Origin of the sequence: Grimontia sp. SpTr1, assembly GCF_947387585.1 — a bacterium.
Taxonomy (GTDB): domain Bacteria; phylum Pseudomonadota; class Gammaproteobacteria; order Enterobacterales; family Vibrionaceae; genus Enterovibrio; species Enterovibrio indicus.
This window is the reverse complement of sequence record NZ_CANDOD010000002.1, coordinates 518,636-575,666: the sequence shown is the minus strand read 5'-3', so window position 1 is coordinate 575,666 and position 57,031 is coordinate 518,636. Positions and strand designations below refer to the sequence as shown.

Annotated in this window: 50 protein-coding genes, 1 tRNA gene, 1 other RNA gene and 1 pseudogene (1 of these 53 only partly in view); 23 read left to right on the top strand and 30 right to left on the bottom strand. The window is 46.7% G+C overall.

Features of this window, described 5'->3' with window-relative positions; all coding sequences use genetic code 11:
• The coding region (locus tag QL223_RS06795) for an immunoglobulin-like domain-containing protein (protein ID WP_281544265.1) at positions 1–4,573 on the top strand (4,573 nt) is incomplete at its 5' end.
• Between the two features lie 513 nt (positions 4,574–5,086).
• Here the strand turns inward: QL223_RS06795 and QL223_RS06790 are convergent.
• Positions 5,087–5,218, bottom strand: a non-coding RNA gene (locus QL223_RS06790) — RtT sRNA.
• A 47-nt stretch (positions 5,219–5,265) separates the two neighbouring features.
• A tRNA-Ser gene (locus tag QL223_RS06785) sits at positions 5,266–5,353 on the bottom strand.
• Between the two features lie 204 nt (positions 5,354–5,557).
• Between QL223_RS06785 and QL223_RS06780 the strand changes: the two genes are divergently transcribed.
• Complete coding sequence (locus tag QL223_RS06780; RefSeq protein WP_046306733.1) at positions 5,558–6,133, top strand: UPF0149 family protein; 576 nt, start codon at positions 5,558–5,560, stop codon at positions 6,131–6,133.
• A 147-nt stretch (positions 6,134–6,280) separates the two neighbouring features.
• The gene (gene dbpA, locus QL223_RS06775) at positions 6,281–7,666 is read left to right on the top strand and encodes an ATP-dependent RNA helicase DbpA (protein WP_281544264.1); all 1,386 of its coding nucleotides are present in this window, start codon (positions 6,281–6,283) and stop codon (positions 7,664–7,666) included.
• Positions 7,667–7,731: 65 nt separating this feature from the next.
• Here dbpA and QL223_RS06770 read toward each other — a convergent pair whose 3' ends face one another.
• The 3 genes and pseudogenes from QL223_RS06770 to QL223_RS06760 all read right to left on the bottom strand — a co-directional run bounded on the left by QL223_RS06770 (position 7,732) and on the right by QL223_RS06760 (position 11,308).
• On the bottom strand, positions 7,732–9,090 hold the full coding sequence (locus tag QL223_RS06770) for a CoA transferase (RefSeq protein WP_281544278.1): 1,359 nt from the start codon (positions 9,088–9,090) through the stop codon (positions 7,732–7,734).
• Positions 9,064–10,233, bottom strand: a pseudogene (locus tag QL223_RS06765) (CoA transferase); the annotation flags it as partial. The pseudogene QL223_RS06765 and the gene QL223_RS06770, both read right to left, overlap by 27 nt.
• 148 nt (positions 10,234–10,381) lie before the next feature.
• Positions 10,382–11,308, bottom strand: coding sequence for a LysR substrate-binding domain-containing protein (locus QL223_RS06760; protein WP_281544263.1), 927 nt, complete (start codon positions 11,306–11,308; stop codon positions 10,382–10,384).
• 379 nt (positions 11,309–11,687) lie between these two features.
• On the opposite strand from QL223_RS06760, the gene QL223_RS06755 reads away from it, so the two are divergent.
• From QL223_RS06755 to QL223_RS06745, 3 genes are read left to right on the top strand one after another with little or no spacing between them, the layout of a single operon-like run.
• Positions 11,688–13,265, top strand: coding sequence for a BCCT family transporter (locus tag QL223_RS06755; protein ID WP_002538432.1), 1,578 nt, complete (start codon positions 11,688–11,690; stop codon positions 13,263–13,265).
• Positions 13,262–14,422 (top strand): iron-containing alcohol dehydrogenase, encoded by a 1,161-nt coding sequence (locus QL223_RS06750; RefSeq protein ID WP_281544262.1) that lies wholly within the window; start codon positions 13,262–13,264, stop codon positions 14,420–14,422. The genes QL223_RS06755 and QL223_RS06750 overlap by 4 nt, the downstream gene beginning before the upstream one ends.
• A gap of 11 nt (positions 14,423–14,433) precedes the next feature.
• Entirely contained in the window at positions 14,434–15,927 is a 1,494-nt protein-coding gene (locus tag QL223_RS06745; RefSeq protein WP_281544261.1) for a CoA-acylating methylmalonate-semialdehyde dehydrogenase, read from the top strand.
• A 45-nt stretch (positions 15,928–15,972) separates the two neighbouring features.
• Here the strand turns inward: QL223_RS06745 and QL223_RS06740 are convergent, their stop codons facing one another.
• The 21 genes from QL223_RS06740 to QL223_RS06640 all read right to left on the bottom strand — a co-directional run bounded on the left by QL223_RS06740 (position 15,973) and on the right by QL223_RS06640 (position 34,230).
• On the bottom strand, positions 15,973–16,830 hold the full coding sequence (locus tag QL223_RS06740) for a bile acid:sodium symporter (protein WP_281544260.1): 858 nt from the start codon (positions 16,828–16,830) through the stop codon (positions 15,973–15,975).
• A gap of 71 nt (positions 16,831–16,901) precedes the next feature.
• Positions 16,902–17,963: a quinolinate synthase NadA gene (gene nadA / locus QL223_RS06735; protein ID WP_039849941.1), complete on the bottom strand. Its 1,062-nt coding sequence runs from the start codon at positions 17,961–17,963 to the stop codon at positions 16,902–16,904.
• A gap of 166 nt (positions 17,964–18,129) precedes the next feature.
• Positions 18,130–18,864: a tol-pal system protein YbgF gene (gene ybgF, locus QL223_RS06730; RefSeq protein WP_281544259.1), complete on the bottom strand. Its 735-nt coding sequence runs from the start codon at positions 18,862–18,864 to the stop codon at positions 18,130–18,132.
• Between the two features lie 15 nt (positions 18,865–18,879).
• Positions 18,880–19,401, bottom strand: coding sequence for a peptidoglycan-associated lipoprotein Pal (gene pal, locus QL223_RS06725; protein ID WP_002538438.1), 522 nt, complete (start codon positions 19,399–19,401; stop codon positions 18,880–18,882).
• A gap of 33 nt (positions 19,402–19,434) precedes the next feature.
• Positions 19,435–20,787 carry a Tol-Pal system beta propeller repeat protein TolB gene (gene tolB / locus QL223_RS06720; RefSeq protein WP_281544258.1) on the bottom strand — a complete coding sequence of 451 codons (1,353 nt, stop codon included), beginning with the start codon at positions 20,785–20,787 and terminating at the stop codon, positions 19,435–19,437.
• A 9-nt stretch (positions 20,788–20,796) separates the two neighbouring features.
• Positions 20,797–21,894, bottom strand: coding sequence for a cell envelope integrity protein TolA (tolA, locus tag QL223_RS06715; protein WP_281544257.1), 1,098 nt, complete (start codon positions 21,892–21,894; stop codon positions 20,797–20,799).
• Positions 21,895–21,902: 8 nt separating this feature from the next.
• On the bottom strand, positions 21,903–22,349 hold the full coding sequence (gene tolR / locus QL223_RS06710; protein WP_002538441.1) for a protein TolR: 447 nt from the start codon (positions 22,347–22,349) through the stop codon (positions 21,903–21,905).
• A gap of 3 nt (positions 22,350–22,352) precedes the next feature.
• Positions 22,353–23,039 carry a protein TolQ gene (tolQ, locus tag QL223_RS06705; RefSeq protein ID WP_046306749.1) on the bottom strand — a complete coding sequence of 229 codons (687 nt, stop codon included), beginning with the start codon at positions 23,037–23,039 and terminating at the stop codon, positions 22,353–22,355.
• Positions 23,029–23,442 carry a tol-pal system-associated acyl-CoA thioesterase gene (ybgC, locus tag QL223_RS06700; protein ID WP_039849944.1) on the bottom strand — a complete coding sequence of 138 codons (414 nt, stop codon included), beginning with the start codon at positions 23,440–23,442 and terminating at the stop codon, positions 23,029–23,031. The genes tolQ and ybgC overlap by 11 nt, the downstream gene beginning before the upstream one ends.
• Positions 23,443–23,608: 166 nt before the next feature.
• Entirely contained in the window at positions 23,609–23,893 is a 285-nt protein-coding gene (locus QL223_RS06695; RefSeq protein ID WP_002538444.1) for a cyd operon YbgE family protein, read from the bottom strand.
• Positions 23,894–23,903: 10 nt separating this feature from the next.
• Positions 23,904–24,014, bottom strand: coding sequence for a cytochrome bd-I oxidase subunit CydX (cydX, locus tag QL223_RS06690; RefSeq protein ID WP_039849945.1), 111 nt, complete (start codon positions 24,012–24,014; stop codon positions 23,904–23,906).
• Between the two features lie 15 nt (positions 24,015–24,029).
• A complete protein-coding gene (cydB, locus tag QL223_RS06685) occupies positions 24,030–25,166 on the bottom strand; it encodes a cytochrome d ubiquinol oxidase subunit II (protein WP_281544256.1) in 1,137 nt (378 codons plus the stop codon).
• 14 nt (positions 25,167–25,180) lie between these two features.
• Positions 25,181–26,767: a cytochrome ubiquinol oxidase subunit I gene (gene cydA / locus QL223_RS06680; RefSeq protein ID WP_002538446.1), complete on the bottom strand. Its 1,587-nt coding sequence runs from the start codon at positions 26,765–26,767 to the stop codon at positions 25,181–25,183.
• A gap of 456 nt (positions 26,768–27,223) precedes the next feature.
• Positions 27,224–28,231: a Holliday junction branch migration DNA helicase RuvB gene (ruvB, locus tag QL223_RS06675; RefSeq protein ID WP_002538447.1), complete on the bottom strand. Its 1,008-nt coding sequence runs from the start codon at positions 28,229–28,231 to the stop codon at positions 27,224–27,226.
• A gap of 14 nt (positions 28,232–28,245) precedes the next feature.
• Positions 28,246–28,875: a Holliday junction branch migration protein RuvA gene (ruvA, locus tag QL223_RS06670; RefSeq protein WP_039849946.1), complete on the bottom strand. Its 630-nt coding sequence runs from the start codon at positions 28,873–28,875 to the stop codon at positions 28,246–28,248.
• A 102-nt stretch (positions 28,876–28,977) separates the two neighbouring features.
• Complete coding sequence (locus QL223_RS06665; RefSeq protein ID WP_002538449.1) at positions 28,978–29,097, bottom strand: DUF2474 family protein; 120 nt, start codon at positions 29,095–29,097, stop codon at positions 28,978–28,980.
• Positions 29,090–30,088, bottom strand: coding sequence for a cytochrome d ubiquinol oxidase subunit II (cydB, locus tag QL223_RS06660; protein ID WP_002538450.1), 999 nt, complete (start codon positions 30,086–30,088; stop codon positions 29,090–29,092). The genes QL223_RS06665 and cydB (QL223_RS06660) overlap by 8 nt, the downstream gene beginning before the upstream one ends.
• Complete coding sequence (locus QL223_RS06655; protein WP_281544255.1) at positions 30,088–31,503, bottom strand: cytochrome ubiquinol oxidase subunit I; 1,416 nt, start codon at positions 31,501–31,503, stop codon at positions 30,088–30,090. Before QL223_RS06655 ends, cydB (QL223_RS06660) begins: the two co-directional genes overlap by 1 nt.
• A gap of 164 nt (positions 31,504–31,667) precedes the next feature.
• A complete protein-coding gene (locus QL223_RS06650) occupies positions 31,668–31,826 on the bottom strand; it encodes a DUF3012 domain-containing protein (protein ID WP_002538453.1) in 159 nt (52 codons plus the stop codon).
• 93 nt (positions 31,827–31,919) lie between these two features.
• A complete protein-coding gene (locus QL223_RS06645) occupies positions 31,920–33,731 on the bottom strand; it encodes an ABC transporter transmembrane domain-containing protein (protein ID WP_281544254.1) in 1,812 nt (603 codons plus the stop codon).
• Positions 33,732–33,804: 73 nt separating this feature from the next.
• Positions 33,805–34,230, bottom strand: a complete 426-nt coding sequence (locus QL223_RS06640; RefSeq protein ID WP_002538457.1) for a hypothetical protein — start codon at positions 34,228–34,230, stop codon at positions 33,805–33,807.
• A 237-nt stretch (positions 34,231–34,467) separates the two neighbouring features.
• Between QL223_RS06640 and QL223_RS06635 the strand changes: the two genes are divergently transcribed.
• Positions 34,468–35,679 (top strand): hypothetical protein, encoded by a 1,212-nt coding sequence (locus QL223_RS06635; protein ID WP_281544253.1) that lies wholly within the window; start codon positions 34,468–34,470, stop codon positions 35,677–35,679.
• A gap of 50 nt (positions 35,680–35,729) precedes the next feature.
• Here the strand turns inward: QL223_RS06635 and ruvC are convergent, their stop codons facing one another.
• The 3 genes from ruvC to QL223_RS06620 form a co-directional block, all read right to left on the bottom strand.
• Positions 35,730–36,251: a crossover junction endodeoxyribonuclease RuvC gene (gene ruvC, locus QL223_RS06630; RefSeq protein WP_002538460.1), complete on the bottom strand. Its 522-nt coding sequence runs from the start codon at positions 36,249–36,251 to the stop codon at positions 35,730–35,732.
• 6 nt (positions 36,252–36,257) lie between these two features.
• The gene (locus QL223_RS06625) at positions 36,258–37,004 is read right to left on the bottom strand and encodes a YebC/PmpR family DNA-binding transcriptional regulator (protein ID WP_281544252.1); all 747 of its coding nucleotides are present in this window, start codon (positions 37,002–37,004) and stop codon (positions 36,258–36,260) included.
• Between the two features lie 396 nt (positions 37,005–37,400).
• The gene (locus QL223_RS06620) at positions 37,401–38,600 is read right to left on the bottom strand and encodes an IS4 family transposase (protein ID WP_281544251.1); all 1,200 of its coding nucleotides are present in this window, start codon (positions 38,598–38,600) and stop codon (positions 37,401–37,403) included.
• Positions 38,601–39,631: 1,031 nt separating this feature from the next.
• Between QL223_RS06620 and QL223_RS06615 the strand changes: the two genes are divergently transcribed.
• The 11 genes from QL223_RS06615 to QL223_RS06565 all read left to right on the top strand — a co-directional run bounded on the left by QL223_RS06615 (position 39,632) and on the right by QL223_RS06565 (position 53,679).
• Positions 39,632–41,083, top strand: a complete 1,452-nt coding sequence (locus tag QL223_RS06615; protein WP_281544250.1) for a TssA family type VI secretion system protein — start codon at positions 39,632–39,634, stop codon at positions 41,081–41,083.
• A 20-nt stretch (positions 41,084–41,103) separates the two neighbouring features.
• A complete protein-coding gene (tssB, locus tag QL223_RS06610) occupies positions 41,104–41,616 on the top strand; it encodes a type VI secretion system contractile sheath small subunit (RefSeq protein WP_002538467.1) in 513 nt (170 codons plus the stop codon).
• Positions 41,613–43,097 (top strand): type VI secretion system contractile sheath large subunit, encoded by a 1,485-nt coding sequence (gene tssC / locus QL223_RS06605; protein ID WP_281544249.1) that lies wholly within the window; start codon positions 41,613–41,615, stop codon positions 43,095–43,097. Before tssB ends, tssC begins: the two co-directional genes overlap by 4 nt.
• Before the next feature lie 34 nt (positions 43,098–43,131).
• Positions 43,132–43,614 carry a type VI secretion system tube protein TssD gene (gene tssD, locus QL223_RS06600; RefSeq protein ID WP_039849948.1) on the top strand — a complete coding sequence of 161 codons (483 nt, stop codon included), beginning with the start codon at positions 43,132–43,134 and terminating at the stop codon, positions 43,612–43,614.
• A 48-nt stretch (positions 43,615–43,662) separates the two neighbouring features.
• Positions 43,663–44,067, top strand: a complete 405-nt coding sequence (gene tssE, locus QL223_RS06595; RefSeq protein WP_039849949.1) for a type VI secretion system baseplate subunit TssE — start codon at positions 43,663–43,665, stop codon at positions 44,065–44,067.
• A 6-nt stretch (positions 44,068–44,073) separates the two neighbouring features.
• Positions 44,074–45,786 (top strand): type VI secretion system baseplate subunit TssF, encoded by a 1,713-nt coding sequence (gene tssF, locus QL223_RS06590; RefSeq protein WP_002538470.1) that lies wholly within the window; start codon positions 44,074–44,076, stop codon positions 45,784–45,786.
• Entirely contained in the window at positions 45,774–46,757 is a 984-nt protein-coding gene (gene tssG, locus QL223_RS06585; RefSeq protein WP_002538472.1) for a type VI secretion system baseplate subunit TssG, read from the top strand. Before tssF ends, tssG begins: the two co-directional genes overlap by 13 nt.
• Positions 46,758–46,841: 84 nt before the next feature.
• On the top strand, positions 46,842–48,398 hold the full coding sequence (gene tssI, locus QL223_RS06580; protein ID WP_039849950.1) for a type VI secretion system tip protein TssI/VgrG: 1,557 nt from the start codon (positions 46,842–46,844) through the stop codon (positions 48,396–48,398).
• Between the two features lie 34 nt (positions 48,399–48,432).
• Complete coding sequence (locus tag QL223_RS06575; RefSeq protein ID WP_281544248.1) at positions 48,433–51,942, top strand: DUF2169 domain-containing protein; 3,510 nt, start codon at positions 48,433–48,435, stop codon at positions 51,940–51,942.
• A 42-nt stretch (positions 51,943–51,984) separates the two neighbouring features.
• On the top strand, positions 51,985–53,013 hold the full coding sequence (locus QL223_RS06570) for a pentapeptide repeat-containing protein (protein WP_281544247.1): 1,029 nt from the start codon (positions 51,985–51,987) through the stop codon (positions 53,011–53,013).
• A gap of 15 nt (positions 53,014–53,028) precedes the next feature.
• Positions 53,029–53,679, top strand: a complete 651-nt coding sequence (locus QL223_RS06565) for a DUF3540 domain-containing protein (RefSeq protein WP_002538478.1) — start codon at positions 53,029–53,031, stop codon at positions 53,677–53,679.
• Here the strand turns inward: QL223_RS06565 and QL223_RS06560 are convergent.
• On the bottom strand, positions 53,667–53,801 hold the full coding sequence (locus QL223_RS06560) for a hypothetical protein (RefSeq protein WP_275040976.1): 135 nt from the start codon (positions 53,799–53,801) through the stop codon (positions 53,667–53,669). The genes QL223_RS06565 and QL223_RS06560 overlap by 13 nt on opposite strands.
• On the opposite strand from QL223_RS06560, the gene QL223_RS06555 reads away from it, so the two are divergent.
• The 5 genes in view from QL223_RS06555 to QL223_RS06535 are tightly spaced (at most 23 nt apart) and all read left to right on the top strand, a layout consistent with a single transcriptional unit that may run on beyond the window.
• Positions 53,758–54,090, top strand: coding sequence for a PAAR-like domain-containing protein (locus tag QL223_RS06555; RefSeq protein ID WP_281544277.1), 333 nt, complete (start codon positions 53,758–53,760; stop codon positions 54,088–54,090). The two genes, QL223_RS06560 and QL223_RS06555, sit on opposite strands and share 44 nt — an antisense overlap.
• A gap of 5 nt (positions 54,091–54,095) precedes the next feature.
• A complete protein-coding gene (gene tssJ / locus QL223_RS06550) occupies positions 54,096–54,662 on the top strand; it encodes a type VI secretion system lipoprotein TssJ (protein WP_002538481.1) in 567 nt (188 codons plus the stop codon).
• Between the two features lie 12 nt (positions 54,663–54,674).
• Positions 54,675–56,048 carry a type VI secretion system baseplate subunit TssK gene (gene tssK / locus QL223_RS06545; RefSeq protein WP_281544246.1) on the top strand — a complete coding sequence of 458 codons (1,374 nt, stop codon included), beginning with the start codon at positions 54,675–54,677 and terminating at the stop codon, positions 56,046–56,048.
• A gap of 6 nt (positions 56,049–56,054) precedes the next feature.
• A complete protein-coding gene (locus QL223_RS06540; protein ID WP_039849951.1) occupies positions 56,055–56,690 on the top strand; it encodes a DotU family type IV/VI secretion system protein in 636 nt (211 codons plus the stop codon).
• Positions 56,691–56,713: 23 nt separating this feature from the next.
• Positions 56,714–57,031, top strand: partial view of a type VI secretion protein IcmF/TssM N-terminal domain-containing protein gene (locus QL223_RS06535; RefSeq protein ID WP_281544245.1) — the start only. Its footprint extends 3,060 nt past the window's final position; the window shows 318 of its 3,378 coding nt (coding positions 1–318); its start codon is at positions 56,714–56,716; its stop codon lies off the right edge, out of view.

The window sequence follows — 57,031 nt, the reverse complement described above, 5'->3', positions numbered from 1 at the left end:
CTTAACCCTGACGGGCGATGCCTCTGTCATTGAAGGTGAAGCGGCCAGCTACACCTTGACCCTCTCGGAAGCGCCAACGGCTGATTTCACCGTGACCATCGTCGTGGGACACAAGACCACGGAAGATGGCGACATTCAGCCAGTGACCCGCGATGTGGTGATCGCAGCAGGCACCACGTCCACTGACTTTACGGTTGATACCCTGAACGACAGCCTGAATGAATTGGCGGATGAGGATGTGTTTACCGTCTCTGTCGACAGTACTGCTGGCGGTGACTTTGAAGCGCAGCCAAGCGCACCAGCTGCGGTAGAAACCACCATCAACGACGGCACCACCACGGATGCGCCAACCCTGACGCTAACTGGCGATGCCTCAGTGAATGAAGGCGAAGCGGCCAACTACACCTTGACACTCTCGGAAGCGCCAACTGCGGACTTTACGGTCACTGTCGTTATCGGCCACAAGACCACGGAAGATGGCGATGTCACGCCGGTGACCCGTGATGTGGTGATCGCTGCGAACACCACTTCCGTCGATTTCACCGTTGATACCCTGGACGACAGCCTGAATGAATCCGCCGATGATGACGTGTTTACCGTCTCGGTGAATGCTACCTCTGGCGGTGACTTCGAGGCACAGCCCACCGCCCCGGCAGCCGTCGAAACCACCATCAACGACGGCACCACCACGGATGCACCGACGCTGACACTGACGGGTGATGCCTCAGTGAATGAAGGCGAAGCGGCCAGCTACACTTTGACGCTCAGCGAAGCGCCAACCGCGGATTTCACGGTCACTGTCGTTATCGGCCATAAGACCACGGAAGATGGAGATGTCACGCCGGTGACCCGTGATGTCGTCATTGCGGCAGGCACCACGTCCACCGACTTTACCGTCGATACGCTTGAAGACAGCCTGAATGAATCCGCCGATGATGATGTGTTTACCGTCTCGGTGAATGCCACCTCCGGCGGTGATTTTGAGGCGCAGCCAACGGCGCCAGCAGCCCTCGAAACCACCATCAACGATGGCATCACCACGGACGCACCAACCCTGACACTGACTGGCGATGCCTCTGTCATTGAAGGCGAAGCAGCCAGCTACACCTTGACGCTCAGCGAAGCGCCAACCGCGGACTTCACGGTCACTGTGGTCATTGGCCACAAGACCACGGAAGACGGTGATGTCACCCCGGTCACCCGCGATGTCGTCATTGCGGCAGGCACTACGTCTATCGACTTTACCGTCGATACGCTTGATGACAGCCTGAACGAATCCGCCGATGAGGATGTCTTTACCGTCTCGGTGAATGCTACCTCTGGCGGTGATTTTGAGGCGCAGCCAACGGCGCCAGCTGCCGTCGAAACCACCATCAACGATGGCATCACCACGGACGCACCAACCCTGACACTGACTGGCGATGCCTCTGTCATTGAAGGCGAAGCAGCCAGCTACACCTTGACGCTCAGCGAAGCGCCAACCGCGGATTTCACCGTGACCATCGTCGTGGGACATAAGACCACCGAAGATGGCGATGTCACGCCGGTGACCCGCGATGTGGTGATCGCTGCTGGTACCACTTCCGTTGATTTCACCGTCGATACCCTGGATGACAGCCTCAACGAATCGGCGGATGACGATGTGTTTACCGTCTCTGTGAATGCCACCTCTGGCGGTGACTTTGAGGCGCAGCCAACCGCCCCGGCAGCCGTCGAAACCACCATCAACGACGGCACCACCACGGATGCGCCGACCCTGACATTGACGGGTGATGCCTCAGTGAATGAAGGCGAAGCGGCCAGTTACACCCTCACCCTGTCAGAAGCACCAACCGCGGATTTCACCGTGACCATCGTCGTGGGACATAAGACCACCGAAGATGGCGATGTCACGCCGGTGACCCGCGATGTGGTGATCGCTGCTGGTACCACTTCCGTTGATTTCACCGTCGATACCCTGGATGACAGCCTCAACGAATCGGCAGATGACGATGTCTTTATTGTGTCAGTAGATTCAACATCCGGTGGTGACTTTGAGGCGCAGCCAACCGCGCCGACTGCGGTGGAAACCACCATCAACGATGGCACCACCACGGATGCGCCAACCCTGACACTGACGGGTGACGCGTCAGTGAATGAAGGCGAAGCGGCAAGCTACACGCTTACCCTTTCAGAAGCACCGACGGCGGACTTTACCGTGACTGTGGTGATTGGTCATAAAACCACAGAAGATGGTGATGTGACGCCTGTTACCCGTGATGTCGTCATCGCCGCAGGCACTACGTCTATCGATTTCACCGTCGATACGCTTGATGACAGCCTGAACGAATCGGCGGATGACGATGTGTTTACCGTCTCGGTGAATGCTACCGCTGGCGGTGACTTCGAAGCCCAGCCAACGGCCCCGGCTGCCGTGGAAACCACCATCAACGACGGCACCACCACGGATGCGCCAACCCTGACCTTAACAGGCGATGCGTCAGTAAATGAAGGCGAAGCGGCAAGCTACACGCTCACCCTTTCAGAAGCACCAACCGCGGACTTTACCGTCACTGTCGTTATCGGCCACAAGACCACCGAAGACGGCGATGTCACGCCGGTCACACGTGATGTAGTTATTGCTGCCAATACCACTTCCGTCGACTTCACCGTTGATACCCTGGATGATCAAAATATTGAAACGTCAGATTCTGATGTCTTTACCGTCTCTGTCGACAGCACTGCAGGCGGTGGTTTTGAAAAACAGCCCGCAGCACCCGGCATTGTTGAAACCTCGGTAATAGATGTTGAGCCTTATCTACAAGGCAAAAATACAGGTAGTGTCATCGTCAACCTTACACCTGATGCCGCTTCCCCTGGCTTTGAGGAAGATACCTCCAATGGCAGCGTTTCATTTTCTTTAGCGGACTACACCTGTGATTTGGTTGATGATGCCAATAGTACGGATTCACTGACAACGTCTATCAACATCACGTCTCTACCAAGCAACGGCACACTTTATTATCTTGATACCAATGGAAACCCAGTCGCCGTTTCTGTCGGAGACACATTACCGGACGATACCAATTTCGTCTTCGAACCAGACAAAGTCAGCAAAACATTTGCCGCTTCTGACATTACGAGCTCCACTCAAACCACAATTGTCACAGGCGGCATGACGGTGTCTGGAGGTACCTTTACTGGAACCAAGCCAGACCTGGCTAGCACCATTACGGATGCTCCGGTTATATGGGAGTTTACGAATGGTGAAACTGGTATTGGTATTGGCACAGACAGGGAGCTTGACTCTGCCAACAGCGAAGTCATGATCTTCAATTTTACGGGTGGTCTTGATGTCACGAGCACAGATATATCCGTTGCCAGTGCATATGGTAATTTCTCGAATACCCGCCCAGCAAACGCCACCGTCGATTTCATCGCTTTGAAAGACGGCCAGATCGTTAATGAGTTCACTTTCTCAAATATTTGGGAAGCGTCAGGATTAACCGGGAATGCGACTATCAATGTGAGCGATCCTAATGGTTATGACGAATTACGAATGTATATTTCTGCATCTGCCAACAGTAACCTTACTGTTACCAGCGTTTCGACTACTGCGGTAGATACCACAGATACGTCATTTACCTATACAGCTATCAACTCTTTGGGCAATGAGAGTGATGTCGCGACTGTGACATTAGGAGACGCCATCAGCGACACTGCTGAACCAAGAACAGCAACAACAGCTTCCGGCACACTGCTTCTCGCAGATTCCAACGGCGCAACCACCGGGATATTCCCAGACACGACAGAACAAGGTCAGTATGGCTCGGCGCAACTGGTCAATGGCACTTGGACATATACCCTGGATCCAACCCGTCTGACAGATATCCCAGAGGGAGAAACGCTTCAAGACACCATCACATTCACTGCCAATGATGGCACGACATCAGACATCCACATTGTCATCGGTGAATCAGGCACCAACATATCGTCTTTCTACGCCACCAGCGCCACTGAAGGACTGAGTGATTTGGTCGATCTTAGCCAAACTTCAGCGTTCGGCACTGATGGAGATGATCTTCTGTCAGGGCTTGGGGATGATGACATCATGCTTGGACTTGCTGGAAATGACAGTCTTAATGGCGCTGCTGGTAATGATGCGCTGGATGGAGGCATCGGCGATGACATTCTCATCGGCGGTAAAGGAGACGACATTCTGTTTGGTGGAGCAGGCAATGACACATTCGCTTATATGTCTGGCGATCAAGGGACTAGCAGTTTACCCGCCCAAGATCTCATCGCAGACTTTGATACAGCATTAGACCGTTTAGATCTTGCTGATCTTTTGCAAGGAGAAAGCGAAACCAACATTGGGGATTATCTTTCTGTCTTTGATGATGCTAATGGAGAAGCGGTTATCAACATTGCTTCGACAGGCGCAGACACTGACCAGACGATCACCCTAGATAATTTCTCTGTTACAGACTTAGCCTCGGCCTATGGTGTCGATTCGACGGGTCTGAGCAACGATCAAATGAGTTCCGCTGTCATCGATGCAATGATCACACAGTCGAAAATTATCATCGACTAATTTTTCCATAATCCATTGAAAAGCCAGCGATTAATCCGCTGGCTTTTTCATACCTCGAATAAATGGCCATTCCTTAACACTGACGTAACTTTATGCAGACTTACCCACCACTACACCTCGCAAATAAAATATAAAACACCATTCATTTAATATTGATACAAGTCACAATATTGTGCATAATTTGCGCAACAAATCATCACGAGGTACCTACTGTGTCAAACAAGATCGCCGCTAAAATTTCAAACTATGTACCACTGTTCATCCTGATGGGTGTAACGACAGCTTTCACGCTGATGAATGCAATGTACTGGGGCGGTGTGCTTTAAGGCACAATAAGTAGCAAATGGAGTGCTAGCCTCCTACAGGACGATATTCGAGAAACCCGGCATAAGCTGGGTTTTTGTTTGTCTGGGGTATTGAAAGGTGAATCTGGATCGTTTCGAGCGAGCAAACTCCATCTTTTCAGAGCCCAGAAACGAGAAAACCCGAGCATCTCTGCTCGGGTTTCGAATGTGGCGGTGAGTGAGAGATTATTCGTCACTTCGTTCCTCACCCCTTCGGGGCCATCGGCAAGCCGATGTTGCGCGGCTTCGCCGCTGTGCGAACCCTGGTCGAGGGCTCTCACCCTCCCTCGTATATTTTCATAAGTCAGAAACGAGAAAACCCGAGCATCTCTGCTCGGGTTTCGAATATGGCGGTGAGGGAGGGATTCGAACCCTCGATACGTTGCCGTATACACACTTTCCAGGCGTGCTCCTTCAGCCACTCGGACACCTCACCAAATTGTTTGTTGGACTTCTCGTCCCAACGGGGCGCTACTATAGGGAAAGAGGCCTAGAGCGTCAATAATATTTCTGAAAAAAGCGCGCAAGTGGCTATCTTTCAAGCGCTTTGGTTCAGTATTGAACTCGAAACCGCTTTTCTCTCTCAGAAATCTCCGCACACTGCTAGAATAAGCAGCTCAATAGGAAAAGAGAGTTTTTCATGTCTATCTCGCTATCGCAATTTATTACCGAAAACGGATTGGAGCCAAAGCTGCTTTCCGCCATGCAAACAGAAGGCTTTGTGACTGCAATGGCAGCAGCGCCACATCTTATCGATCCAAGCGAATGGCTTGCATTCATGTGGGGTGGTGAAGAAGAAGCGCCGTTTGGTAGCCATGAACAACTTGAGCAATACGCCAACATCATCGTTGAGATGTGGAACGAGAAACGTGGCGCGCTATTGTCTAACGAATGGCAGTGGCCGGAAGCCTGTGCACTGAGCGAAAGCGAGATCGTTAACGAAGCAACGCGCGAATACTGTGAAGGCATGCTGCAGGGCTGGACCCTGTGCCGTGATGACTGGGAAACGCTGATGCCTGAAGACTCGCAAGAAAATGCACTTCTGGGCGGCGTGCTACTTTCTATCAGCCTGCTGTTTGACCCCGAGTCTGCGCTGGCAGTCATGGAAGAACAAGGTGCTGCAGAACTGGCACAGTTTGAGGAAGTGTTCAATGGCATGCCGGTGATGCTTTGTGGCCTGACGATGCGTGCTTTCCAGATGGCCGAAGCACAATAACTCCCCAGCTCTTCCCCGAATTGTCTAAAGCGGTCATCGACCGCTTTTTTATTTCAAAGTTTTCGCGCAGTTTTCAACCATTCCTGATATAGTCGCGCCCCTGAATTTACTCGCCGCTCAAACGGCACTGACAACGAGACTCTCCCTGTGACGAATCAAGTATTCTCAACACTTCCGTTGAAAGATGAATTGCTTTCTACACTCAATGACATTGGCTACAAAACCATGACGCCAATTCAGGCCCAGAGCCTGCCTTCCATACTTGATGGGAAAGATGTCATCGGTCAGGGTAAAACAGGCTCAGGCAAAACAGCAGCTTTTGGTCTTGGATTGCTGAACCGACTCAACGTCAAACGTTTTCGCGTTCAATCACTGGTGCTCTGCCCTACCAGAGAGCTGGCCGATCAGGTCGCCATCGAAATCCGCAAGCTGGCACGTGGCATCCATAATATCAAAGTGCTAACGCTGTGTGGCGGTGTTCCTATGGGTCCGCAAATCGGCTCACTGGAGCATGGCGCGCACATCATCGTAGGCACACCTGGCCGTATTCTGGACCACATGGAAAAAGGCCGCCTGTCTCTGGAAGAAGTGAATACACTGATTCTGGATGAAGCAGACCGCATGCTGGAAATGGGTTTCCAACCTGCGCTCGATGCTATTTTTGACCAGGTACCTTCTGACCGTCAGACACTGCTGTTCAGTGCAACTTACCCGGCGCAAATCCAAAGCATCAGCAAGCAAATCATGGCAAACCCAGTGATGGTGAAAGTGGAATCAAACCACGACGACACCAGCATTACCCAACATTTCTACCGCTGTGCCAACAACCGCGAGCGTATGGAAGCGCTTCAGCTTCTGTTGCTGAAGCATCAGCCAGAAAGTGCGGTAGTGTTCTGTAACACCAAGCGCGACGTGAAAGACGTGGCTGCAGTACTGGATAACGAAGGCTTCTCTGTGGTAGCGCTGCATGGCGACTTAGAGCAACGCGACCGCGACCAAATGCTTTTGAAGTTTGCTAACAAGAGTACCAACATCATGGTGGCAACAGACGTTGCTGCACGTGGTTTGGACATCGAAGCATTAGATGCGGTGATTAACTACCACATGGCGTTCGATACCGAAGTTCATATTCACCGCATCGGCCGCACGGGTCGTGCAGGCAGCGAAGGTGCTGCGTATACCTTCTTCGGTGATGAGGATGGTTACCGTGTTGCATTGCTGGAAGATCATCTTGAGCGCGATATCAAACCTTCACCATTGCCGGATTCCAGCGTATTGAACAATGTGCCGCGCACTCCTGCCATGGTGACACTGCACATTGACGGTGGTAAGAAAAGCAAGGTTCGCCCTGGTGATATTCTTGGCGCATTGACCGGTGAGGATGGTATTGAAGGTAAACAAGTCGGCAAAATCAAAGTCACCGATTACCGTTCTTATGTTGCCGTTGAGCGTAGCGTGGCGAAGAAAGCCTTGAAGAAACTCTCCAGCGGGAAAATCAAAGGTAAAACCTACCGCGTTTGGCAACTTCGCTAAACCCGGTAAAATGATAAAAGCCGTCTTATGACGGCTTTTTAGTCTCTGTAATCTGTACCTAGGAATCAGCTTGGCAGGAATTCTTCTGACCAGCCATCACTCACAATACCTTTGTCTATCAAACTCTGGATATCTGACTCACCAAATCCTAGCTCACCTAACACTCTCCGGCTAGAGCGCCCGAAACGTTCAGTTTGCGGAGCTGCAATAATCTTTGCTTCTTTTGGACGAATCGAATAGTGATCAACCATAGTCGTGACATAGCCGCTCGGATGTTCGTCATGGGTCGAAAACGCATAGCTGCCAGAATCAAACCCAACCTGTCCATCTTGTGGACGGCTATAACGCTTTCTTAGCCATTCAATGCTACGTGTTTGCGCTGCCGCAACATCTAACTGGGACAGTTTATTCAACCAAACATCGTTGGGCTTACGTTTAAATTGATTCGCAAGCATGGCCTTACGCCCTGCCTCGTCGCATGTAGAAATACCTCGGAGCTCTTCAAGCATTTCGAGTTTATTGATATCGGCTTCCGTCGCATCAAGATATAGCCAGCCATCATGAGTTTGATAGAAGTGCGACAAGGCATCATAACCCAACGCTTCGCGACCAGATGGCTCGTCCCGCGGCGGCGCACCTTCATAATCATGACTGTATTTAATCTGCGCAAGATTGGTTGTCGATGACAATGACGTTCTGGGACGCAGCACTTGTCCTGTTTTCGCCCGCGCATACAAAGCGACCGACATCGCGAGCCCAGCAGCGAAGCCACAATTTACGTCCAGCGTTCCAAGGTGAGCATGTTCTTCCGGTGTTTCCGCGCCGCCAAAGCGGGTCATGATGCCACTGTTTGCTTGAATGATATCGTCATAGCCAATGTAATCCGTTTTCTCTCCCCGCTTAGGCCCTCCAAGACAATCCAAGCGGCAGAAAATTACATCTGGGTTAATCGCTTTTAAGCGCTCTTCGTTCAAACCGAGAGGTTCAACCTGGCGTGAAGGCGCATTGATAACGACAATATCGCAGGTCTTAACCAAAGCTTCGAAAATGGGTTTGCCTTCGTCAGTCAGCATATCGAGCAGCAAGCTCTTCTTCCCGATATTGGAGAGATAACTGAAGAACACACCAATCAGCGGATCATACATTGGCTTGGTCGGATCCAGCTTGATAACTTCTGCACCAAAACGCGACAAAAACGCCGTGGAATGTGGCCCTGCAATAACGTTTGTCAGATCGAGAACACGGACGCCTTTGAGCCATTGGCGGTCCGGCTCGACGTTGGGTGAGAGCTCATAGTTTCTATGCAGTCCTGCTTGGCTAAAAAGCCTTTCAGCATCCTGATATTCGGCAAATTTCCGTGGCGCTATGTCGCATAATTCTTCACCCAACTCTTCAAACCAAACCAAAGGACCGGGCTGTTTCATCACGCCATATTCAGGATCATTCACTTCTACGATAAGCCCGCTCTCCAGCGAATAAGGCGCATTCACCCACTCTTGCGTCGAGCGGTGCGGCGCGCCAGGAATATCTCCTTCACCAAAGAGCTTGCCCCATTCTTCAGATGTTTTGGTGATGAAGACACGCTTCATTTTCTCAGAGATTTTGGCAGCCCAGTTCGCAGGTAAAGGGTAAACACCAATGGACGTTTCAGCTTCCCATTGAGAATGAGGAAGATAGAGGTTTTCCACGTCTGGTAGACCTTCGGCAACCAGCTCATCATATATTCCAGCAAGTTCAAGGCAGCGACGCGCGTGATTACGGTGTGACGGACAGACGACATAGAAATAGCGGCCATCTTTGCACTTGTAGGTACGATAAAAGGGGTCGAGGTATTCCTGAAGCTCATCATAGGTGACATCCATGGGGAGCCCTGCTTCGCGGCGACGGGTAATCTCTTTTTCCCGCATCGTGTGGTAGCGCTCTGGCATACCTTCAATATTGATGGAGTTTTAAGAGAGCCCTTCCATCAGTGCCGCCGCCACTGGCACTTCAATATGATCACCATGACCACTTTTTTCTCTTTCAAACAACGCCAGTGAAACACCACTGGCCGCCAGCATTGTGGCGTAAGCAGAACCCAGCGTGAGCGGAGAAAAGCTCGGATCACAACCCATCAATACCCGGTTGTATCCCATATCGGTAAACGCGCCGGAAGAAGCCGCAATCACCGCTTCTGTTGCTTTCCATTGTTTGCGTAGTTGGTCGTTTGACGCAAAACCCGGCAGTGAGAGCGTAATCAAGCTTGGGTTTGTTTCACGCAGGGCGTCTAGATCGACACCTAACCTCTCCATTGTGCCAGGACGGAAGTTTTCGATGATTACGTCAGCCTGCGAACACAAGGACAGAGCTCTGTCGAGATCAGAACCAGATTTCAGATCCAGCTGAATATTGGTTTTATTCCGATTAAGAACAGCGTTTGCCGAATGTTTCCAAAGCGGTCCGTTAGGCGGGTCGATATGAACCACGTTAGCTCCTAAGTCGGCAAGGATCATGGCAACAGCTGGGCCAGAGACATACTGACCAAAATCAACAACATTTAGACCTGAAAACGGCAATGCATTTCTCATTTATCTCGCTCCTTGCTAAAGAGACATAATCATTGAATGAGAACCACCGAGAGGTGAATTCATTGCCGGATATTAATAACTTTAAACTTTAGCGACCATTAATTTAAATTTGGCCTCGTCATAAATTTTTTAATACACCTATATATGACTAGTTATAAAGCGGACGATTAATATTGTTTATTTCATCGTTATTCACTTCCTCCATCACCCAGTTAATAAAAGCTTCGGCATGGGGATGCAAGAAACGGGATTTATGATTGACAAGATAGAAAGCTTCTGTTGTTAGAACTTCCTGATCAAATAAGGAGACGAGCTTTTCACTTTCGAAGTATCCCTGAAGTAAACTACTCCTTCCCAATGCTATACCGCCGTCATTAGCGGCTACTTCGAAGGCGTTGATTAAAGTATCAAATTGACTACCAAGGTTAAAATCGGTGTATGGCATACCAATCGACTGGAACCACCGATTCCAGCCATCTTCATAGCCGATAACATGTATCAGATTTTCATTGACGATATCTTGAGGAACTGGCTTTCCTTCAAAACGGGAAGCGTAGTTTGGACTGCAAACCGGTTGGAGCAAGTCCCACGTGAGTCTGCGAGCTTCATACTGCTGCCATCGACCGTTTCCGTAGATGACTTCGAGGTCACAATCAGACGATTTCTGTTGGCTATTTACCCAAATATTACTGGTGATCTTGAGGTTGATATCTGGGTACTGCTCATAAAACTCGGGCAAACGAGGAGCCAGCCAGTTAACAAAAAAGACAAGGTTAACCTTAACATTCAGAAGTTTATTTCTTCCCTTACCAAACAGCTCCTCAGTCACCTCATTCATTTTTTCAATAGACTCATGAAGCACCGGAAGATAAGCCGCGCCCGCTTCCGTCAACTCTAAACCTCTCGGCAACCTGACAAACAGCATGGTACCGAGCTGGCTTTCCAGTGCTTTGATCTGCTGGCTCATAGCGGCCTGCGTTATGTGTAATTCCTGCGAGGCATGAGTAAAGCTAAGATGCCTTGCCGCAGCTTCAAACGACCTAAGCCAGTTCAGCGGAGGTAGCCGTTTTTTCATGTGTTGTGTTCCTTGCATCACGTTAAAACCAACAGGTTTTATGAGAAAAGTCCATCTAGCCGACAGCAATAAGTGTCGGATTTTCATTTTTATAAAGTCACTGTTTACACCCAATCACCGCAGAAAGAAATGGTCAGAATGTAAAATTAGTGACACACAGCTTCAATGCATAATTATTTTTATACCAATGGCTAAAAATTTATTAATTGATGAAAAGCATAGAATTATGAAAGGTTACTACCTCGGGTAAAACATGCCTTACTTACCTAAATGCGACATATATAAGTCGCAAATGAGCAAATATAAAACGTCGAGAAAGTGAATTAAGAAAAAACTCAGAATCTTATTAATTTAATAATGTTTAACAAGGAGCATCGCAATGAGTTCAGAGGTTAATTCGAAAGAGGGAGGCGGCATTTTTGCGGGTGTTAATCCGCTTATGGCTGTTGGCTCTTCCGTTCTCGTCATATTATTTGTTTTATATACTGTCTTGGTACCAGAGCAAGCCAGCGCCCTCTACAAATACTGCAAAGATTACATCGCGACCAATTTCTCTTGGTACTACGTTGGCCTGATGAGTGTCTTCCTTTTCATTGCGTTTTACCTCATTGTCAGTCGCTACGGCGGCATTAAGCTAGGCAAAGATGATGAAGAACCAGAGTTTGGGTTTTTCTCATGGTTCTCCATGCTGTTCGGCGCAGGGATCGGTATTGGTATTCTGTTCTGGAGTATCGCGGAGCCGATGTACCACTTTCAAAGCAACCCGTTTGTGAATGAAGGCCAAGCACAGTCTATCCTCGCTGGCCAAGTTGCTATGCGTATTGCCATTTTTCACTGGGGTTTGCATGGATGGGGCTTATTCGCCATTTGCGGACTATCGTTGGCGTACTTCTCCTATCGTAAAGGACTCCCACTTTCCATCCGCTCAGGGCTTTACCCTCTTCTTGGCGATCGGATTTACGGCCCTTTAGGACACGCTGCTGACCTGCTGGCGGTATTTGGCACCGTGTTTGGTATAGCCACTTCTCTTGGATTGGGCGCGCAGCAAATGAATGCCGGGCTCAACTACCTACTCGGCGTTGAAATCAGTACGTCAGTTCAAATTGTTCTTATCATCGCTATCTCTGCTCTGGCCACCATTTCAGTGCTTACGGGCGTTAACAAAGGCATTCGCATCCTCAGCGAACTTAACATGCAACTCACCGTAGTCATGCTCGCCTTCTTCATCGTTCTCGGCCCTACTGCTTATGTGATCGGTTCATTCTTCACAAACCTTGGTGACTACATGCTTAACGTGGTCAAGCTTGGCCTATGGGTAGACCCAAACCCTGAAAATACCTGGCAAAGCGCTTGGACCATTTTCTACTGGGGTTGGTGGATCGCCTGGGCACCCTTCTGCGGCATTTTTATCGCACGTATTTCTCGTGGACGCACCATTCGGGAGTTCACTCTTGGGGTCCTGTTAGCACCAACATTGCTTGCTACTTTCTGGATTACTATCTTCGGCAATACCGCCATGTACATAGAGTTGTTTGGCAGTGGTGGCGTTGTTGAAGCCGTTAATGAAGACCTGACCTTAGCACTGTTTAAGACCATTGAGTTGATGGATGTCGGTACCATTCTGACTACCATTGGAGCCGCGATTTGTACCGTCATGCTCGTGACTTACTTCGTGACTTCTGCAGACTCAGCAACGCTTGTGATTTGTACCTTGATTTCAATGGGTGATGAGCATCCACCATCACGCTACCGCATCTTTTGGGGCATATCGATCGGACTAGTCGCCGCCGTGTTATTGCTGGCCGGCGGCTTAGGAGCCTTGCAAACCGCTTCAATTATCGCAGCTCTCCCATATTCCATAGTAGTGATAGCCACCACCGTTGGCCTCTATCGTTCACTACGCAGAGAGCCGCTCCCCGGAAAACCAGATACCAATACAGTAGGAGCCATAAAATGAGCACTTCAGTTGCTATGCCACGGATGATGGAATTCGGTGAAGACGCAACCAAACGTCTGCCGGATATCGTGAAAGGATTTAACGCTTCACGCGTACTGATCCTGACTGACAAAACCATGGTTCAAATGGGTTATGCCGCCATGGTGACCGAACTGCTATCGGAAGCTGGAATTCAAAGTCAGATATACGCTGACACTATTCCAGAGCCAACCTCACAATCGATTGAAGAAGCGGTCTCAGTAACACGCGATAGTCAAACTGACTGCATTGTCGCACTTGGAGGCGGCAGCGCCATCGACAGCGCCAAGGCGATTAGTATGCTTGCCAGCCATGGCGGCATCATGCGTGATTACAAAGCACCTCGCATCGTCAATGAAACCGGTATTCCGGTCGTAGCAATTCCAACCACAGCGGGTACTGGCTCAGAGGTGACTAAGTTCACCATCATCACGGACTCCGAGACCGATGAAAAGATGCTGTGTATTGGCCTTGGTTTTCTCCCTGTCGCTGCCTTGGTGGACTACAAGTTAACCATGTCATTACCCCCTCGCATCACCGCGGACACAGGGATCGACGCACTTACTCATGCTATCGAAGCTTACGTGAGTAAGAAAGGAAATCCATTCAGTGATTACAATGCGTTGGAAGCGATGCGTCTTATCGCGCCAAACCTTCGCAAGGCCTACCACGACGGTCAAAATGTCGAAGCACGTCAGAAAATGATGATGGGTTCCACACTCGCAGGCATTGCCTTTTCCAATGCCTCAGTTGCCTTGGTTCACGGTATGAGCCGGCCTATTGGCGCGTTTTTCCATGTGCCACACGGATTGTCCAATGCCATGTTGCTACCAAGTATTACCGCCTTTTCCATTCCGGCTTGCCCTGAACGTTACGCACAGTGCTCGAAAGCGATGGGATTGGTTGATGAGTCTGCCAGTGTTGAAGAAGCCAATAGCCGCCTGCAACAAGAGTTGCTGGCACTCAATGAAGAACTAAAAGTCCCCACATTGGAAGAGTTTGGTGTGGTAAAAGATGATTTTGACGCCGTGCTCGACACCATGATTCAGCAGGCTTTTGGATCCGGTTCCCCAGGGAATAACCCGAGAGTGCCAACTGAAGACGAAATGAAAACACTCTACACCAGCCTCTGGAAATAGGAGAAAACGAAATGACGGATATCGGGCATTTGATCAACGGAGAGATCAGAGAAACTTGCTCCAGAAAGCAAGCAGTGTACAACCCAGCAACGGGGGAGCACGCTAAGGATGTATTGTTAGCGCCCGTTGAGCTGGTGGATGAAGCGGTCGACATCGCAAATGCTGCATTCCCAGAGTGGCGCAACACACCAGCCATTCAACGCGCGCGCATCATGTTTAGATACAAGCAGTTGCTCGAAGATAATAAGGAAACCATTTGTCGATTGATCGGTGAAGAACACGGAAAAATTCAACACGACGCAATGGGCGAGCTTCAACGTGGTATCGAAAATGTCGAATACGCTTGTTCCGCAACAGAACTGTTGAAAGGTGAGTTCAGCAAAAACGTCGGCGCAGGCATCGACTCTTGGTCTGAACATCAGCCACTCGGTGTCGTTGCGGGTATTACCCCCTTCAACTTCCCAGCCATGGTGCCGCTATGGATGTTCCCTATGGCATTGGTTTGCGGTAACTGCTTTATCCTCAAACCGTCTGAACGCGACCCCAGCGCAGCACTATATATTGCTGAACTCCTGAAAGAAGCAGGATTGCCAGACGGTGTCATGCAGGTTATTCAAGGCGATAAAACCGTGGTAGACAGACTGCTGGAAAGCAAAGGCATTGAAGCTGTCAGCTTTGTTGGCAGCACACCGATTGCGCAGTACATCTATGAAAAGGCGAGTCAGGCCGGCAAACGTTGTCAGGCTCTCGGCGGCGCGAAAAATCACGCGATTGTCATGCCTGATTGCGACATGGAAAACGCGGTGAACCAATTGCTTGGTGCTGCATTCGGTTCTAGCGGTGAACGATGTATGGCGCTCTCTGTGGCAGTAGCAGTCGGTGATGACGCGGCGGACAGATTAGTCGGCAGTCTCGCAGAGAAGCTTTCATCACTGCGCGTTGGACCATTCTATGACAATGACAATGATTTCGGCCCTGTGATCACTCAAGAGCACAAAGAGAAAGTCGAAGCTTATATTGCTTCTGCTGCGGAAGATGGTGCGAGACTTGTAGTTGATGGACGAAACCCGCATGTTGAAGGCTATGAAAATGGTTTTTATGTGGGTGCAACACTCATCGACAATGTTCGACCAGACATGATCAGCTATCAGGAAGAGATCTTTGGACCTGTGCTACAGGTCGTTCGCGTGAATTCCATGGAAGAAGCCATGACACTCATTAACGAGCATAGATATGGCAACGGCACCTGCATTTTCACCCGAGACGGTGAAGCGGCGCGTTACTTCTCTGATCACATCAAAGTCGGCATGGTTGGAATCAACATTCCCCTGCCAGTTCCTGTGGCTTATCACAGCTTTGGCGGCTGGAAGCAATCACTCTTTGGTGACCTTCATGCGTATGGGCCTGACTCAGTGAAGTTTTATACCCGACGTAAAACCATCACCCAACGTTGGCCATCGGCCAGTGTGCGTGAGAGCACTTCTTTCTCTATGCCGACGCTGTAATTTGAAAACGCAAAGCAAAAAGAGCTGCCGATGGCAGCTCTTTTTTTATGCCGTTACAGAGTCTTGCTTGCGTTTATTCAGTACAATCAATATCACAGCTGGAATATTCATCAACACCCCGTAAAGTAAAGGCGTCAATGCCAGTTCAGGCTGCTGAAGTTGTACGACAGCGACGAATATCGCTGTGCCTGCGTTTTGAATCCCCACCTCAATGGCAAAAGTTCGTGTGAGCTTTCTATCGCCTGAAAACAGCTTTGACACGGCCACACCCAAGCCCATTCCCAACAAACACAGTAACAGCACCATCACAGACGCAACAGAGAATAGTTGAGAGAATACGGCCGTGTTAGCAGCCAGCGTCACTGCCACAGTAAAGAACAGCGCCCACAAAGCTGATTTACCTGCCAAAACAGAGAAACGAGTAACCCCCTCACCTTTCACCAAGTGATTGAGTAACATACCGATAGTCACTGGCAACAAAGTGACAGCGACAAGCTGAAGAATGGCCGTTTTTACTGGGATAACTGCAGAAACATCGGAGAGCACCAAAGGCAGCATCAAAGGTAAACTGAAAGGAATAATCAGACTGCTGACCGCTGTCATGGTGATAGAGAGTGCAGAGTCTCCACCTGCCAAATGACTTATCGCGTTGGAGGAAGCTCCACCCGGAGCCAGTGCCAGAATCCAAAGACCCACAGCGACCACTTCTGGCAATGCAAAAACATGAATCAGGATGTAGGCAATTAGCGGCAAACCAACAAGCTGAGCCGTTAGTCCAGCTGCAATTTTTCCCGGGTACTCCGCCACACGTTTGAAATCAGCCAATGACAAGGTAATGCCGACACAGAACATCATCCAAGCCAGTGCGATTGGAAGCCCTATGGTTAACATTGCTTGTGCCATGTTTATTCCTCAATATTTGGAAACAAAAAAGGCGAACATCATGCCCGCCTTTTGAATAACTTTCTTTGACCTTACGCGTTGCCTTTAACCTGCAATTGCAGAGAAGCAGCAAAATCCAGCATACGGTTCAATGGAATAAGAGATTTCACTCGGATCGCTTCGTCAACGAAGATTTCATGCTCTTCGCCACCTTCACGCAATGCCAGTTCGATGGCCTTCAAGCCGTTCATTGCCATCCAAGGACAATGTGCACAGCTTCGGCATGTTGCACCGGCACCAGCGGTTGGCGCTTCAATCAGCTCTTTCTCCGGCACCATCTGCTGCATCTTGAAAAAGATGCCTTTGTCAGTCGCGACCACCAGTTGCTTATTTGGCAACTCTTTTGCGGCTTTGATCAGCTGGCTGGTTGAGCCGACAGCGTCTGCAAGCTCTACAACACTGGCTGGGGATTCTGGGTGAACAAGAATCGCAGCGTCTGGGTAGACCGCTTTCATGTCTCTCAACGCTTTCGCTGAAAACTCATCGTGCACCACACACTCGCCTTGCCAAAGCAGCATTTCTGCACCGGTCTTATTCGCGATGTATGAGCCTAAATGGCGGTCAGGACCCCAGATAATTTTCTTATCTTCAGCGTCGAGATGCTCAACGATTTCCAGCGCGATAGACGAAGTGACTACCCAATCCGCACGGGCTTTAACTGCTGCAGAAGTATTGGCGTAAACCACAACCGTATGGTCAGGGTGAGCATCACAGAATTCGGTGAAGCGATCTTCTGGGCAGCCCAAATCCAATGAACACTCTGCTTCAAGCGTTGGCATCAGAACCGTTTTTTCCGGAGTAAGGATTTTGGCGCTTTCGCCCATAAAGCGAACGCCAGCAACCAGAAGGGTCTTAGCAGGATGTTTGTTACCAAACTTCGCCATTTCCAGAGAGTCACCAACGAAACCACCGGTTTCTTCGGCCAGCGCCTGGATTTCAGGGTCGGTATAGTAGTGAGCAATCATCACTGCATCTTTTTCCTTAAGCAGTTGCTTGATGCTCGCGATGTAGTCAGTTTTCTGTTGCTCGGACAAGGCCTCCGGCTTCGGAGGGAAAGGATATACTGTCTCTGCAGTATTAATAATCTGGCTCATCAACTTACTCAGATTTGGCTTCCAATCCGGTCATTATACCCAGCTTGGTATCGAGTTTTCATCTTTTATGACGCTAAAGCGTAATATCAATTACACCCAAGTTGATTCATTTAGATATAAGAAAGCCAGCAATCATGCTGGCTTTCTTGAGTGACACTTTTAGAACTTATTGGCTCAACTGCTTCTCAGCTTGTTTTGCCGTGGTTGTGCCAGGGTATTCCTTCACAACTTTCTCAAAGAGGGTTTTGGCTGTTGCCGCATCTTTCTGGCGGTCAGCAATAATGCCCAACTTCAACAGTGCATCGGCACGTTTGCTTGATTTGGCAAACTGGCTAACGGCTGTGAAGTTTTTCTTCGCATCGTCTAACTGGCTTTTAGAGAAGTACAACTGTCCCAGCCAGTAGTGTGCGTTTGGCTTGTAAATTGACTCAGGGTATTTCGCCAAGAATGCGTTGAACGCTTCTGTCGCGCCTGCATAGTTTTTCTCTTTCAGGATGAGATTGACTGCCGCATCATATTCCGCATTCTCAGACTGATTCGCAGAGTATTTTTCCGTTGAAGCATTTTCTTGAGGCTTAGCTTCAACAGCAGGTGCCGGTTTCGCATTTCTCAGCGAATCAATCTCACGGTAGAGATCGCGCTGACGTTCCAGCATCTGATTTAATTCGTAATTATTTCTTTCGACCGTGCCACGCAACTCATCGAGTTCGCTCGCCATCTGGTCAAGTTGACGCTGCATGTCGATTTGCATCTGGTTTCGAGCTTCCAGCATTCGCTCCAAGCGCTCAACAGAGCTACCACTACCGCCCAACTCAGTCACCGGAGCAGGTGCGGCAGCCACAGGGGCTGCCGCACTCACCAGTAACGCCAGCGATAGAGCACGCAAAGTGTTACTGTTCATAAGATTTACCTTTAATTAGTAAACCAGAACCGCACGACGGTTCTTCGCGTAAGCTTCTTCACCCTGGCCAAGAACCAGTGGCTTTTCTTCACCGTAGCTTACGATAGAGATTTGAGATGCTGGTACGCCCAGTGCTTGCAGGTACTTAGCAACTGCATTTGCACGACGCTCGCCCAGCGCGATGTTGTACTCAGGAGTACCACGCTCATCTGCGTGACCTTCTACAACTACTTTGATGTCTGCGTTAGCGCGCAGGAATTCTGCGTGTGCATCCAGCATATCTTCAAACTGTGGAAGAACAGAGTAGTCGTCGAAGCTGAAGTAAACGGTTTGAGACTGACGCAATTCGTTGTTACGGATCTCTTGCTCAGTCAGGCCGCCTTGACCGCCATCAACTGGAGTCACAACAGTAGTTTGTGAACCGTTGTTCGTTTCGGTGCCAGTGCTGTCGGTAGAGCTGTCGCTTGAGCTACATGCCGCCAGAGTAAACATAGGCAGCGCTACAGCCAAACCCTTAAGTACTTTATTAACTTGCATCTTGTTTTCCTTATATCAAATAAGCGCAAATATTTATTGGAACGGGGACCATGCTGGGGCTCTCACCCGGCCATTGGTAGCTGGTAGTCTCGCTTTGAAGCGTCCATCAATGGACACCAAAGAAAGCACGTTATTACGCCCGTAAACTGAGCTGTAAATGACCATACTGCCGTTTGGCGCAAGGCTTGGAGATTCATCCAACATAGTTTTCGTTAGAATCTCAACAGCACCCGTTTGCAAATCTTGTTTTGCAATGTTGTAGCCTGAGTCCGAGCGGTGAACCATCACCAGGTATCTACCATCCGGGGTAAGTTGACCGCCGAGGTTCTGGCTACCTTGCCAAGTAATCCTATTGGTAGAACCATCGGCTAAATTTACTCGATAAATCTGTGGTTTACCACCCCGGTCTGAGGTAAAGATCAAAGACTGCCCGTCTGGATCCCAGAATGGTTCGGTGTTATTCGCACGGCCTTTAGTGATCTGGTCCATCTTGCGGGTCTTCAAATCCAACACGTAAACCTGAAGGCTGCCAGTTTTCGACAGTACCATCGCCAGTTTGCTGCCGTCCGGAGAGAAGCGTGGCGAACCGTTGTGACGTGGGAATGACGAAATCATTTCACGTTCACCGGTGTAGATATTCATCAGGAAAATCTGGGCCTGACCGTTCTCGAAACTCACGTAAGCCAACTGCTTGCCGTCAGGCGACCATGCTGGCGACATCAGTGGTTGCTTGGAACGAAGTACCAACAATTCGCTGTAGCCATCGTAGTCCGCAATACGAAGTTGGTAAGGATGTTCCGCTTTGTCATCGATAACCACATACGCAATGCGCGTCAGGAATGCCCCTTTTTCGCCCGTTAGCTTCTCGTAAACCAAATCAGAAATGCGGTGGGCGTATTGACGAAGCTGTTTGTCACCAACCACTTTGCGGTTGTTCAGCAACAAATGGTCTTTAGTCAGCACCAATTCGCCAGTTGTAGACAGCCCTTTACTCTGGCCGCCAGTCAACTGGCCGCGAACGATATCAATCAGTTGATAATTAATGAGGTATTTGCCATCAGCCGTTGGGCTGATGGTACCTGTTACCAACGCATCCACACCCATTGCAGTCCAGTCGTTAAAATCCACTTGCTCATCGTTGTATGGCGTTTGTGGCATTTTGTCGGTTGGTACTGGGCTAAACTTGCCGCTTCGTTGTAAATCCGAAGCCACGACCGCTGAAACATCCGTAGGAAGCTTGCCCTCACCTTCCCATTTGAAAGGAACAATGGCAATTGGGCGCGCGGAGCTAATACCGTCTGTAATGACAATTCTTAATTCAGCATACGCTGATGGTGCGAAAGCGATGATAAGCGCTATGGCACTGAATAGAATTCGTTTGAACATAAATACCCTTTATTGCTCTGGCCTGAACTCAAAAACAAACTCTAAAAATTGCTTTTTAACGTCTTCGTCTTCAGGCATTGGAAACGTACCTACTTCGAATATCGCTGAACTTCCTATGCGACAAGCAATTGAGTCGCCTTTGAGCTCTTGAACATCCAAAACAAGACCTGTTCTGGAAAGCTTCAACCTTAAATCACATATTTGACCGCTAGGCACAGCGTCTTTGTTGTACTTACTCGAGATACTTTGAGTGAAGATGCCTATGTAACGTGCAACCTCATCATTCACAAAACGTCCTCGAGCCGAATCGCGCGTGGCGGATTCCGACTCGAGACCGCTAAAAAGCTCGTTGAGGGCAGCCTCCTGCTCTGCCTGCTTGCGCTTCGCTTCTGCAGCTTTGCGCTCAGCTTCTTTACGCGCAGCTTCGGCTTTACGGGCTTCCTCTTCAGCTTTTTTCTTCTCAGCTAACTTACGCTGGCGTTCCTCTTCCGCTTTGCGTGCTTCTTCTTCAGCACGCTGCTTTTCGGCCAGTTTGCGTTGACGTTCTTCCTCAGCTTTACGTTGCTCTTCAACGGCGCGTTGGCGGTCTGCTTCTGCTTTCTTCGCCGCTTCTTCCGCTTTGCGTTGCTCCTCTACGCGACGAACACGCTCAGCTTCGGCTGCAGCCGCTTTTTCCTGAGCAATACGTGTAGCTTCTTCGGCTTTGCGCTGTTCTTCAGCGGCTCTTTTCTTGGCATCAGCAATACGCTTGCGCTCGACTTCCGCTTCACGGGCCTCTTTTTCAGCAGCCAGTTTTTCTGCTCTCAACTCACGCAGGCGTTTTTCTTCCTGCTCACGCTGCTGCTCAAGCAAATCAGCTTGCTGTTCCAAACGACGGAGACGATCGTCTTCCTGACGCTTGGCTTCATCCCGCTGCTGGCGAATTTTTCTCGCCTGCTCGTTCACCACACTTGGGTCTATGACGACAGCTTCAATGCTTTGCCCTACCGGTTGGTGCGAGACTTTCGTAAAGTCCGCCCCCCAAAGTAAGCCACCGAATAATGCAGCATGCAGCAATACAGAAACGAAAGTTGCGCCCGTGTAACTCGACTTCTGAGTGTTCTTCATTCCATCTCTCATGAATCAAGCGGTTCCGTCATCAAGCCGACTGATGAAACCCCAGCTTGGTTCAATGCGTCCAAGGTGAGAATGATTTCTGAATACGGCACGCGCCCATCACCACCAACAAGCACAGGTGATTTAGGGTTAATTTCTAGCTCTGCCTTCACGCGGATAAGTAGATCCTGAAGTGACAGACCGCGTTGCATGTCTCCGTTATTCACGGAAAGTCCCAAACCGCCGTTCTGATCAACTTCTACGATAATAAACGCGCCGCTGTCTTCTTCTTTTGCAAGCTCCGCCGCTGTTTTAGCATTCGATGTTTGTGGAAGATCCACATCTACACCCTGCGTAACAAAAGGCGCTGTCACCATGAAGATAATCAAGAGTACCAACATCACGTCAATGTATGGCACCACGTTGATTTCGGCGTTCATTTTCCGCCGTTTACGCTGGTAAGGCATACATTACTCCTTCGGTGAAGCAAACGCCTGACGGTGAAGAATGCTCGAAAACTCTTCCATGAAGTTGATGTAGTTGTTCTCAAGCTTGCCCACTTTCGCAGTAAATCGGTTGTACGCCATCACCGCTGGGATAGCAGCAAACAGACCCATTGCAGTTGCGACAAGTGCTTCTGCGATACCCGGTGCAACCATGGCAAGGGTCGCTTGCTTAACAGCACCCAGCGCAATAAATGCGTGCATGATGCCCCAAACCGTACCAAAGAGGCCGATGTATGGCGTGATTGAACCGACCGTTGCAAGGAATGGAAGATTGGTTTCCAACGATTCCACTTCTTTTGAGAGGGAAACGCGCATGGCACGGGAGGTGCCTTCCATCACAGCTTCCGGCACTTTGCCGTTGCTACGGTGAAGACGGGCAAATTCTTTAAAGCCAGAGTAGAAGATTTGCTCACTGCCTGACAGGTTGTCTTTGCGAGCCTGCACTTCCTGAAACAGTTGAGACAAGTCCATCCCGGACCAGAATCTGTCTTCAAAACGCTCCGCTTTCGATGACGCTTCTGAAAGCACCTGCGAACGCTTAATGATCATTGCCCAAGACACGACAGACATGCCCAGCAGAACCAACATGACTGCTTTAACCAGCAGACTCGCCTGCAAGAACAGATCAAGAATTGAAAGTTCAGCGCTCACTTAAAATCTCCGATTGAATCGATTTAGGGATAGATTTCGGCTTCATTTTCTCAGAATCGACACAGGCTACCTTAACGGTGGCACGACACAACACATCGCCTTCTGAATTCACCAAATCTTGACAGAATGTGAGGGTCGCCCGACGAACTTCAGGTACCGTTGTTTGAACGGTAAGTTCTTCGTCAAGCTTTGCGCCTTTGAGGAAATCGATGTCCATATGACGTACGACAAACGCCGTATGTTCTTCAAATAACGTATGTTGATGGACACCAATGCTGCGCAGAAGTTCTGTTCTCGCACGCTCGAAGTATTTGAGGTAGTTCGCATGATAGACGATCCCACCAGTATCAGTGTCTTCGTAGTAGATGCGAACAGGCCAGCAGAACGGATGGAGACTCCTCATCCTGATAATTACCTGAAATCCATAGTAAGGTTTAGCGAAATACTATAACTGACTTACTCAGTGTAATAAAAGCACCAAGCGACGAGGCTGGTCACGAATGGCGCAAAATAAAACAGCCCAGCTGTTTTAGGCCGGGCTGTCGGTAACAGAGTGTTACAACGGGATGTCAAAGAAATGCTTTTACAAGCACAAAACTCATCACTACCCACGCAAACGGTGGAAAGAAAACGAGCTGCCAAAGCCAGAATCGTGGTTTGAACGCCATACCGTGGATCATTCCGGTACAGGTTGCCCAAATCAGTGCAGGACCATTGGCAACAGTGAAGCCGCCAATCTTATCTGCGAAAGTCTGAGGATCCCACATGACTAACCCGCCGCATGTTAGCGCCATTGCCAGCGATAACAGCATGAGCACACGGATATGAAGACGGTCATGCAGACCGTCTAGCATAGTCGTGAACTTATTCTTCACTGTCACGATCCATGGCTTCAGTGTGTTCTAACCAAAGCGCATTGATAATACCGAACGAGCACGCCAGCAATACACCCAGAATCCAAGCGAAATACCACATGGTTAACTCCTTCTCTTAGTACAGTGAGGTTTTGTTTTCTTCGATGAACTTGTCATCAAGACGGCCGAACATCTTGTAGTAACACCATGCGGTGTAAGACAGGATGATTGGCACCATCACAATCGCAACGCCCGTCATAATGTTCAGCGTCAACTCGCTCGACGTCGCATCCCACATTGTTAGGCTGTGATCTGGGAACAAGCTAGAAGGCATCACGAATGGGAACATCGCAAAACCTGCCGTCAAAATCACTCCCGCAATCGCAAGGCTGTTGAACAAGAATGCAAAACCGTCATGCTCGAAACGTGCACATACAGCAACCAACAGTGGCATAAATACCGCCAACGCCGGTGCAGTCCACAGTAGCGGGTAAGCTTCGTAGTTATTGAACAGTGCACCGGTTAAGGTCATCACTTCTTTGTTCAATGGGTTCGACGTTGCATTGGTCATGATTTCACTGGTGATCACGTAACCTTCAATGCTTTGCGCCCAGAAGCCAGCAAGTGCAAAACATACCGCAGTCAGAATCGCAGAAATCTGAGCCACATTACGAGCACGAACATGCAGCGCATCAGTGGTTTTCATCTGAAGGTAAGTCGCGCCTTGCGTCACGATCATGAACAAGCTGACCAAGCCACATAGAATCGCAAACGGATTCAGCAAGCCAAAGAAAGAACCACGGTAAGTTGGGATCAGGAACTCGTTCAGTTCAAACGGTACACCTTGCAGCAGGTTACCAAATGCCACACCAAAGATGATTGGTGGCACAAAGCTACCCACAAAAATGCCCCAGTCCCAGGTTTTACGCCAGCGTGGGTCTTCAATTTTCGAACGATAGTCAAAACCAATTGGACGGAACCACAAAGCCGCCAGGGTCAGAATCAACGCCAGGTAGAAACCTGAGAACGACACCGCATACACCAAAGGCCACGCTGCGAACAGCGCACCACCAGCGGTGATCAACCATACCTGGTTACCATCCCAGTGAGGCGCAATGGAGTTAATCATCACGCGACGCTCGTTATCGGTTTTACCAATAACTGGCACCAACGCGCCGACACCCATATCAAAGCCATCGGTAATCGCGAAGCCGATCAGCAGAACACCAATCAGTGCCCACCAGATCAGACGCAGAATCTCGTATTCAAACATGTCTTACGCTCTCCTTATGCTTCAACTTGACGCGCAAGATCCGTTTCCGGGGTCTTTAGCTTTTCAAAGTGATAACGGCCTGTTTTTAGGCTGCTAGGGCCTAAGCGCGCGAATTTAACCATCAGGTACACTTCAGCAATCAAGAACACTGTGTACAGTGCAACGATCGCAACCAGTGAAGTGATAATTTCTGACGCAGGAAGGTTAGATGCTGCCATGTGTACTGGCAGAATTTCACCCACCGCCCAAGGCTGGCGACCATATTCAGCAACGAACCAACCCGCTTCACAGGCAATCCACGGCAATGGAATACCAAACAGAGCCAGTTTGAGAAGCCATGGTTTTTCATCGATTTTCTGGCGACAAGTCTGGTAGAACGCCATACCGAAGATGAACAGCATAGCGAAGCCACACGCTACCATGATGCGGAAGCTCCAGAATAGCGGTGCTACCTGTGGAATAGAGTCTTTTGCCGCTTGTTTGATTTGTGCTTCTGTCGCATCAACAACGTTTGGTGTTTGTTGTTTTAGCAGCAGACCAAAACCAAGGTCTTTCTTCACATCGTCAAATGCAGCCAGGTTTTCAGGTGTTTTATCACCTGCACGCAATTTCTCAAGCAAGCCGTAAGCAATCATACCGTTACGGATACGTGCTTCGTGCTCATCAACGATGTCATGTAGACCCGTCACTTGCTTATCGAAAGAACGCGTCGCGATGATACCCATCACGTACGGGATCTTGATCGCGTAATCCGTTTCCATGGTTTCTTGATTAGGGAAACCAAATACGGTGAAGGCAGCTGGTGCTGGCTCTGTGTGCCATTCCGCCTCGATTGCGGCCAGTTTGACTTTCTGAACGTCGCCCAGCTCATAGCCAGATTCATCACCCAGTACGATAGTAGACAGAATGCCCGCCATACCAAAAGATGCAGCAATCGCGAAAGAGCGGCGCGCAAACGCAACGTCACGGCCTTTCAACAGGTAGTAAGCACTGATACCCAGAACAAACATTGCACCTGTGGTGTAACCTGCCGCAACGGTGTGAACAAATTTCACCTGCGCAACCGGGTTAAGCACAACTTCAGCAAAGCTCACCATTTCCATTCGCATGCTTTCGAAGTTGAACTCAGCCCCTACAGGGTTTTGCATCCAGCCGTTAGCGACGAGAATCCAAAGCGCAGAAAAGTTGGAGCCAATGGCGGTCAGCCATGTGACGGTAAGGTGTTGGCGCTTGGAGAGACGGTCCCAACCGAAGAAGAACATACCGACAAGGGTAGATTCCAGGAAGAAGGCCATCAGCGCTTCGATAGCCAGAGGGGCACCGAAAATATCGCCGACATAGTGAGAATAGTATGCCCAGTTAGTACCAAACTGGAACTCCATAGTGAGGCCGGTAGCGACACCCAACGCGAAGTTAATACCAAACAGCTTACCCCAGAACTTGGTCATGTCCTTGTAGATCTGCTTATCGGTCATCACATACAACGACTCCATGATGGCTAGCAGGAATGCCATACCCAGAGTCAGTGGGACAAACAAGAAGTGATACATCGCAGTCAGTGCAAACTGGAACCGCGACAGATCAACAATATCAGTTAACATAGTAACTCCTTCATCGTCAGGCTGACTGACGCACGACACTTACGTATCGTTAAGTAAATGCTTAATCACCTGCGAGCCATACAGCTCGCGCTTAACTGAGCTTCCTTACGGGGACTGTGTAAACAGCCATCCCTCTTTATGTTGCACGAATGTGCCGCACTGGTTAGGATTTTGTTAAGCATCTCCTAATATAGTGCCAGCTAATACTAAACATTCTGGGGTCGAGCTTCAAAGCCTTTGGAGCAATCTCACATTGACTGCTGTCAAATTAATCAACTTCGGGCGTTTAAATCGCTTGAATTCAAGATCCAGATCAAAACAAAACCCAAATTAGACATCGGCAGATATTGAAACTTTCTAGCACGCGACATTTGCATTAGAAGTATTGTTCAGGGAGGAAAAATAGCAAAGGCTGACACTAGGCCAGCCTTTGAGGAAACAAAGAGAAGAGTCTTGTTACTCCGGCATATCAAAACCGAAATGCAGGTAAGCACGTTGGCTTGCAATACGCCCTCTTGGGGTGCGCTGCAAATAGCCTTGTTGGATAAGGTAAGGCTCTAATACATCTTCAATTGTGTCTTTGGCTTCACCAATTGCCGCGGCAAGGTTATCCAAACCAACCGGACCACCATCAAACTTCTCGATAATCGCCGTGAGAAGTTTTCTGTCCATGTAATCGAAACCTTGGTTATCGACATCCAACATATCCAACGCTTTTGATGCCACATCCGCATTGATACGGCCATCAGCTTTAACCTCGGCATAGTCGCGAACACGGCGAAGCAGACGGTTCGCAATACGCGGCGTGCCACGGGCACGACGAGCGATTTCAAACGCCCCTTCTTCATCCATATCCAGATTCAGGCAATTCGCGCTGCGTTGAACAATGCCTTTTAGGTCAGCAATGTTGTAGTACTCAAGGCGCTGCGTAATACCGAAGCGGTCACGCAGTGGCGAGGTCAACGAACCAGCACGTGTCGTTGCACCCACCAGCGTAAATGGCGGCAAGTCGATCTTGATAGAACGCGCAGCCGGGCCTTCACCAATCATGATATCCAGTTGGTAGTCTTCCATCGCTGGATACAACACTTCTTCCACGACAGGGCTCAAGCGGTGAATTTCATCAATGAAAAGCACATCGTTTGGCTCAAGATTGGTCAGAAGCGCCGCCAAGTCACCCGCTTTTTCCAGTACAGGACCAGAGGTCGTGCGAATGTTCACTTCCATTTCATTAGCAACAATATTTGCTAACGTGGTTTTACCCAGACCTGGAGGCCCAAAGATCAGCAAATGGTCGAGGGCTTCTTCACGTTTACGCGCCGCATGAATAAAGATTTCCATCTGATCACGGACGTGATCCTGACCTTGATAATCCGACAACATCTTCGGGCGAATAGCGCGGTCAATGACGTCGTCTTCACGGCTCGGAGGTACCGTGCCCATCAGTCGATCAGCTTCAATCATTCCAAATCACCCTATTAGACCATTGAACGCAGCGCATCACGGATGATCGCCTCGCTCTTCATGCCATCAACGGCCACTTGCTTGACCACTTTCTCAGCCTGTGCAGCTTTGTAGCCCAGTGCGATAAGCGCGCTGATCGCTTCATCTTTAGGATCATTCGATGCAGCAACAACGGTTTCATTGCTTGCCGCACGGCGGGCTGCAGCATCGGCATGTGGGGTAAACAGGTCGAAGGCATGCCAGTTTTTCAGGCGATCACGCATTTCGATCACCAAACGCTCTGCGGTTTTCTTACCTACGCCAGGGATTTTCACCAGAGTAGACACATCTTCGCGCTCTACGCTGTCGACAAATTGAGTTGCCGTCATACCGGAAAGAATCGCCAGGCCCAGTTTAGGACCGACGCCATTGGCTTTGATGACTTCGCGGAATAAAGCACGTTCGATGGTGGTGTTAAACCCGTAGAGGAGCTGCGCGTCTTCACGCACAACGAAGTGAGTATAAATAATCGCTTCTTCACCCACTTCTGGCAATTCATAGAAGCAGCTCATAGGCATGCTGACTTCATAACCAACGCCATTAACTTCCAGCAGGATTTCAGGGGGTTGCTTTTCAAGCAAAATTCCGCGTAATCGGCCAATCACAATCAAAACTCAAATTGTTGCTAATAATTGTGGTTAGGATAATGAACAACTGGATAGATATCCAGTTTTAAAGCCGAGCATGTACTTGAAATGGCTATGCGATCAGACTAATCCAACCCACTGCATGGTGTAACGAATGAAGTAGGCAAGTGCCGTCACAGCCAATACACCAGCCAGCCACAAGCCGATAAACCACGCAAACGCCTTGCTCTGTTTATTCATGGTATCCCTCGTCTGCTCTGACCTTCCCGCGGAACACCCAGTAGGAATAGGCAGAATAAATGATGATGATTGGCAGCAAAACCACAGCGCCAGCAAGCAAGAATGTAAGGCTATTGTCTGGTGCAGCCGCATCCCAAAGGGTCACCGCCCTTGGCACCATGTAAGGGAATATACTGATGGCAAAACCAGCGAACGCCATCAGGTAAATCATCAGTGTCCAACAGTAAGCTGCACCAGCCCTTCGCGTACCCAACGCATGCCACAGTTGATAAGCTGCAAACGCTGAAATGGCCGGAATAAGGAAAAAGCCGGCAGCGTTCGGGAAAGTGAACCATCTCGCGGCGATATCGCTGGAGATAAACGGAAGCCAAACACTCACCACACCGATGGCTCCGAGGAACAAGAGGGTAAGTTTTTTGCACTTTGGAAAGAGCTTTTCTTCGATACTCCCGGAAGTCTTAATTAGTAGCCAGCAGCCACCGAGCAAGGTATATCCTGCCGTTACTGCAAGACCGCAGAAGAGAGAAAAAGGCGTCAGCCAGTCAAACCAGCCCCCAGCGTATTGCCTATCTGCAACTTCAATTCCTTGTAACAAGGTGCCGAGAATCATCCCTTGAGAAAAGGTTGCTACCATCGAACCGCCCGCGAAAGACCAGTCCCATAGGTAACGGCCTTTTTTGGTTCGATAGCGGTATTCAAACGCAACACCACGGAATATGAGGCCAATCAGCATCGCAATGATTGGTGCGTAGACTGCAGGCATGATGATGGCATACGCCAAAGGGAATACCGCAAACAGGCCTCCCCCCCCCAATACCAGCCAAGTTTCATTGCCATCCCAGATGGGGGCAATAGAGTTCATTGCGGCATCTTTTTCGTCATCATTGAGCGAAGGAAACAGTATGCCAACACCAAGGTCGAAGCCATCAAGAATGACGTAGGCAAATACGGCAAAAGCGATTATCACTGCCCAGATAAGTGCGTAATCCATTATGACTCCTTACCTGAGACGGGCTCTGGATTCACAGTAATATCTTTGGTTGAGTTACCATGTGAAAGCCGGGTGACAATGCGCCCATCCAAATCCTGCTCGTATTTGGTCGGCGATTTTCTCATCAGTTTCAGTAGGTAGTAGATACCCGCACCAAATATCACGAAATAGACCACCACGAACACAGCGAGCGAAGCACCAACCGCACTGGCATCAATCGGCGACACGGATTCTGACGTTCGGAGTAATCCGTATACCGTGTATGGCTGACGTCCCACTTCGGTAGTCACCCACCCTGCCAATATCGCCAAAAAGCCACAAGGCGCGGCATATACGCAGGTCCTTAGGAACCATGACGTTTCATACAGGGTTTTCTTATAACGCAGCCACAGAGACACCAACCCCATACCCAGCATTAAGAAACCAATAGCCACCATAATTCGGAAACTCCAGAACACAGTAGCAACTGGCGGCCTCTCTTCTGGCGGGACAGACTTTAGACCTTTTATCTCGCCATCAATAGAATGGGTAAGAATGATGCTGCCCAACTTTGGAATCTCGACTTTGTAATCAACTGTTTCGGTCTGTTCATTTGGAATACCAAACAGGATAAGGGGCGCGCCTTTTTGGGTTTCAAAGTGTCCTTCCATGGCGGCCACTTTCATAGGCTGATGTTCAAGCGTGTTGAGACCATGAAGGTCACCCGCGACAATTTGTATGGGTGTGACCAAAACCGCCATCCACATACCCATCGAAAGGCTTATCCGCCCCAGCTCATTGTGTGGCGCGCGCAGTAAATGCCAAGCACCGACACCTGCCACCATAAAGGCCGTTGTCAGATACGCAGCGATGACCATGTGGACGAGGCGGTACGGGAAGGACGGATTGAACACGACTTCGAACCAGTCTGTGACGATAAATTGGCCTTTGTCATTGAAATCAAACCCAGCGGGGGTTTGCATCCAACTGTTTACTGACAGTATCCATGTGGCGGACAGTAAAGTGCCAAACGCTACGACTGCAACGGCCAGGAAATGAAGTTTAGGACCGACACGCTCGCGACCAAAAAGCATGATGCCGAGAAAACCCGCCTCGAGGAAAAACGCGGTGAGCACTTCATAACCCATCAAAGGTCCAAGCACTGGGCCGGTTTTGTCGGAGAAGACACCCCAATTCGTGCCGAACTGGTAACTCATGACGATACCGCTCACCACACCCATACCGAACGTGACGGCAAAAATTTTTGTCCAGTACTTAGAAAGCTCAAGGTATTGGTGCTGCTTGGTTTTCAAGTGCAGCGCTTCCAGCACCGTGATGTAGCTGGCAAGCCCGATAGAAAAGGCAGGAAATATGATGTGAAAAGACACGGTGAACGCGAACTGAATTCGCGCCAGGTCTATGGCAAGCTCCGACATACCCAACTCCACGAAACGTGAGTGACCCTAGTTGGAACGTCAAGATTTACGACTGAGATCACTTTTATGGAGAATTCATCATCAGAGGCGGCTTACCTAATAGAGGAATAAAAAAAGCGAGCCACGCTCGCTTTTTAGTGTCAGGTTGAGGCTTAGTGTTTCGCTTAGAAAATGCAGTGTTTTGCAAAATCAGTCGCTTCATTGGTCGACCAATCGCCTTTTGGTTTTTCTTTTAGCTCTTTGCACCACTCTTCACTGCCCACTTCCGGTGAACAGCCAGCAATCACAAACAGCACTGCAAATACAGCCAACAGCTTTTTCATCTTTGAATCCTATCCTTTCGAGTTATTTTCAACACTGCATCAGACTAACTACTCATCTGTAAAGTCACTCTGATAAGTAATGGAATTCACCCGTCATTCGCCGACAATTTTTGCCGGTATTTCCTCGGTAGCAGACACCAACTGCAACGCAGCGAATTCGCGATAAAGTGGAGACGAAGCCATCAATTCATCATGTGTTCCTGTGGCGACGATTTGCCCTTTATCCATTACCAGAATCTTGTCTGCATTAACCACGGTTGCCAGACGGTGAGCAATTACTATCGATGTTTTGTGCGACATAAGCTCATCAAGCGCTGATTTCACTTTGTGTTCACTCACGGCATCCAGCGCACTGGTGGCCTCATCCAGGAGGAGAATTGGGCGGTCTGCCAATATCGCGCGAGCTATTGAAATACGTTGCTTCTGACCACCTGACAAACGCACGCCACGTTCACCCAACTCAATATGATAACCATCAGGAAACTCCACGATAAAGTCATGCGCTCTCGCCGCTTTACAGGCAGCTATCACAGCTTCTTCGCTGGCTTCAGGCGCGCCATAACGCACGTTCTCAAGCACAGTGGTCGCGAAAATGACCGACTCTTGCGGTACCAGCGCAAATTGCTTTCTCAAGGTTTCAATCGAGAGGTCTGAAATGCTGACGCCATCAATATCAATGTGCCCTTCCTGAACATCAAAAAAGCGTTGAAGCAGTGCAAAAACAGTACTTTTCCCGGCTCCGCTTGGGCCAACCAACGCGATACGCTCGCCCGCTTTCACATCAAAAGAGAGTGAATGAAACACCGGAAGGTTTTCGTCACCGGGATAGGCGAAAGAGACACCATCAAAACGGACTGTGCCTGAAACGGGTTCCGTTAACTGGCGGGGGCTCTGTGGCTCCTGAATGTCCTGCTCCATTTGGGATAATTCAATCAGGCGTTCAGTCGCACCGGCTGCACGTTGAATGTCCCCAATCACTTCGCCAATGGTGGCCACACCACCCGCCACTAACAAGGCATAAAACATAAAGGCTGACAGCTGGCCTGCGGTCAATGAGCTGTCCAAAACGCTCAATGCGCCAACCCAAGTGACCAGCACAATCGCTACAATAGAGAGAAACACCACAGAGCCCATTAAGGTCGCGCGGTAGCGGATACGCGTTTTGGCAGCATCCATAACCGACTCGACGCGACCATTGAAATGATGAGCATCAGCCTCTTCATGGCTGTAAGATTGGACAGTGCGAATTTCATGGAGCGTTTCATCCACATGGGCGCCAAGATCAGCCACCCGGTCTTGACTCACACGAGCCAGTCGACGCACTTTACGCCCCAACACGAAAATCGGCACCAAGACGACTGGCACCGCGAGCAACACAAGTCCAGTCAACGTGATGCTGGTAAATGCCATCATTACCAAACCGCCGATCACAGATACCCCAGAGCGCAGTGCCATTGAAAGACTGGAACCCACTACCGTCTGCAGGAGCGTTGTGTCTGCGGTAAATCGACTGATGACTTCACCGGTTCTTTCTTTGGCGTAAAACGAAGGTGAGAGTTTGAGAAGATGGTGATACACCGTCATGCGGATATCCGCACTAACACGTTCACCAAGCCAGCTCATCAGGTAAAAACGACAGAAAGTGGCAAAACCACTCACCACAGTAATACCCAGAATCACCAACACCAATTTATTTAACTCGTTGGCATTGCCGGAGAGAAAGCCTTCATCAACAACAAGCTTCACAGCTTGCCCAAGAGCCAGCCAGCTTAGGGAGCCAAGGAAAAGGAAGAAAACTGCAGCGATAACTTTGCTGCGATAAGGCAGTAGATAAGCAGCAATCCATTTAAGGACTGAGCGGGTACTCGAAGACTGTTGGGAATTTTGCTGGGACAAGATAATCACTCTCTCGCTTTCTATCGCTATTGGCTACCACGTTACAACAAGTTGCGATGCTCAGCGAGAGAGTAAACCGAGATTAATCGACTTCTTCGCGGTCACCTTTTCTTGTTTGATAAAGCAAGAATGCCGCCGACAGCCAAACCAAACATGCCATCACAAACAAGGTGCCGCCGTCGTTTCCAACCACTTCACCTGCCTCATTAAACGCTGGCTGCGCAACACCGATTGGTGTAAACAAGTGGAAGAAAATCGCGCCAGTCATAGTACCAACAGCCATCAGAGCGCCCAAAGCATGAAGACGTGTAAACAGTAGAATCGAGGCGATCAGTTCAACAATACCTACCATATAAGCGCCGTATTTGCCGAACCAAGCCAGTCCAGACCAATCTCCCAGCGTACCGAAAATAAACTCAGTTTCCGGTGAACCCGAAAACTTGAAGAACAGCGACTGAATAAACACAAACGCGATAAAGATGCACAAGCCTGTTTTTAAGTATTTCATGGTTATCCCTTAAGTGAAAATTCTCTTATTAACAGTAGATTGTCTTTAGAGGGTTTCCATTTCACCTCAATGAGAAACTCATACTTTTTTCGTTTTTAAACTGGTTAACAACTTGCACTGGCTCGACTTTTATAGGCGCACAACGTTACCCGCATCGCAAGCCTATCAATCAGTAAAGCTTCCTCAGCCAACCCAATTAAAGTATGAACCGCAATATTCGATTAAAGGAATAATACAATGAGAGTTAAAGGAATTTTAACCACAATGGTTTCCCTCTTTCTAGCGGGATGTGGTGGTGGCGGTTCATCTTCAGGCAACGCATCCACCCCACTTTCAAGCGTGTCATTTTCTGATCCAGCTCTTCAAGCTTGTGTATCAGACTCTGGTGCTTCCAACATCGAGAACATAGAAATTCTGGAGTGCACAGGAAAAGGAATTAAAGATCTCAGCGGAATTGAAGTCCTCTCTAGCATGTACATTTTAGATGTATCAGGCAATGAGTTAAGTTCGCTAGACGTCTCGGGGATGACTAACCTAGCTTCGATATATGCAAACGATAATCAGCTAGAGAACGTTGCACTGCCAGCATCCAAGTCTCTGCAATATTTAGATTTGAGTGATAACTTGTTAACAGCTATCGATGTATCCTCCTTCCCCGACCTCTTACTGTTCGATGCTGGGGGTAACTCTCTTAGCGCCATCGATGTGTCTGTAAATACAAAACTAGAGAAACTCACACTTGATGACAATGGCATTACCAATTTAGACCTTTCAAGTAACGCTCAACTTAAAGAACTTAATATCAATGATAATCAGATCACTGACTTAAACTTGTCTTCCAATACCGCATTGATTTCTGTTCTAGCTTTTTCAAACAAGATTGCGACATTTACAGAACCTAATAGCAACTCTCTGGATAGTCTATTCCTAAGCAGTAATGAGCTTGCAGAATTTAACTTAAGTCAAAACACTCAAGTTACACAATTAGCATTATCGGACAACAACCTTTCGTCTCTGGACGTATCGACACTTACAAATTTGGACTTTCTGGAAATTTCAGGAAATGGGGTAGGGAATATCGATTTAAGTCAAAACCCGTTATTAGAGGTTCTTGACGTCTCTGGTACTGCGGCAACTAGTCTTGATGTCACTAATAATCCAAAGATTTACTCGCTACTGGCCTCAAACAACCAACTGACAAATATCGATGTTTCAGGTAACCCTAACTTACTTTGGCTCAGTGTCAGCATGAACCAATTAACATCAGTCGATTTAAACAATAATCCTAGACTTGAGTCTTTCACTGGGTGGTCGAATCAGATCACATCAATTAATTTCACGTCTAACCCGAAAATTGACTCAATTCAGTTAATTGCTAACCCCCTGAATGATGATACAAAGCAGCATCTAGAGACTCTTAGAAGTAACGGAGTTACAGTAAGCTACTAAATCATTCAGAAAAAAAGCAGCCATTTGGCTGCTTTTTTATCAAGCGAAAACTATCTATACCGCCCGCGCCTTGCGCTCTTCGCCTGCCCAGCCATAGCCACCAGCGTATGATTGGTGTGGGCGTGACAAATCGCGACGGCTAGGGCATCTGCCGCATCGGCTTGTGGCGTTGACGGCAGTTTCAGCATGTGGACGACCATGTGCTGAACCTGCTTCTTATCTGCACTACCTTTACCAACCACGGCCTGCTTGATCAAGCGGGCAGCGTACTCGGAAACTGGCAAACCCGCATTTACCGCAGCAACAATGGCGCTTCCGCGTGCCTGACCAAGCTTAAGTGCTGAATCCGCGTTGCGCGCCATAAACACTTGCTCGATGGCAAACGTATCCGGCTGGAACTGGGTAATCACTTCGCTGACACCAGCATAAATCTGGCCTAATCGCCCGGCCAAATCTTCAGAATCTGTACGGATACAACCGCTGCCAAGATATTCCAGATGTCTGCCTTGATGGCGGATCACGCCGTAGCCAGTGATCCGCGAACCCGGGTCAATCCCGAGAATAATAGCCACGTATGATTATTCCAGTGTTGCTGCGACTTCGTCAGAAATATCGCCGTTGTGGTAGACCTCTTGAACGTCATCAAGATCTTCAAGTGCATCAATCAGACGAAGCAGTTTAGGTGCTGTGGTTTCATCCAAGTCTGCTTTAGTCGAAGGAACGAGCGTGACTTCTGCGTTTTGTGCTTCAAAACCAGCCGCATCCAGCGCATCTTTCACCGCACCGAACTCTGCAGGTGTTGTGTAAACGTCCATCGAGCCATCGTCATGAGTCTCAACGTCATCCGCACCACCTTCCAGCGCTGCTTCCATCACTGAGTCTTCATCCAGACCTGCCGCGTAAGAAATGACCCCTTTTTTATCGAACAGGTAGCTCACGCTTCCGTCAGTGCCCAGATTTCCGCCCGCTTTAGAGAACGCATGACGGACACCGGACACTGTGCGGTTACGGTTATCTGTCATACATTCAACCATGACTGCGGTTCCTGCTGGACCGTAACCTTCATAGATCACGGTTTCCATGTTCTCTTCGCCTTCACCACCCGCACCACGCGTAACAGCGCGATTAACGGTGTCTCGGGTCATGTTGTTTGACAGCGCTTTATCAATCGCAGCGCGCAAACGAGGGTTATTCTCTGGCTCAGGACCGCCTTCTTTAGTCGCAACCACAATTTCACGAATTAGCTTGGTGAAAATTTTACCGCGCTTGGCATCTTGCGCAGCTTTACGGTGTTTGATGTTAGCGAATTTACTATGACCTGCCATCCCCTCTCTCCTCTCTTTTCTCAAGCCCTCAAAGCATTATTGCCAATAGCTTCAGACTCGACATACCTTAAGCGAAAGAAGGTGGAGCTTAAAGTAAAAACATCACTCGATTACCATATTTGGTGAACATATAGCCATCTATTAAACATATAAAAATCAATGAGTCCACAAAGAATAGGGTCACACAGAAAGGATAAAATCCAAGCGAAACATGTTTAAGTGCTAATAGCTCCAATTAGCAAATAGTCTTTATGTTCTTCATTTCCGGTCCAGAAAATCAGCATCATCTGTAAACATTAAACTAACGCTATCGTTTACAACTAATCAGAAAGAAAGATAACCACCTTTGACAAATAATCATAAAATCTCATTAACCTGAGAGTCTGAAGGATCCCCTCATAATTTTCCAAGCCCAGCACTGTGTGCCAGCGTTTGATATTCGAGTATAGCCCAGTGATATTGCTGTTCGTTGATATCATAACGCCGATGATTTCTGACCTCCTGTCCCAGCCGAGGAATGGATAGCACCCGGCGGTGCTTGATGGTGTTCGCTTGAAAGTGGAAGTGCCATTTCGCTTGGCTGGCAATAAGGCCATTCCACCAAAGAAGAATGTCAGCCAGTAAAGCGATGAGAAGTAAGATATCTAGCCGCTTCACACAACGGGTTCTATTGTGCCACAACGCTTTTCCATAGGCGGTACTTTTGAGGTCTCTGAAGGCTTCTTCAATTTGCATTCTCTTGGCATATAAACGGGTTATCTGCACAGCATGGAGGGTTTGATTGGGGATATTAGTGACAAGTAGCCACGGGTCATTAGCACTTTTGGCGAAGACTTTCGAGGCAGTGTGTTTTGAGCTTGTGCGGGCATGACGAAGTGCTTTTCGTCCTTTAGGTGATTGTTTTACTAAGTATGCTTGGCAAGCGAGCGGAGAGCGTTTCGCGAGTTGGCATCTCCCGGGGTCATTCGGTTTACTCGTGGCTTTGTGGTAAAGCGCTTTGTTGCATTGCCAATCTTGGCGGTTGAGTTTTATTGAGACTTCCCCCCGCACACGACCAATCCAGAACCAGCCTTTTTGTTGGACTTGGCGAAACCAGGTGTTCCGGGATCCCGCATCAGATATCACAATGGGCGTGGCGCCTTGGGGGAGAATATCTTGAAGCTTATCGAGAAAGCGCTGATGGGAACTTGGTGAATTATATTGCTTATATTCAAAGGCTTGTTCATACAAAGTCACGGCACGGCCATCGAGGACAACAGAAGCACGAAGCGTCATATGTCGGAGTTGCTCACGCACATCAGAGCAATCAACAAGGATAACCGGACAAGGGTTGGCGCCAGTAATTAGACGGGCATGCCACTTATAGATGTCTTCATTTTCGCGATGTAATTGGTTGTTACTCAGTAGTCTGTCGATGCGCTTGATAGCGTGCTTAGTGGTCGTTCGGGTATTGAGAGAACGGCCGAGCTTGGTAAGAGTGAGGTCAGCACCATCGAGTACAGACTTAGTCGCAAGTAGCAGAGATTGAAGTCGTTTTTTATGAATAGTGGGACACTGATTAGTTAAGGTATCGAGTAAGATCTGAACATCGCGCATCGGTAATTCCTCTTGGTGGAATGTGGTTTTTGGCGAAATTCATTAGATCAAAGGGTACGGTGCGCGTCCTTCTTATTGTTTGGAATAGGAATTTTGAGGGGATTCGCTAGCCTGAGAGTAACGCTCCCTCAAGAATAATCTGTTCAATGGTATAAAACTCTTTACACATTGAGCGCTGCCTACCACAACAATTTCTATCTACATAAGCTGCTCTTAGCTTTAAGAGCATTCTTGTGTGTCCTGCTTGATGTAAGTTATCTCCTTTGTGGATATTAGCGCTTCCCTACCCCTTATTTATATAGTCGAAAATACCGTGAATTTTTAAGTGATCAGCATACCAGTATAAATTTTCTTTTTATTTTTCATTAAGTTAAATAGAAGCATTAGGAAAAAATATTTCGCCGCATATTAAATGCGTTTTCAATCACAAATCATAAAGTTTCAAATTATCATGATGGATATCATACTTCAGCCAAAAATTTTATCCTCGGCAGATGTATAACCCTTAAAACTGTCAATATTTAGTGTTTTTGATAAGCAAAATGAAATATTTAAACACTATCATCTAATATAGCTAATACAAAAAGACGCCAGATCAGCTTATAAAAGTATGGGTGATTGATTACTTTAGAACTAGAATATCGGATACCTAGAAAAAAAATCACAACATCAAAAGATATTTTTGATGTATAAATGTAAACAACTCTTAAGACATGAAATTCACTTATAAAAAATAGAAGCCTAAGGCGTAATTAAATACGTAAATAGTTATTAAAAAACCACATATAAACAAAGTATATTATTTTAGACATTTGCTTAAGCGATTATATAGAGTGCCTCTAAGTCTCACACCACTTAGCACTTCTATAATCATGATCCTCATGGGAAATTACAAATAAGCAAGAGAGATAAGTAGTCTATGTCTGAATATTGGTAGCGAAAGGAAGATTGTTCTCCATACAAGCATCTGTCTACTTGAAATAAATCAAATAGATAACTTTACCCTGTTATTAAGAAAGTGAAGAAAGACGATGGAGAGAATACTAAAACCGATTACTGATGACAAGAAAATCTCATTAGATGAGTTACATGACAATAATTCCTATTATTTAGTAAAAGAAGAAATAAGAAAGCTAAACGAGATAAATCCAGAAAAGAAGATAGACTGGAAAAAAGTAGAAGAGTATTCATATGATATACTTGAAAATTTTGACAAGAGTCTTCAGATCTTAACCTATTGGTTTATAGCCAGGCTATACAATCATGGATGTCAAACAATCTTAGAATCGTATAATGTTCTTGATGGCTTTGTTAAAGAAGTAAAAGTAGAGACATCAAAGAAAAATGAAAAATTCTTTGATTGGTGGATAGAAAAAACTATTGATTGGATTTCAAAGCACAAAGAAGAATTAAGTAGAGATAAAGCTTCTATCCTTTTAAAAGATTTAGAAAAAATACAAGAACAGTTTTCTGACAGTACCACACAGCTGATTCCAACTCATAGGTTAATTAGTTGTTTACACTCTGCTATCTCTGAGAATGTTTGCGACGAAGGTTCAAGCATACTAGGATACGAGCCCATTGATGTCGGAAAAAAAGAATCAGAAAATAGCGTACATTATTCTAAAGAGAGCCTGGAAAATAATGTAGAGAAATTTTACTATGCAGAAAGCCACGAAAAATTGATAAAGACCAATCTAAATCAATTGAAGAGTCTTTCTTTACAAATAATGGATAACGATATTTTTAGTAGTAAGCACTATAGGCTAAGAAGAATAGGAGTCTGGAGCGATATATATCTTCCTCCAACAACTATAGAGGAAAATAAAACAGGTATATTACCACCTGATATCAATGATAAGAGAATATTAAAAACGCTATTTGATTCTGAGAATTGGATAGAGCTGATAAAGTCGAGTGAATCTAAGCTTTTACAGTATCCTTACTGGCTAGATCTGAATAGATTCACTTATATCGCCTTGAAGAAACTAGATCATATAGATATTGCCAAACAAGTAAAGCGAGAGCTACTTAAATTTATTGACCACATAGAAAGTATTCATCTTTACTCTTTTTCGGACGGCACACCATTTGCCGAATTAGATACTATAAACTGGATAGAAAAAGAAAATAAATATCAACATAAAAATCATTTAGTTACAGAGCATTCGGAATCGGATCCAACAAGAAGATTAGAAATAAGCAAATCCAAAAGTAGTTTATATAGAGAGATCTACCACCAAGTAAAGGCATCATTAAATAGTGGAAATCTCGAACTTTCCTTGTGTCAGCTTGAGTTATTAATAACGGCTATAGATACTTATAAGTTAGAGGAGTGGGAACCAATGCTATGCATTGATTTCTTGGAGTGTGCAGCAGAAGTCTATTACAGAACCAATCAAAGGTCACAATATCTTCATGTTATACAAAAGATTTCTAGAATAGATCCCACAAAGGTAAGGGAGTTATTCAGAAGTAAATAGTTAAAAGCTAGGAGTCAATAATGAGTGATAAAGGAACTGTCTCCCCAAAAGAAAGGGTAAATATAGTTTATCGTCCCGCTACTGATGGCGCATCTGAAGGTGTAGAACTTCCACTAAAAATGTTGGTAGTTGGAGAGTTTTCAAATCAAGAGGACGAGAGACCTGTTGAAGAACGTAATCCAGTAGATATAAACAAAGCCAATTTTGATGATGTTCTTCAATCGCAAGGATTGAGCTTGCAGCTTTCTGTTCCAAGGAAATTAGCAGGTGCAGAGGAAGGTGAAAATATAGCCGTTTCTCTAAATGTTGAAAGTATGAAGGACTTTGAACCTGACAACATTATCAAACAAGTTCCTGAACTCAGAAAATTACTGGAGTTAAGAGAGGCTCTGAAAGCACTAAAAGGACCATTAAGTAACGTACCTGAATTTAGAAAAAAACTACAAACGCTTATTGTTGATGATGAATCGCGCACCACTTTGTTAAAAGAAATCGGCTTAGATGAGTTCATAGAGAAAGGAGACTCAGAATGAGCGACACAAACGTAGTACAAGACAGTGGTCAACAGGTTAATAGTATCCAAGATATTACTTTGCTGGATCAAATCGTAGAAGCCACAAAAGTCACACCAGACAACCAAGCATTTCCAATCATGAAAAGCGGTGTTGAAGCGTTAATTAGGGATCTGGTGAAACCCGAGTACCGTGGAGTAAAAATTAATGGTGACCTAGTCGATGCGATCATTGGAGAAATTGATGAGCAGATGTCTCTTCAAGTCGATGAAATATTGCATGATCCTAACTTCCTTAAGATTGAGAGCACTTGGCGCGGTTTACAATTTCTGGTGGAAAGAACGGATTTTAAGGAAAACATTCGTCTAGAAATGATGAACCTGTCCAAACAAGACTTGTATGAGGACTTTGAGGATAGCCCAGAAATCGTGAAGTCAGGTTTGTACCAGTTAGCCTACACAAAAGAATATGGGCAGTTTGGCGGTCAACCTTATGGGGCAATCATAGCAGATTATGAATTCGGCCCGGGCTCTCAAGACATGAAACTGCTCTCTGATATCGCGGCAGTTTGCACTATGTCTCATTCACCTTTCATTGCAGCAGCAGGCCGAGAGTTCTTTGGTATTGATAATTGGAAGAATCTGCCCTCATTAAAAGACCTCAGGTCTGTATTTGAAGGGCCTCAATATCAAAAATGGAATTCGTTCAGAGAGAGTGAAGATGCTCGCCATATAGGTTTAACATTACCAAGGTTCCTTCTTCGTCAGCCTTATGGCGGAGACGGAAAAATCTGCAAATTATTCAACTATAAAGAGCAGGTCAATAACAACGACGATAACTTCTGCTGGGGCAACACAGCTTTTGCATTTGCAACAAGGCTCGCTGCCAGCTTCGCAGACTATCGCTGGTGTGCAAACATTATTGGCCCACAAAGCGGTGGCATGGTTGACGATCTCGCGACTTACCAGTTCCACTCGCAGGGTGAGGTCAAATCACAAATTCCCACAGAAATTTTACTTTCAGAGCGCAGAGAGTACGAACTCAGCGAAGAAGGCTTTATTGGCTTGACCATGCGAAAAGGGAGCGATAACGCAGCATTCTTTTCGGCAAACTCTTGTCAAAAGCCCAAAACTTTCTCTGGCCCAGGCGCTAAAGAAGCCGAGCTTAATTACAAGCTATCTACCCAGCTTCCCTACATGTTGGTGATGGATCGGTTGGCGCACTACATAAAAGTATTACAACGAGAAAATATTGGCAGCTGGAAAGAAAAACAAGATCTCGAACGAGAGCTAAATAATTGGATTAGCCAATATGTCACAGAGATGGATAACCCACAGCCGGGCGTAAGAAGTAAACACCCTTTAAGGGGAGCACAAATTGCTGTGAATGATGTTGAAGGTGATCCAGGTTGGTATCAGGTGTCACTTAAAGCAAGGCCTCATTTTAAATATATGGGAGCGTCATTTACCCTCTCATTGGTCGGGAAACTCGACAAAGAGTAAAAGCGTGTATTTAAATCATTAAAGGAGCTTACGCATGGCATTAACAATGTACATGTCTCTGACTGGAAAAACACAGGGAGATATTAAAGGTGGTTGTATTCAATCACACGATAGCAAGAAAGATAAAATACTTGTTTATCAATGTGAACAGGAAACAACAATTCCTAAAAACCCGCATGATGGTTTACCAACAGGACAGAGGATTCACAACCCTCTCACCGTAGTAAAAGGTCTTGATGTCGCTTCACCAAAAATATTCCAAGCCGTATGTAGTGGCGAAAGGTTTTCAAACGTGACCTTAGATTTTTGGCGTATTACTGCGGAAGGTATTGAAGAGCATTATTATACTATCCAGTTAGAAGATGCAATTATTGTCAATCGAAAGGCACATACCCCGCTAACATTCCATCCGGATAATCAAGCTTATATGGATATGGAAGAAGTCAGCTTTAGCTACTCGAAAATAATTCATACTTACAATGACGGAAATATTTCGGCTGAGGATTCATGGGTATAAACCCCTGAGCCATTAATCTAGGGGGTACGCCCCCTGTTTGGGTCTTATGTGAAACAGCAACGATTACTAGAGAGAATCAGATCTGGCGGTGAAAATTCTTCTGACAAAGAGTTACTGTTGGACTCTATCACAAATCATATACATAGAATCTTAAATACCCAACAGGGAAGCGTACCCATTGATAAAGACTTTGGTATGCCTGATTTTAGTGATTTACGCTGGGGTGAAGGCTCTGATATCAGACATGACCTAGAGAATTTCCTTTCAGAATTGATTTTGAAATATGAAAGAAGAGTTAAGTCAGTCAATGTCTATACACAGAAAGATAATAAATCACCACTAGCATTATGTTTTGTTTTAGAGGCAAAGATTGAACTCAAGAATAAGATAATACCGTTAGTTTTTGAAACAGTATTAAAGCCTGACGGCTATATTGCCTTACAGCGGAAATAATTAAGCATGTTCAAAGATCATTATCAAAATCAACTTTCTCTGCTCAGGAGCCTAGGAAAGGAGTTCTCGAAGAGGCACCCCTCTCTAGCACCTATGTTGGCAGACCAAAGTGCTGACCCTGATGTGGAGAGGCTTCTTGAAGGGGTCGCATACCTAACAGGCTCTGTTCAACAGCGCCTTGATGATGATTTTCCTGAGCTGATCCATAGTCTGGCTCATCTGCTATTCCCGCACTATATGCGTCCTTTACCTGCAACAACAATCGTTCAATTCAAGCCTAAGATAGGCCTGAATGAACTGTGTAAAGTAAAAGCGGGTACAGAGCTCAACAGCATTGAAAATAACGGGGTTACCTGCAAATTCACTACCTGCGAAGATCTCAGTATCTACCCTTTAGCGTTAGATTCGGCTGAAGTTCAACCCAGTTTTTTGCAACTTAATTTTAATTTCATCGAAGCATCAGTAGCTGTACTAAAAGAAAACTACCTTCGTATTTATTTAGACGGGAGCTATGTTGACGCCTCGGACAACCTGCTATTTATTCGAGAAAACCTCGAAGGCACTACATTGGTTTGTCAAGGAAAGAAGTACTCTTTAATTGGCAACCAATCAATAAGTCTACTTTCTGAGAGTGGTGCTATCAGTTTGTTTGAGTATCCCAATAATGCCAATACATCTTTTAAAAGTATTCAGGAATATTTCACACTACCAAAACATCAATTATATATAGATATTCTTGGCATAGAATGGTTACAACAAAATCGATTCCTCAATGAGAAAACGTTCTCAATACAACTTAGATGGAAAACGCCTAACCCATACAAAGCATTTAAACGCGAAGACTTTCAGCTATTTTGCGTCCCAGCTGTTAATTTATTCAACCATCATGCTGATAGCATCAGTTTAGACCATAGTATCACTGAATATAGAGTTAACCCCGCGGGTGGAGATAAGTACCAGATTTATTCTCTTGAAAGTATTGTAGGCTTCCAACAAGGCTCAGCTAATCAGAGAGAGTATTTGCCCTTTACCATGTTTAACCCTCAATCTACCCGAGTACCTGTTTATTCTATGAAGAGAAAGGCCTCGATGGTAAGAGATGCCTGCGATTCCTATATATCAGTAGCCTATACCGATCCGTTAAATCAAATAAAGCAAGAACACTTAGCGATTAAAGTGAAGTGTACAAATGGCAGTGTTGCAGACAGTCTGAGAGTGGGCGACATATGTGAAGCAACCAGTACATCGCCTGTATTAGCCGAGTTCTCTAACATCACCAAACCCACGACCGCTGTAGAATCACCACTTGGTGACCAGTTACTGTGGAGAATGCTGTCACACTTATATATCAACCAGGCTAGCTTGGCGGAAAGACAGAACCTAATTACTTTGCTCAAGCTATATATATTTACCGACTCAAAGGATACGTCAACCACCCTTGCTAATACAAAACGTGTTGAATCGATTTTGACCATCACCTCACAACCCATATTACGACTTTTTGAAGGAATGATGGCGAGAGGAAATGAAATAGTCATCACTCTTCATCCAGATGGCTTTTCTGGGAAAGGCGATATGTATTTGTTTGGTTGTGCGATCAACAAACTTCTGTCTGGCTATAGCAGCATTAATAGCTTTACAAGACTTGTCGTTGAAGAAGCAGGGACACATTATCGTATTACCTGGCCAGAAAAGGTGGGTTTAAAATGTCTAGTTTGAATAAACGTCAGCCTATTGACCTGCTTTTTGAAGAGCCACATAAGTTCACTTATATACAGGCTATTAGGTTATTAAATTCTGGTCTCACAGAGACTAAAAACAAAATAAAGTCACGTTCTACGTTATCACTGGCTTTTTCAGCTAATCATCTGGAAAGCATAGTTAAAGACAATGACCATATAGAAATCACCACCAACATTCTTGGTTTGTATGGTATCGCCTCACCGTTGCCAACCTTCTATACAGAAGAGCTTCTAGCGGAATTCAGAAATGATGAAACAGTACAACGTGATTTTCTGGATCTCTTGGTGGAACCTGTTTATGAGCAGTACTTTCAGGCATGGGAGAAGTACCGGCTCATATCCTGGCTTGTTGAGCGAAATGATCAAGCAAAAACGAGCCATCTGTTTTCGTTTTTAGGTCAGTGCATTCCGGCAACCAGTGCCCAAGATGAATTCGACGCCTTCGAACTCCTCCCCTATGCAGGACTATTCACACAGACAAGGCGATCGGCATACGGGCTAAAGTCAGTGGTTCAAGAACTGGTTGGAAACGATGCGTCAGTTTCAATATATCAATGGTACCCCAAATGGGTAGATGTCCCTTCAAGCCAGTTGTGCCTGCTAGGTCAACAGAACACCCACCTAAATGGAGAATGCTATTTGGGTGAACAGCTACTTGACTGTGCCAACAATATCCAAATACGAATAACAACCCATGACTACACACTTTTTCTCGGATTAATGCCTGATGGCAATAAGCATAGAAAGCTACTCAGAACATTAAAGAAATATATACAAGAAGGGCTGGACGTTAATTTAGACCTTAGGTACGAGCGTTTGGAAGGTACCCAATCCTACTTAGGTGACGATAATTCAGCGCTGCTTGGACTGAATTCCTCGTTAGGAAACGGATTATTTAAATTGAACTTCCAGCTGGATTATTTTTCTGTCGACGGAACGAGTAATTGATTTCCAAAACAGATAAATAGAATCAAATAAACCCACATTATCAGCACTAAAGATGATAGGTAAACACTCCAGAGATAGGGATTTATGATGGACTTTGAATTCACTTCCACAAACTGGCAAGGCAGTCCGCTAAACGTCATTGAAGTCGATGGCAAAGAGGCTATCTCACAACCCTACTGTTTTGACATCACCCTAAGCTGTCCCGAACCGATTGATCCAGATGTATTTCTCGGACAAGGAGGTCAGTTTTTGATGCGTAATGGCGTCGATGAACCCCAGACATATCACGGTATTATCTCCGAAACCCGACTGTTGGCAAAAACGCATGGCCAGTGGCGTATACAAGTCACTTTAGTACCTCGTTTATGGGCATTGGGACTGGGTACGCAAAGCCAGATTTTCTTAGATAAAAACGTTCCGGAGATCATTACTCATGTGTTAACCGACATAGAGTCCAACGGGATAACCTTGACCATTGATGTCTCACTCACTAAAGAATATCCGCAACATGAATACGTCTGCCAATTCAATGAATCCGCATTGGACTTTGTTTCACGTCTTATGGAAAAAACGGGCATCTACTACTTTTTCGACCAAAAAAATGGGACGGATTGTCTGTGTATCAGAGATTTAAGTCTCATCCACGAGAGTAAAAACGAAGCACAGCTTACTTATGCGTCAATATCCGGTTTAGATTCCATTGAAGACGAACAGGAAGCTTCTAGCAATAAGCCTCAATTGATACATACTTTCACCGAACATTTGCAGCACCGTACAGTTGATGTCCACCTAAGAGCTTTTGATGAACAAAAGCCTGATGTTCAAAGTGAAGTTATCCATCCCGTCGCAGATAAAGGCTTTGGCAAAACCTACGTTTACAGCACCCAGTTTAAACGGAGCGAAGATGTGGACCATCTTGCAGAAATCTGTGCACGTCAACTCGCTTGCCAGTTAAAACAGTATGTCGGTAAAAGTCGCGCAATCTGGGTAGAGTCAGGCTATACCTTCGCCTTAAAAGACCATTTCCTTGGCCGTTTAAATCAATCGTATCTGATCACAGAAGTTCGTCACACAGCAAAACAATCCACATTTCTTACGCACGGCATCAGTAAGAATGAAAACGTTGACACGATTAACTACACCAACCAATTCACTTGTGTTCCAGCCTCCGTACACTATTACAGCCAGCCCAACACACCGACTCCCCAAATCACTGGTGTGCTCAGCGCAGTGATAGACGGAATAGGAAATGGGGACAGTGCCCTGCTCGACGAACAAGGTCGCTACAAAGTTATCATGCCTTTTGATCTGGCATCAGATAGCAAAGAAGACGGTAAAGCATCCCATTGGATTCGACTCGCTCAACCTTATGGCGGAAATGCCCAAGGTTTCCACTTTCCATTGCTCAAAGGCACAGAGGTACTCCTCACTTTTGAAGAAGGCAACCCTGACCTGCCCGTCATACAAAGCACGATCCCAAATGCCAAAAACCAAAACATCGTGAATGACCAAACGCCATACAGAAATACGCTCAAAACAGTGTCAGGAGCGGAAATCGTCATGGATGACACCCCAGGTAACCAACATATTTGCCTCAGAATAGGCGGCGTTTCCATAGAAATGGGCGACATAGACTTATAAGCATAGATGTCTGATTAATCGGGATTAATGAAAAATGAGAATTATAAAAGACCTTAATCAAGGCATATTAACCGCCCCGTTTTCACTGGCTGGTAAGCAATATTTTACTGTCACAACAACAGTGGCTTTCACGCTTGGTCAACAAAACACACTCAAAGATGAACAAGAGATGTGGAATCTACTGGCTGAAGAGCTGGGAGAAGAGATCCTGGATACAGGCATGCCGAAAACAAACGGTGAATGGTTGGTCAAAGGAAAAGCACATTGCTACGAGTCGCCCAAAGAGCATACAAGGGTCAAATCAGGGCTCGCAGGGAACAGTAAAACCCTTGAAGTCCATGGCCCGAGGCACTGGCAGAAAGACGAAGCGACCTCTGCGTCACCATTTCACACAGTGGCTATCGATTGGGCGAACGCCTACGGACACGAAAAGTGCGCCGAGAATCCCAGTGGAAATGTGTTCCAGCAACCTGCCATGGTGAACTATCCAGGCCATACCCAACTGCATAGAGACCATGAAATAGAACCCGCGAGTTTCTTACCTTTGTATGCCCATCATCCGCGTCGCTACAAACAACTGGGAACTTACGATAAAGATTGGTTTGCTGATCATTGGCCAGGCTACCCACAGGATTTTGATCTCAACTACTTTAATGTGGCCCCCACTGACCAACAGCTTTCGGGATGGGTGCCTGAAGGTGCAGAGTTCCAGTTGGTTAATCTCCACCCCACTCAGCCGGTCTTTACCGGGCGCATACCCACTCATACGCCAAGAGCATTTGCGCTTCATGAAACAGAAGACAGCACGCTGTTTTCAGAAATCACATTGAACCGCGATACGGTTTGGTTCTTTCCCAGTGTCGAGCTTGGCGTAGTCATTTACCACGGGGTAATTGAAATTACAGATGATGAGGCTCTGGACGTAAAAACGGTAGTGCTGGGCTTGGAGCCACCGGGCACCGAGCTTTTGCCTATCGAACATTACCTTGCCGAAGCAAACAGCACGCCTGCTGAGCAGGCAGCAAAAATGGCTGGCATTGATCCTTCGGACAATGAAGCCGCTGCTCAGGAAGCGTCTCTCAAAGAACTCGCTATTCAACGGGAGAGAGAAAAAGCCAATGCAGACAATGCGAGGCAACGTCATTTTGAAATCGCCCAGCTAAGAGGACTGGTACCCACCCTTACCGTTGGAATAGCAGACTACGGATCCTTTATGACAGATATGCTCGAAGGATTTGGCGAAGACACCAGTGAATTCTTGGAAGGGTTAGAAAAGCAACAAAAACAGCTCAGCGAATTCAAACAATCAAGCCTCAAGACATTAGACAAACAATATGAAAGATTGAGCAAAGAAGCGGCTGGTAATTCTCAACAGACAAACGGTCAGGCAACGTTAGATGCACAACAGAAATTACAAGCTGCAAAAGAAAAAATAAACAACGTCGGCAGAGACCCGGAAGACTGGAACCTGCGTGCCAGCAGTCTGCTGGCACTGGCGGAATTAAACGTCTCAAAACACTGGGAGGAATATCAGGCAAACGGTCTGAGATCAGTGAGTGCTGCGCGTTACATGCTGGGCTATATAGACAAACCTTACCCCTTTGTAGCAAAAGAATGGGGCCTTGAAGCACCAGAAAGCTTAGATATTGGCCCGGGATGGCTACTACCCACATATCAGGGCGACGAATTTGTATCTATCACTGTCAGACCAAACCACCTGAGCGACCCCAATGGGGAGTATCAAGTTCCCGGCGGCCAAACTGTCAATTGGCGCTCGGGACCAGAAGGAAAAAACATCCTCATAGCAGATGAATTGTTTCTGGGTTGGCAAATCGCGCAGGACATTGACGACTCCATCATGGTGATCGTCGCCGAAGATGCCACATTCATTCAAGCTGATGAATTAGCGCACGCAGAAAGCATTCTGATCCCCGTTGCGGCTGGCAACAATAGCGACCAGAGTTTACTCGAACCTTGGCAAGCCCTGCATCCCAATGTCATCGCTTGGCAGTTACCGCAAGATTGTGAATGTTTGGATGACCTGATAGCAAACGGACACGAACCACGCGAATGGTTGCAACCTTATGTGTCTGATGAAGCCCTTGAACCGCCCTCAATAGAAGAGCTCATCCAAGCAACATACGACAAACACACCGAAGGAAAACCGCCTGAGCAATTTATGCAGGAGCAGGCAGAAAAGCACCTTGCTCAAACAGAAGAAACCTTATTAAAGCAAGGTCGCTTTCTAGAAGATAAAGCCCCCATTTATGCTGCAATAGAAAAGGCGAGGGCACAAATAAATGCGCCTGCCACACCTATGACATATCAGGATATGAGAGATGCGCTGAACAATCAGCCAAGCCCTGACACCTTGCTGCCAAAGATAAAATCGATGAAAGATGTCCCTTTAGAAGACATCGAATTAAAACTGGCTGAAGCCAAGAAAAAACAGGCAGCATTTAACGAAGAAATGAATCAGTTAATCGATGATGCTGAGCAAGCTGAGAAAAATGTTCAAGCGCTGGAAGAACAAGCGAAAGCCACTAAACAACAAAAAGGTATAGCCAATCAAAAGCTGACACGCGAAGAATTGGAACAAGCCTATGCCAACGGTGAATCACTGCAGTCACTCGATTTAACAGAATTAGACTTAACCAATATTCAATTGTCAGGCGCAGATCTATCGAATGCTTTAATGATGGGGACAGACTTTACCGGTAGCGATCTCACCAATACCACAATGCGGGAAGTGCAAGCAGAGAAAGCCAAATTCGATCATTGCATGATGGAAGAAAGCGACTTTACCAGAGCATTAATACAAGAAGCATCATTTATTGAAGCTCAGTGTGCAAAGAGTGATTTTAGCGAATCTAATTTGACACAGGCCAACTTAACCGCTGCAGATCTCACACACGCAAAATTTAATATGTCGCAAATGGATAAAGCTAATCTCTCTCAATCGTGTTTAATCAATGCTGACTTTTCTTCTGTTATGGCTTTTGAAGCTAATTTTGATAACGCAATGATGAAAGGAAGCATATTTAATCGCTCTATCTTTAATGAAGCCAGCTTCAACAATACGAACCTTAGTGAATCGCAAGGTGAGCGTTGCTGTATGTGGGGAATAAAAGGGGAAGCACTGTGTATGGATAATTCAGAAATATCCCATTTAGCATTAAGCGAAGCAGAATTAGACAATGCAAGCTTTATGCATGCAAAGTTGGACAGCCTCAGTATTATAGAAGCAGATATTAAGAATACTAACTTCCATGGGGCCGAACTCAATCACGCATATATTAACGAAAGTAAACTCACTTATAACAACTTCAATAATGTTCAATTAAAGCAAGGGCAAGTTAGAAGAACTGATATGGAAGGCTGTAGTTTCATCAGTACCAATCTCATGCAATCTTCCCTTATCAAATCAAGTTTTTTAGGTGCTAACTTCCAAAGAGCCTGTTTATTTAACGCAGATATAAGAAAGATAAAAATAAATAAAGACGCTTTTCGTACTAGCAATATAAAGCGCACTTTACTTGGATAATGGTATCACTCGAGGTTATCAATAATGAAAAGGATCGATTTTTTGAGTCTGGTAGATAAGTCAGAGCATATCAGTAATGTTGAGTTAAAGCATACAGATCTATCTGATATAGACCTATCCGGAAAGACTTTTGAGGGATGTGATTTTTCTTCAAACAAATTTCATCAATCTGATTTGTCAAACACAACATTCATTAATTGTGTCCTCAATAAGACAAACTTCAGCTTTTCTAAGATAAAAAATACTAAGTTTGAACGATGTTTAATGATATCGAGTACCTTAAGAAAAATTGAGGCCGAATTTGTCTCTTTTAAACATAATCAAATGAACTTCTGTACTATATCAGACAGCACATTTGAGCACTCTTCTATTGAAGCCTGCTGCCTCTACCACACCCGCTGGTACAGTAACTCCATTAACATAATGATGATAACTGACTGTAAAATATCAGAATCAGTTTTTAATCGAGTAAAGTTAAAATCCATCATCTTTTCTGAAGGTAAAATCAATGACGTTAGTTTTATTAAATGTCGATTTCAGAAATGCCACATGGATGACCAAGACCTGACAAAAATAGTATTAAAAGACACCAGTTTCTTTGCTTGTCAAATTAATAACTGTGATATGACAAATTTAGATTTAAAAAATAGCAGCATGGCACATTGTTATTTTAACCATTCAAAGCTTTCACAGACCGACTGGTCTTATTCCATGTTAAAAAGCTGTGCATTTCAAAATGCACAACTCAATTTTTCCTCTTTTAAGAATACCTCCTTATTAGGCTGTATCTTTGATAGTGCCGAAATGACTGGCGCTAATTTTACCGAAGCTGATATGCAAAAATGCATTATGACAACCGTAATGGGTTCAGCATCAAGCTTTTACAAAGCCAATATGCCTTATTGCGACTTTTCATATGCTGATTTTAGTCTCGCCAACTTCACAAAAAGCAATCTCAGATATACAAAATTTCATCGAACAAAATTAGAACACACCGATTTTTCAGGTGCAGACAAACGTGGGTCAATAGGGACTGATACCGATCTGTTAGAAGCAGAAAATTGGAAATAGAGAGGGAGAATAATCATGGTCGTCTCACCATTAAAAACGACAGCTCATCAACGGGAAGGCGGGCTGGCCAGCGGTATTGTCAATACTGTCTGCGACGGTGCTTTTACTGTCACTGTTAATCACTGCCGCTTTTCTTCGAACAAGGCAGCCGGATGCCTGTTGGTGCCTGAGGCCGGCGACACCGTTTTACTTGCCATATTAGGTGGAAAGTTCTGGATTCTTGATGTTCTTGAAAAATCAAATATCGAGACAGCCAACATCAGCTTCCCTGGCTCTTTAAATTTGCATACTGGACAAAAGCTAACGCTATCAAGCCTCGCTGGGTTGACGTTACAAACCCCGGCGAAAGCCGCGCTTGTCGCGAGTGAAATGAACGTAAAAACCCAATCTACTCATGTACAAACTAGCCAGGTCAAGCTCACTGCAGAAAAGGCTGATGTTGCCCTGACAATCCTCCACCAAGTGATCGAACGGGCGGAAACATATACGGAATGGCTCATCAGCAAACTGGGGCGATGTATCCGCACTGTCCGTGAACATGATGAGCAACGCAGTGGCAGCTACACGCAGAGGGTAGAAGGATCCCATGTCGTGGAATCAGAAAACAGCGTACATATCGCACGTAAACACATGGCAATGGATGCCAAGAAAATTCATTTGGGATAGGAGAACAACATGTGCATGGCTAACAACGCGGTTTCAGGCAGTTCCATGGCGCCGGCAGACGTATGTAAAACGCCACCGATTGGCATACCAGCCCCTTTCCCCAACACGATGAACAGATCCATGACTAACCCTTCAACCGCCAATACCAAGGTGATCATCGAGAGCGGTCCTGCCGCTACAACGAACACCATAGTATTGCTAAGTAGTGGCGATGAAGCTGGTGTGATGGGCGGTGTCGCCTCCTCTATGATTATTGGCCCATGCCGGAATTCCACAGGCAGTGCATGTGTGATCCATGCTGGTATGCCAGCGACAACCTTAATTCACCCTTCTATGCACAATGGCATGTCGCCTAATACGGTTGGAAACGGCGTCGCGCCTTCACAAACCAAAGTCTCGATAATGAGGTAACCGTCATGAAGTACACACTCCTTGCCATGTTGTTATTCGGCCTCACGGCCTGTTCCAGTTCGGACGAGCTGGCCGAAGAGCTGCCGCCCTCTGCGGAACATCCCAACCAAATGGTGTGGACTAAGCAAAAATCTGCCGTGAGCTACCACATACAAGCTGATGAACGACTCAATGTGAAAAACGACGCACCAACCAGTCTGATGTTGTGTGTCTACCAACTGACTGACAGCGCTGAGTTCGTGCAATTCAGCCAAAGTGAGCAAGGAGTGAGGCAGTTGCTGGAATGTGAACGCTTTGGCCCTTCCGTGGCATTTTATCAGCGGCTCTATCTTCAACCGGGGCTAACTCTTTCTGATGTGATGGATAGACATGAAGGCGTCAGATTCCTCGCCGTAGTAGCGGGATATTGGAATTTGGACACCAAAAATGTCACCCAGCTTTATGCATTCCCAACCGATTACACCACCACGGGCAGTTTATTGTGGGAAACGGACCATTACCGTCCCGGTAAATTGGCTGTGCGGCTAAAAGCGGGTGAACAGTCCCTCTGGTCTGAAACAGAAACGGAATAAGGTAAGCAGGACATGGACAAGATCACACCAGTGTATTGGCATCAGGGGATGTTGCTGCAACCTCAGCATTTTCAAATGGAATCTCAGTATCTTCAGTTTCGACAAAACAGGATAGACCAGTTAACACGAAACGAACACTGGGGGTTAAAGGACATTCATATTCGGACAGAAGATCTGGATCAAGGCCGGTTTGTCGTCAATAGTGGCGAGTTTTTCTTTCCTGAAGGCAGTGTATTCAGAGTGCCGCAGGAAGCGACAGTGTTAACACGAACACTGGACGACGATGACATTCCACCGGGACGAACAGTGAATGTCTACATCGGTATCAAACGATGGCGGGGAGAAGGTGCCAATGCCGATGAAATGGGCCGCGACCAGCTATCAAATTCACTAGAATCAAGATTTTATGTGCCAGAAGAATCGGATTCAGTGCCTGACCTCTATGGTAAAGGGTTGAACGCCCAAGTTCGTAGTATGAAGTTTTTAGTTAAGATTTTTTTTGAATCAGAGCTTGAACACATCAGTGACTACGACCTTTTACCCATTGCGCGCCTCGAGCATGAAGGTGGAGCATTCCGCTTAGTATCAAGCTATGTGCCGCCGTTAATCAATGTTCAACACTCACAACGCCTAAAAGCCCAGCTTACTGATATTCGTGATCACATTTTGATGCGGGCAAAACACATTGAAAGGTTCAAACCCACCGCGGAAGAACTGCTTGAACAGGGAAGCAATGACTTCGGGTTAACGCTTGTTCTTGGGGTACTCGTAGAATGCGCTTGGAAAATTCAGGATGTGACAGAAACCCCTATCCTCCATCCGAGAAAAGCCTGGTCAGATGTTTGCTCCATTGTGGCTAAGCTAAGCAGTTTCGTGAGCCAGTTATCTGTTGTCGGCGAACCAGGGAAAGAGCGCTGGCCGGAATACGATCATGAAAATCTCAGCCAGATTTTTGATGAACTTCAAACACAAATAAAGCAAGCCCTAAACACGATCACGGTAGGTCCTCAACATGTGATCAGGTTCAGTCAACAGCAAGAAACCTGGTATTGCCAAATAGAGGAAGACGCCTTTAACGAAGACTATCAATTCTGGTTGTTGTTTGAAGGACAACACCGTGAAGACATTGAAGAGGCACTCAGCCACCTGATAAAGCTAGCACCAGAATCCATGTTAAGCACCATTCTCATGCGGGCGCTTTCTGGTATTCCGTTACAACCCCACAGCACCTCCCCACGGGGATTACCCAAGGAAGAACAAGGGGTTTACTGTGAAATCGATGTGAGTCATGAACTCTGGCAGGAAACAGGAGAAGAAGGCCAGCTTGCCTTATTCTGGCCAACTGATGAGGGTGCCCAAGTCACACTCTATGTGCTGAGGAAGTAGACAGCAATGAATGATAGTCAAATACGCAAATTTATGGCGACAACGTCCGCGATCGCAGAAAACAGGCTAACCACTCCCCATGAAGAGCTCGTTGCGCAGCTACAAAAAAGGTGCATCGAACTGGAGCAAGGGATGAACGCATCGTCAAACAAGCGCGCGAACCTCGCTTTATTTGCACTCTATGTATGGGCAGATGAAAGACTGCTGGCCTCCGCTTGGGCAAGGGACACCCAATGGAAACCCTTACAAACTCGCTACTTCAAGACCACTTGTGGGGGAGAGCTCTTTTTCGAGCGTTTAAACATGCTCATCAACGAATATCAGAGCGCCACAGCTGCAGAAAAAAAGGCGTTGGTCGAGATACTGCGTGTTTATGCGATGTGCCTTAATGCCGGTTTTAAAGGCAAATATTACAAGGATGGTGAGCCAGCGTTGAACCAGTTCCGCCAATCACTTCTTGAAATTTTCAATATAAAAATTCCTGCACTTAATACCTACACCTCATCGGGCGTGTCAGACATTCCTCTAAGACCTGCTATGGGAGTAAAAGGACTGTTCATCATGCTGGTCATCGGTGTGGGCTTTGTTATAGGGCTCTTCTTTATCTATCGTGAATTATTGCTTAAGCAGCTGATTGTGTAATTACACAACTAACGAGAAGTGGAATGAAAAAGAAAATCCTAGCATTAATAGGTTGGCTTTGTTTAATCACCCTGTTACTGCTTTTATCAGCAGCACTTTTTTACGCCGTGAATAAAAACCAATGGCCATGGTGGTATGGCGCAATCGGTGCCTTATTGATCTGTGCGTTTGCCTTCACTCTGGTGTCACTGGCGAAATGGATACGTCGACGTCGGCAAAAGCGTCTCATTAAACGTATGGTCACCCATGACCAGCCGCAACTGGACACCACGGAAGAGCAACACAAACACCGCCAAACCGAGGTAAAAAGCCAGTTCTTGGCCGCCATAGACACACTAAAG

Excerpts from the sequence above, each read along its gene's own strand:
- cydB (WP_002538450.1), bottom strand. The coding sequence starts at position 30,088 with ATGGATTACGCACTTATCTGGGCAGTGATAATCGCTTTTGCCGTATTT.
- tolB (WP_281544258.1), bottom strand. The coding sequence starts at position 20,787 with ATGTTCAAACGAATTCTATTCAGTGCCATAGCGCTTATCATCGCTTTC.
- QL223_RS06695 (WP_002538444.1), bottom strand. The coding sequence starts at position 23,893 with ATGCTAGACGGTCTGCATGACCGTCTTCATATCCGTGTGCTCATGCTG.
- ruvB (WP_002538447.1), bottom strand. The coding sequence starts at position 28,231 with ATGATTGAAGCTGATCGACTGATGGGCACGGTACCTCCGAGCCGTGAA.
- tssF (WP_002538470.1), top strand. The coding sequence starts at position 44,074 with ATGTTCAAAGATCATTATCAAAATCAACTTTCTCTGCTCAGGAGCCTA.
- cydX (WP_039849945.1), bottom strand. The coding sequence starts at position 24,014 with ATGTGGTATTTCGCTTGGATTCTGGGTGTATTGCTGGCGTGCTCGTTC.
- QL223_RS06620 (WP_281544251.1), bottom strand. The coding sequence starts at position 38,600 with ATGCGCGATGTTCAGATCTTACTCGATACCTTAACTAATCAGTGTCCC.
- tolR (WP_002538441.1), bottom strand. The coding sequence starts at position 22,349 with ATGCCTTACCAGCGTAAACGGCGGAAAATGAACGCCGAAATCAACGTG.
- QL223_RS06565 (WP_002538478.1), top strand. The coding sequence starts at position 53,029 with ATGGTCGTCTCACCATTAAAAACGACAGCTCATCAACGGGAAGGCGGG.
- ybgC (WP_039849944.1), bottom strand. The coding sequence starts at position 23,442 with ATGAGGAGTCTCCATCCGTTCTGCTGGCCTGTTCGCATCTACTACGAA.
- QL223_RS06625 (WP_281544252.1), bottom strand. The coding sequence starts at position 37,004 with ATGGCAGGTCATAGTAAATTCGCTAACATCAAACACCGTAAAGCTGCG.
- tssJ (WP_002538481.1), top strand. The coding sequence starts at position 54,096 with ATGAAGTACACACTCCTTGCCATGTTGTTATTCGGCCTCACGGCCTGT.
- ybgF (WP_281544259.1), bottom strand. The coding sequence starts at position 18,864 with ATGAACAGTAACACTTTGCGTGCTCTATCGCTGGCGTTACTGGTGAGT.
- QL223_RS06780 (WP_046306733.1), top strand. The coding sequence starts at position 5,558 with ATGTCTATCTCGCTATCGCAATTTATTACCGAAAACGGATTGGAGCCA.
- nadA (WP_039849941.1), bottom strand. The coding sequence starts at position 17,963 with ATGAGCCAGATTATTAATACTGCAGAGACAGTATATCCTTTCCCTCCG.
- tssD (WP_039849948.1), top strand. The coding sequence starts at position 43,132 with ATGGCATTAACAATGTACATGTCTCTGACTGGAAAAACACAGGGAGAT.
- tssC (WP_281544249.1), top strand. The coding sequence starts at position 41,613 with ATGAGCGACACAAACGTAGTACAAGACAGTGGTCAACAGGTTAATAGT.
- QL223_RS06635 (WP_281544253.1), top strand. The coding sequence starts at position 34,468 with ATGAGAGTTAAAGGAATTTTAACCACAATGGTTTCCCTCTTTCTAGCG.
- QL223_RS06560 (WP_275040976.1), bottom strand. The coding sequence starts at position 53,801 with ATGGATCTGTTCATCGTGTTGGGGAAAGGGGCTGGTATGCCAATCGGT.
- pal (WP_002538438.1), bottom strand. The coding sequence starts at position 19,401 with ATGCAAGTTAATAAAGTACTTAAGGGTTTGGCTGTAGCGCTGCCTATG.
- QL223_RS06745 (WP_281544261.1), top strand. The coding sequence starts at position 14,434 with ATGACGGATATCGGGCATTTGATCAACGGAGAGATCAGAGAAACTTGC.
- QL223_RS06770 (WP_281544278.1), bottom strand. The coding sequence starts at position 9,090 with ATGAAACAGCCCGGTCCTTTGGTTTGGTTTGAAGAGTTGGGTGAAGAA.
- QL223_RS06615 (WP_281544250.1), top strand. The coding sequence starts at position 39,632 with ATGGAGAGAATACTAAAACCGATTACTGATGACAAGAAAATCTCATTA.
- tolA (WP_281544257.1), bottom strand. The coding sequence starts at position 21,894 with ATGAAGAACACTCAGAAGTCGAGTTACACGGGCGCAACTTTCGTTTCT.
- QL223_RS06665 (WP_002538449.1), bottom strand. The coding sequence starts at position 29,097 with ATGAATAAACAGAGCAAGGCGTTTGCGTGGTTTATCGGCTTGTGGCTG.
- QL223_RS06755 (WP_002538432.1), top strand. The coding sequence starts at position 11,688 with ATGAGTTCAGAGGTTAATTCGAAAGAGGGAGGCGGCATTTTTGCGGGT.
- tssG (WP_002538472.1), top strand. The coding sequence starts at position 45,774 with ATGTCTAGTTTGAATAAACGTCAGCCTATTGACCTGCTTTTTGAAGAG.
- QL223_RS06655 (WP_281544255.1), bottom strand. The coding sequence starts at position 31,503 with ATGTCGGAGCTTGCCATAGACCTGGCGCGAATTCAGTTCGCGTTCACC.
- QL223_RS06650 (WP_002538453.1), bottom strand. The coding sequence starts at position 31,826 with ATGAAAAAGCTGTTGGCTGTATTTGCAGTGCTGTTTGTGATTGCTGGC.
- tssK (WP_281544246.1), top strand. The coding sequence starts at position 54,675 with ATGGACAAGATCACACCAGTGTATTGGCATCAGGGGATGTTGCTGCAA.
- QL223_RS06640 (WP_002538457.1), bottom strand. The coding sequence starts at position 34,230 with ATGAAATACTTAAAAACAGGCTTGTGCATCTTTATCGCGTTTGTGTTT.
- QL223_RS06740 (WP_281544260.1), bottom strand. The coding sequence starts at position 16,830 with ATGGCACAAGCAATGTTAACCATAGGGCTTCCAATCGCACTGGCTTGG.
- tssB (WP_002538467.1), top strand. The coding sequence starts at position 41,104 with ATGAGTGATAAAGGAACTGTCTCCCCAAAAGAAAGGGTAAATATAGTT.
- QL223_RS06760 (WP_281544263.1), bottom strand. The coding sequence starts at position 11,308 with ATGAAAAAACGGCTACCTCCGCTGAACTGGCTTAGGTCGTTTGAAGCT.
- QL223_RS06540 (WP_039849951.1), top strand. The coding sequence starts at position 56,055 with ATGAATGATAGTCAAATACGCAAATTTATGGCGACAACGTCCGCGATC.
- QL223_RS06575 (WP_281544248.1), top strand. The coding sequence starts at position 48,433 with ATGAGAATTATAAAAGACCTTAATCAAGGCATATTAACCGCCCCGTTT.
- cydB (WP_281544256.1), bottom strand. The coding sequence starts at position 25,166 with ATGTTTGAATACGAGATTCTGCGTCTGATCTGGTGGGCACTGATTGGT.
- tssI (WP_039849950.1), top strand. The coding sequence starts at position 46,842 with ATGATGGACTTTGAATTCACTTCCACAAACTGGCAAGGCAGTCCGCTA.
- QL223_RS06750 (WP_281544262.1), top strand. The coding sequence starts at position 13,262 with ATGAGCACTTCAGTTGCTATGCCACGGATGATGGAATTCGGTGAAGAC.
- cydA (WP_002538446.1), bottom strand. The coding sequence starts at position 26,767 with ATGTTAACTGATATTGTTGATCTGTCGCGGTTCCAGTTTGCACTGACT.